The organism is Phytohabitans maris, assembly GCF_031085175.1.
GTDB lineage: Bacteria > Actinomycetota > Actinomycetes > Mycobacteriales > Micromonosporaceae > Phytohabitans > Phytohabitans maris.
On the sequence record NZ_JAVHUY010000011.1, the window covers coordinates 56,742 to 112,915 of the forward strand.

General features: G+C 71.4%; 52 protein-coding genes, 3 tRNA genes and 2 pseudogenes (1 of these 57 only partly in view). 19 read left to right on the forward strand and 38 right to left on the reverse strand.

Annotated elements, in window-relative coordinates; translation table 11 throughout:
* Window positions 1–162 precede the first annotated feature (162 nt).
* The 3 genes from RB614_RS13655 to RB614_RS13665 form a co-directional block, all read right to left on the reverse strand.
* Window positions 163–235: transfer RNA gene (locus tag RB614_RS13655), tRNA-Arg, on the reverse strand.
* Between the two features lie 4 nt (window positions 236–239).
* Window positions 240–313 (reverse strand) — tRNA-Ile (locus RB614_RS13660).
* A gap of 51 nt (window positions 314–364) precedes the next feature.
* Window positions 365–437: transfer RNA gene (locus RB614_RS13665), tRNA-Pro, on the reverse strand.
* A 688-nt stretch (window positions 438–1,125) separates the two neighbouring features.
* Here RB614_RS13665 and RB614_RS13670 point away from each other — a divergent pair.
* Window positions 1,126–2,874 carry a discoidin domain-containing protein gene (locus RB614_RS13670; protein WP_308712838.1) on the forward strand — a complete coding sequence of 583 codons (1,749 nt, stop codon included), beginning with the start codon at window positions 1,126–1,128 and terminating at the stop codon, window positions 2,872–2,874.
* Between the two features lie 38 nt (window positions 2,875–2,912).
* Here RB614_RS13670 and RB614_RS13675 read toward each other — a convergent pair whose 3' ends face one another.
* From RB614_RS13675 to RB614_RS13685, 3 genes are read right to left on the reverse strand one after another with little or no spacing between them, the layout of a single operon-like run.
* The gene (locus tag RB614_RS13675) at window positions 2,913–4,292 is read right to left on the reverse strand and encodes a glucose-6-phosphate dehydrogenase (RefSeq protein WP_308712839.1); all 1,380 of its coding nucleotides are present in this window, start codon (window positions 4,290–4,292) and stop codon (window positions 2,913–2,915) included.
* Window positions 4,293–4,346: 54 nt separating this feature from the next.
* Window positions 4,347–4,718, reverse strand: a complete 372-nt coding sequence (locus RB614_RS13680; RefSeq protein ID WP_308712840.1) for a zinc-binding dehydrogenase — start codon at window positions 4,716–4,718, stop codon at window positions 4,347–4,349.
* Window positions 4,709–5,044, reverse strand: a complete 336-nt coding sequence (locus RB614_RS13685; RefSeq protein ID WP_308712841.1) for an alcohol dehydrogenase catalytic domain-containing protein — start codon at window positions 5,042–5,044, stop codon at window positions 4,709–4,711. Before RB614_RS13685 ends, RB614_RS13680 begins: the two co-directional genes overlap by 10 nt.
* Window positions 5,045–5,170: 126 nt before the next feature.
* On the opposite strand from RB614_RS13685, the gene RB614_RS13690 reads away from it, so the two are divergent.
* Entirely contained in the window at window positions 5,171–5,638 is a 468-nt protein-coding gene (locus RB614_RS13690) for an SRPBCC family protein (RefSeq protein ID WP_308712842.1), read from the forward strand.
* Here the strand turns inward: RB614_RS13690 and RB614_RS13695 are convergent.
* From RB614_RS13695 to RB614_RS13710, 4 genes and pseudogenes are all read right to left on the reverse strand, one after another.
* Window positions 5,604–6,647: a LacI family DNA-binding transcriptional regulator gene (locus RB614_RS13695; RefSeq protein ID WP_308712843.1), complete on the reverse strand. Its 1,044-nt coding sequence runs from the start codon at window positions 6,645–6,647 to the stop codon at window positions 5,604–5,606. The two genes, RB614_RS13690 and RB614_RS13695, sit on opposite strands and share 35 nt — an antisense overlap.
* Window positions 6,644–7,918 carry a DUF1996 domain-containing protein gene (locus tag RB614_RS13700; RefSeq protein WP_308712844.1) on the reverse strand — a complete coding sequence of 425 codons (1,275 nt, stop codon included), beginning with the start codon at window positions 7,916–7,918 and terminating at the stop codon, window positions 6,644–6,646. Before RB614_RS13700 ends, RB614_RS13695 begins: the two co-directional genes overlap by 4 nt.
* Before the next feature lie 9 nt (window positions 7,919–7,927).
* Window positions 7,928–8,287 carry a glycoside hydrolase family 16 protein gene (locus RB614_RS13705; RefSeq protein ID WP_308712845.1) on the reverse strand — a complete coding sequence of 120 codons (360 nt, stop codon included), beginning with the start codon at window positions 8,285–8,287 and terminating at the stop codon, window positions 7,928–7,930.
* A 103-nt stretch (window positions 8,288–8,390) separates the two neighbouring features.
* Window positions 8,391–10,124: pseudogene (locus RB614_RS13710) on the reverse strand (discoidin domain-containing protein); the annotation flags it as partial.
* A gap of 215 nt (window positions 10,125–10,339) precedes the next feature.
* Here RB614_RS13710 and RB614_RS13715 point away from each other — a divergent pair.
* On the forward strand, window positions 10,340–10,915 hold the full coding sequence (locus RB614_RS13715; RefSeq protein WP_308712846.1) for a DUF305 domain-containing protein: 576 nt from the start codon (window positions 10,340–10,342) through the stop codon (window positions 10,913–10,915).
* A 42-nt stretch (window positions 10,916–10,957) separates the two neighbouring features.
* Here the strand turns inward: RB614_RS13715 and RB614_RS13720 are convergent, their stop codons facing one another.
* From RB614_RS13720 to RB614_RS13745, 6 genes are all read right to left on the reverse strand, one after another.
* On the reverse strand, window positions 10,958–12,403 hold the full coding sequence (locus tag RB614_RS13720) for a glycoside hydrolase family 76 protein (protein WP_308712847.1): 1,446 nt from the start codon (window positions 12,401–12,403) through the stop codon (window positions 10,958–10,960).
* Window positions 12,404–12,480: 77 nt separating this feature from the next.
* The gene (locus RB614_RS13725) at window positions 12,481–13,077 is read right to left on the reverse strand and encodes a GTP-binding protein (protein WP_308712848.1); all 597 of its coding nucleotides are present in this window, start codon (window positions 13,075–13,077) and stop codon (window positions 12,481–12,483) included.
* The gene (locus RB614_RS13730; RefSeq protein ID WP_428983003.1) at window positions 13,058–13,369 is read right to left on the reverse strand and encodes a DUF742 domain-containing protein; all 312 of its coding nucleotides are present in this window, start codon (window positions 13,367–13,369) and stop codon (window positions 13,058–13,060) included. Before RB614_RS13730 ends, RB614_RS13725 begins: the two co-directional genes overlap by 20 nt.
* An 82-nt stretch (window positions 13,370–13,451) precedes the next feature.
* Window positions 13,452–13,874: a roadblock/LC7 domain-containing protein gene (locus RB614_RS13735; RefSeq protein WP_308712850.1), complete on the reverse strand. Its 423-nt coding sequence runs from the start codon at window positions 13,872–13,874 to the stop codon at window positions 13,452–13,454.
* A gap of 39 nt (window positions 13,875–13,913) precedes the next feature.
* Window positions 13,914–16,388 (reverse strand): sensor histidine kinase, encoded by a 2,475-nt coding sequence (locus RB614_RS13740; RefSeq protein ID WP_308712851.1) that lies wholly within the window; start codon window positions 16,386–16,388, stop codon window positions 13,914–13,916.
* A gap of 145 nt (window positions 16,389–16,533) precedes the next feature.
* Window positions 16,534–18,114, reverse strand: a complete 1,581-nt coding sequence (locus tag RB614_RS13745; protein WP_308712852.1) for a prenyltransferase/squalene oxidase repeat-containing protein — start codon at window positions 18,112–18,114, stop codon at window positions 16,534–16,536.
* An 83-nt stretch (window positions 18,115–18,197) separates the two neighbouring features.
* Here RB614_RS13745 and RB614_RS13750 point away from each other — a divergent pair, with 83 nt between their 5' ends.
* Window positions 18,198–19,103 carry a terpene synthase family protein gene (locus RB614_RS13750; protein ID WP_308712853.1) on the forward strand — a complete coding sequence of 302 codons (906 nt, stop codon included), beginning with the start codon at window positions 18,198–18,200 and terminating at the stop codon, window positions 19,101–19,103.
* Here RB614_RS13750 and RB614_RS13755 read toward each other — a convergent pair.
* Together RB614_RS13755 and RB614_RS13760 are read right to left on the reverse strand one after the other, a co-directional pair.
* Complete coding sequence (locus tag RB614_RS13755; protein WP_308712854.1) at window positions 19,085–20,452, reverse strand: cytochrome P450; 1,368 nt, start codon at window positions 20,450–20,452, stop codon at window positions 19,085–19,087. The two genes, RB614_RS13750 and RB614_RS13755, sit on opposite strands and share 19 nt — an antisense overlap.
* A 289-nt stretch (window positions 20,453–20,741) precedes the next feature.
* On the reverse strand, window positions 20,742–21,275 hold the full coding sequence (locus RB614_RS13760) for a hypothetical protein (RefSeq protein ID WP_308712855.1): 534 nt from the start codon (window positions 21,273–21,275) through the stop codon (window positions 20,742–20,744).
* 126 nt (window positions 21,276–21,401) lie between these two features.
* Here RB614_RS13760 and RB614_RS13765 point away from each other — a divergent pair, with 126 nt between their 5' ends.
* The gene (locus RB614_RS13765) at window positions 21,402–22,628 is read left to right on the forward strand and encodes a GNAT family N-acetyltransferase (protein WP_308712856.1); all 1,227 of its coding nucleotides are present in this window, start codon (window positions 21,402–21,404) and stop codon (window positions 22,626–22,628) included.
* A gap of 19 nt (window positions 22,629–22,647) precedes the next feature.
* Window positions 22,648–23,007, forward strand: coding sequence for a hypothetical protein (locus RB614_RS13770; RefSeq protein WP_308712857.1), 360 nt, complete (start codon window positions 22,648–22,650; stop codon window positions 23,005–23,007).
* A 166-nt stretch (window positions 23,008–23,173) separates the two neighbouring features.
* Here the strand turns inward: RB614_RS13770 and RB614_RS13775 are convergent, their stop codons facing one another.
* From RB614_RS13775 to RB614_RS13790, 4 genes are all read right to left on the reverse strand, one after another.
* Window positions 23,174–23,641, reverse strand: a complete 468-nt coding sequence (locus RB614_RS13775) for a ribose-5-phosphate isomerase (RefSeq protein WP_308712858.1) — start codon at window positions 23,639–23,641, stop codon at window positions 23,174–23,176.
* A gap of 13 nt (window positions 23,642–23,654) precedes the next feature.
* A complete protein-coding gene (locus tag RB614_RS13780) occupies window positions 23,655–24,566 on the reverse strand; it encodes an alpha/beta hydrolase (protein ID WP_308712859.1) in 912 nt (303 codons plus the stop codon).
* Window positions 24,563–25,762 carry a DUF1015 family protein gene (locus tag RB614_RS13785; protein ID WP_308712860.1) on the reverse strand — a complete coding sequence of 400 codons (1,200 nt, stop codon included), beginning with the start codon at window positions 25,760–25,762 and terminating at the stop codon, window positions 24,563–24,565. Before RB614_RS13785 ends, RB614_RS13780 begins: the two co-directional genes overlap by 4 nt.
* 123 nt (window positions 25,763–25,885) lie before the next feature.
* Window positions 25,886–26,509, reverse strand: coding sequence for a mycothiol-dependent nitroreductase Rv2466c family protein (locus RB614_RS13790; RefSeq protein ID WP_308712861.1), 624 nt, complete (start codon window positions 26,507–26,509; stop codon window positions 25,886–25,888).
* Between the two features lie 163 nt (window positions 26,510–26,672).
* Between RB614_RS13790 and pepN the strand changes: the two genes are divergently transcribed.
* The 3 genes from pepN to RB614_RS13805 all read left to right on the forward strand — a co-directional run bounded on the left by pepN (window position 26,673) and on the right by RB614_RS13805 (window position 30,816).
* Window positions 26,673–29,210: an aminopeptidase N gene (pepN, locus tag RB614_RS13795; RefSeq protein WP_308712984.1), complete on the forward strand. Its 2,538-nt coding sequence runs from the start codon at window positions 26,673–26,675 to the stop codon at window positions 29,208–29,210.
* 63 nt (window positions 29,211–29,273) lie between these two features.
* Window positions 29,274–29,828, forward strand: coding sequence for a Uma2 family endonuclease (locus tag RB614_RS13800; RefSeq protein WP_308712862.1), 555 nt, complete (start codon window positions 29,274–29,276; stop codon window positions 29,826–29,828).
* A gap of 259 nt (window positions 29,829–30,087) precedes the next feature.
* Window positions 30,088–30,816, forward strand: coding sequence for a type IV toxin-antitoxin system AbiEi family antitoxin (locus RB614_RS13805; protein WP_308712863.1), 729 nt, complete (start codon window positions 30,088–30,090; stop codon window positions 30,814–30,816).
* An 8-nt stretch (window positions 30,817–30,824) separates the two neighbouring features.
* Here the strand turns inward: RB614_RS13805 and nucS are convergent, their stop codons facing one another.
* A complete protein-coding gene (gene nucS / locus RB614_RS13810; RefSeq protein ID WP_308712864.1) occupies window positions 30,825–31,484 on the reverse strand; it encodes an endonuclease NucS in 660 nt (219 codons plus the stop codon).
* 103 nt (window positions 31,485–31,587) lie between these two features.
* Between nucS and RB614_RS13815 the strand changes: the two genes are divergently transcribed.
* Window positions 31,588–32,205, forward strand: coding sequence for a DUF4126 domain-containing protein (locus RB614_RS13815; RefSeq protein WP_308712865.1), 618 nt, complete (start codon window positions 31,588–31,590; stop codon window positions 32,203–32,205).
* A gap of 182 nt (window positions 32,206–32,387) precedes the next feature.
* Here the strand turns inward: RB614_RS13815 and RB614_RS13820 are convergent, their stop codons facing one another.
* From RB614_RS13820 to RB614_RS13845, 6 genes and pseudogenes are all read right to left on the reverse strand, one after another.
* Window positions 32,388–33,134, reverse strand: coding sequence for an ABC transporter permease (locus RB614_RS13820; RefSeq protein ID WP_308712866.1), 747 nt, complete (start codon window positions 33,132–33,134; stop codon window positions 32,388–32,390).
* A gap of 31 nt (window positions 33,135–33,165) precedes the next feature.
* Window positions 33,166–33,876: pseudogene (locus RB614_RS13825) on the reverse strand (ABC transporter ATP-binding protein); the annotation flags it as partial.
* A 15-nt stretch (window positions 33,877–33,891) separates the two neighbouring features.
* The gene (locus RB614_RS13830; RefSeq protein WP_308712868.1) at window positions 33,892–34,617 is read right to left on the reverse strand and encodes a hypothetical protein; all 726 of its coding nucleotides are present in this window, start codon (window positions 34,615–34,617) and stop codon (window positions 33,892–33,894) included.
* On the reverse strand, window positions 34,614–35,489 hold the full coding sequence (locus RB614_RS13835) for an ATP-binding cassette domain-containing protein (protein WP_308712869.1): 876 nt from the start codon (window positions 35,487–35,489) through the stop codon (window positions 34,614–34,616). The genes RB614_RS13830 and RB614_RS13835 overlap by 4 nt, the downstream gene beginning before the upstream one ends.
* Window positions 35,486–35,839: a GntR family transcriptional regulator gene (locus RB614_RS13840; RefSeq protein WP_308712870.1), complete on the reverse strand. Its 354-nt coding sequence runs from the start codon at window positions 35,837–35,839 to the stop codon at window positions 35,486–35,488. Before RB614_RS13840 ends, RB614_RS13835 begins: the two co-directional genes overlap by 4 nt.
* Window positions 35,840–35,921: 82 nt before the next feature.
* Complete coding sequence (locus RB614_RS13845; protein ID WP_308712871.1) at window positions 35,922–36,728, reverse strand: sugar phosphate isomerase/epimerase family protein; 807 nt, start codon at window positions 36,726–36,728, stop codon at window positions 35,922–35,924.
* Window positions 36,729–36,873: 145 nt separating this feature from the next.
* On the opposite strand from RB614_RS13845, the gene RB614_RS13850 reads away from it, so the two are divergent.
* The 4 genes from RB614_RS13850 to RB614_RS13865 all read left to right on the forward strand — a co-directional run bounded on the left by RB614_RS13850 (window position 36,874) and on the right by RB614_RS13865 (window position 41,581).
* Window positions 36,874–37,134, forward strand: coding sequence for a hypothetical protein (locus tag RB614_RS13850; protein ID WP_308712872.1), 261 nt, complete (start codon window positions 36,874–36,876; stop codon window positions 37,132–37,134).
* Between the two features lie 76 nt (window positions 37,135–37,210).
* The gene (locus RB614_RS13855; RefSeq protein WP_308712873.1) at window positions 37,211–38,092 is read left to right on the forward strand and encodes a hypothetical protein; all 882 of its coding nucleotides are present in this window, start codon (window positions 37,211–37,213) and stop codon (window positions 38,090–38,092) included.
* Entirely contained in the window at window positions 38,085–40,682 is a 2,598-nt protein-coding gene (locus tag RB614_RS13860) for an FtsK/SpoIIIE domain-containing protein (RefSeq protein ID WP_308712874.1), read from the forward strand. The genes RB614_RS13855 and RB614_RS13860 overlap by 8 nt, the downstream gene beginning before the upstream one ends.
* Window positions 40,683–40,888: 206 nt before the next feature.
* Window positions 40,889–41,581 (forward strand): hypothetical protein, encoded by a 693-nt coding sequence (locus RB614_RS13865; RefSeq protein WP_308712875.1) that lies wholly within the window; start codon window positions 40,889–40,891, stop codon window positions 41,579–41,581.
* Window positions 41,582–41,633: 52 nt separating this feature from the next.
* On the opposite strand, the gene RB614_RS13870 is transcribed toward RB614_RS13865, so the two are convergent.
* Window positions 41,634–43,625 (reverse strand): protein meaA, encoded by a 1,992-nt coding sequence (locus RB614_RS13870; RefSeq protein ID WP_308712876.1) that lies wholly within the window; start codon window positions 43,623–43,625, stop codon window positions 41,634–41,636.
* Between the two features lie 77 nt (window positions 43,626–43,702).
* On the opposite strand from RB614_RS13870, the gene RB614_RS13875 reads away from it, so the two are divergent.
* Window positions 43,703–44,554: an ABC transporter ATP-binding protein gene (locus RB614_RS13875; protein ID WP_308712877.1), complete on the forward strand. Its 852-nt coding sequence runs from the start codon at window positions 43,703–43,705 to the stop codon at window positions 44,552–44,554.
* A complete protein-coding gene (locus tag RB614_RS13880; protein ID WP_308712878.1) occupies window positions 44,551–45,348 on the forward strand; it encodes an ABC transporter permease in 798 nt (265 codons plus the stop codon). The genes RB614_RS13875 and RB614_RS13880 overlap by 4 nt, the downstream gene beginning before the upstream one ends.
* 304 nt (window positions 45,349–45,652) lie before the next feature.
* Here RB614_RS13880 and RB614_RS13885 read toward each other — a convergent pair whose 3' ends face one another.
* Entirely contained in the window at window positions 45,653–46,501 is an 849-nt protein-coding gene (locus RB614_RS13885; protein ID WP_308712879.1) for a 3-hydroxyacyl-CoA dehydrogenase family protein, read from the reverse strand.
* An 82-nt stretch (window positions 46,502–46,583) separates the two neighbouring features.
* On the opposite strand from RB614_RS13885, the gene RB614_RS13890 reads away from it, so the two are divergent.
* Window positions 46,584–46,904: a hypothetical protein gene (locus RB614_RS13890; protein ID WP_308712880.1), complete on the forward strand. Its 321-nt coding sequence runs from the start codon at window positions 46,584–46,586 to the stop codon at window positions 46,902–46,904.
* Window positions 46,905–46,956: 52 nt separating this feature from the next.
* On the opposite strand, the gene murA is transcribed toward RB614_RS13890, so the two are convergent.
* Entirely contained in the window at window positions 46,957–48,249 is a 1,293-nt protein-coding gene (gene murA / locus RB614_RS13895; RefSeq protein ID WP_308712881.1) for a UDP-N-acetylglucosamine 1-carboxyvinyltransferase, read from the reverse strand.
* Window positions 48,250–48,313: 64 nt separating this feature from the next.
* Here murA and RB614_RS13900 point away from each other — a divergent pair, with 64 nt between their 5' ends.
* Together RB614_RS13900 and RB614_RS13905 are read left to right on the forward strand one after the other, a co-directional pair.
* Complete coding sequence (locus RB614_RS13900) at window positions 48,314–48,874, forward strand: cob(I)yrinic acid a,c-diamide adenosyltransferase (RefSeq protein ID WP_308712882.1); 561 nt, start codon at window positions 48,314–48,316, stop codon at window positions 48,872–48,874.
* Window positions 48,871–49,956 (forward strand): beta propeller repeat protein, encoded by a 1,086-nt coding sequence (locus RB614_RS13905; RefSeq protein ID WP_308712883.1) that lies wholly within the window; start codon window positions 48,871–48,873, stop codon window positions 49,954–49,956. The genes RB614_RS13900 and RB614_RS13905 overlap by 4 nt, the downstream gene beginning before the upstream one ends.
* A 468-nt stretch (window positions 49,957–50,424) precedes the next feature.
* Here RB614_RS13905 and RB614_RS13910 read toward each other — a convergent pair whose 3' ends face one another.
* From RB614_RS13910 to atpA, 6 genes are all read right to left on the reverse strand, one after another.
* On the reverse strand, window positions 50,425–50,862 hold the full coding sequence (locus RB614_RS13910) for a DUF2550 domain-containing protein (RefSeq protein ID WP_308712884.1): 438 nt from the start codon (window positions 50,860–50,862) through the stop codon (window positions 50,425–50,427).
* A 10-nt stretch (window positions 50,863–50,872) separates the two neighbouring features.
* On the reverse strand, window positions 50,873–51,154 hold the full coding sequence (locus tag RB614_RS13915; RefSeq protein ID WP_308712885.1) for a F0F1 ATP synthase subunit epsilon: 282 nt from the start codon (window positions 51,152–51,154) through the stop codon (window positions 50,873–50,875).
* A gap of 99 nt (window positions 51,155–51,253) precedes the next feature.
* Window positions 51,254–52,366 (reverse strand): LCP family protein, encoded by a 1,113-nt coding sequence (locus RB614_RS13920; protein ID WP_428983004.1) that lies wholly within the window; start codon window positions 52,364–52,366, stop codon window positions 51,254–51,256.
* Between the two features lie 137 nt (window positions 52,367–52,503).
* Complete coding sequence (gene atpD, locus RB614_RS13925) at window positions 52,504–53,943, reverse strand: F0F1 ATP synthase subunit beta (RefSeq protein ID WP_308712887.1); 1,440 nt, start codon at window positions 53,941–53,943, stop codon at window positions 52,504–52,506.
* Entirely contained in the window at window positions 53,943–54,872 is a 930-nt protein-coding gene (locus RB614_RS13930; protein ID WP_308712888.1) for a F0F1 ATP synthase subunit gamma, read from the reverse strand. Before RB614_RS13930 ends, atpD begins: the two co-directional genes overlap by 1 nt.
* Before the next feature lie 9 nt (window positions 54,873–54,881).
* Window positions 54,882–56,174 carry the 3' portion of a F0F1 ATP synthase subunit alpha gene (atpA, locus tag RB614_RS13935; protein ID WP_308712889.1) on the reverse strand. It continues 351 nt past the right edge of the window, so only the last 1,293 of its 1,644 coding nucleotides appear in the window; its start codon lies beyond the right edge, outside the window; the stop codon is at window positions 54,882–54,884.

The following is a 56,174-nucleotide window of genomic DNA, read 5'->3' on the forward strand; positions in this document are numbered from 1 at the left end:
CTCACCCCTCCTTTCGTCGGCCTTGCGCAGGTGTCCGGGACAGGCGAAAGCGTCGTGAGCCCCGGTGTCGATCCGGGCACACCGTCCTTATGAGGGACGGCCGAGCAGCCAGCGCCCGCGCTCACGGCGGTACACAGTGGATGTCTGGTCTTGGCTGAGGAGTGCCCACGCGAGGAGTCGAACCTCGCTCTCAGGCTTCGTAGGCCTGCGTCTTCGTCCGATGGACCACGTGGGCGCGGTCCCGCCGGGTGGAGTCGAACCACCTGCCTTCGCCTTATCAGAGCGACGCCCTCACCACGTGGGCCACGGCGGGATGCGGCGCCGATCCTCCTTTCCTCCCAGTGATTGGCGGGTGGCGAAACGGTCGGGAACCGGGGAGTCGAACCCCGCGTTTCCTGATCCCAAATCAGGCCCGGTCACCGAGCCGGTCGTTCCCGAATTTGCCCAGCCGGCACCGAAGAAACAGCGCGGTGGGCGCCTTTCGTGTCACGACATCCACTGTGAAGTTCTCAATGTTCGACGCCGCTGCGTGAAAACGCGCAGGGCAAAGCAGAGGCAACAGGATTCGCACCCGCGACCGGTTTTGACGACCGCCGCTCTGACCGGGCCGAGCTGACGCCCTCAGGGCTGAGCTGCATGGATACCGAAGGAGGAAGCGTCTCGGTGCGACGAAAAAGCCGCCCGACCCTGGACGGGTGGGCGGCTGGGCGCGCTATGTCGGCGCTACCGTCGCCGCCTGCCATCCGAGGCTGGCTCTTTGTCCGCGATTTCAGCTGTGGGTCGACCGATGGGCGGCATGCCCACAAGACCGCACAGCGAAAGCCGCTGCGGTGCAATGCCGGCGCGCCACAACATGTCGGTGACTCCTCGGGTCGTTGTCGAACGTTACATCAATAAGGTAAGCGGCGATCTCCACTGACGCAACAGTCTTTCCGGCCACATTGTTTCCCGACGCGAAGTCGTGACGGGGTCGGCGACCGCGGCACGGCCGTCAATGGGGGGCGAGCAGAGGCGCCGATCAACGGCAGCGTCCGAAATGGCTCCGCCGACCCCTTGACCGACCGGCTCGCATCGATCACGCTCTCCATGTTAGAGAGCGCTCTCTCACCCACGCCGGGAGCTGCCATGCGCAAGAGACCCAGACGCCACTACTCCCTCGCCGCCGCCGTCGTCCTCCTTCTCGCCGGCTACGCGGCCGTCACCATGGGTACGGCCAGCGCGGCCGGGCCGCTGCTCTCCCAGGGCCGGACGGCCACCGCCTCCTCGACCGAAAACGCTACCCTGGCCGCCGCCAACGCCGTCGACGGCAACACCGCGACCCGCTGGTCCAGCGCGTTCGGGGTTCCACAGTGGATCCAGGTGGACCTCGGCTCGACCGCGGCGGTCGACCAGGTGGTCCTCAACTGGGAGGCGGCCTACGCGTCGGCGTTCCAGATCCAGGTCTCCACCAACGGCACCACGTGGACGAACGTCTACAGCACCACCACCGGCAGCGGCGGTGTGCAGACCCTCGCGGTCAGCGGCACCGGCCGCTACGTGCGGCTCAACGCGACCGCCCGGGCCACCGAGTGGGGCATCTCGCTCTGGGAGTTCCAGGTCTTCGGCAACACCACGACCAGCGCGTGCGGCACCGGTAACGCGGCGCAGGGCCGGCCGGCCACCGCCTCCTCCGCCGAAAACGCCACCCTGGCCGCCGCCAACGCCGTCGACGGCAACACCGCCACCCGCTGGTCCAGCGCCTTTGGCGATCCACAGTGGATCCAGGTCGACCTGGGCTCGTCGCTCACCGTATGCCAGGTGGTGCTCAGCTGGGAGGCCGCCTACGCCTCGGCGTTCCAGATCCAGGTCTCCACCAACGGCAGCACGTGGACCAATGTGTACAGCACCACGACCGGCACCGGCGGGACGCAGACGCTCACGGTCAGCGGCACCGGGCGGTACGTGCGGATGAACGGCACCGCGCGGGCGACGCCGTACGGGTACTCGCTGTGGGAGTTCGTGGTCCGCACCACCGGATCCGGCCCGACCACGCCGCCGCCCACGACACCGCCGCCCGGCGACTTCTGGGGCGACACCGCCAGCATCCCGCCGGCGCAGAACGTCGTCATGCTGAAGATCCTCAACCGCACGGACGGCCGGTACCCGGACAGCCAGGTCTTCTGGAGCTACAACGGGCAGGCACACTCGATCGCCGAGCAGCCGTACTTCGACATGCCGGTCAACACCGCCGGCCGGATGTACTTCTACCTCGGCTCGCCCAACTCGCAGTACTGGGACTTCATCGAGTTCACGGTCGGACCCTCGGTCTTCAACGGCAACACCACGCGGGTCGACGCGTTCGGGCTCAAGCTGGCCATGCGGCTGCGCGCCCACGACGGGTACGACGTGGCGGTCGGCGAGGACCAGGCCACGTTCGCGGAGGACCGGGCGGCGACCTTCCAGCGGTTCATCGACGAGGTGCCGGCCGAGTTCGACCACCTGGCGCAGATCCAGGCGCCGTACCGCATCCCGGCGCCGGGCAGCTCGGCGCAGTTCCGGGCCGGTGGGCAGCACCAGAACTACCTGTCCAGCTACGCCTCGTCGGTCGGCTTCTCGGCGTCCACTTCGGACATCTTCGGGTGCGCCGGCCCGCTGGCGGAAAACCCGGGCATGTGCTCCGCGCTCAACCGGCACGTCGCGCACCTGCCGCAGTCACAGTGGTCCACTCCGAGCCTGTACTACCAGGCGGCGCCGGCCAACTACTACGCGCGCTTCTGGCACGACCACGGCATCAACCGGCTGGCGTACGGCTTCCCGTACGACGACTACGCCGACCAGTCCTCGTTCGTCTCGCACGGCAACCCGCAGTGGTTGCTGATCGCCGTCGGCTGGTGAACGCTCGCCGGGGCCGTCCGTGGGACGGCCCCGGCCCGTCACTGTGGCGGGACTCGCGGGAGCCGCGGGGGTCCACTCGATCCGGCCCGGTACTCGTGCAGCGGCACGAGGTCTTTCGACCAGGCGTCCAGCACCGGGGTGACGACCTGCCAGGACTGCTCGGCCTCGTCGGCGCGGATGGAGAGTGCGGTGTTGCGCTTGAGGACGTCGAGCAGCAGGCGCCCGTACGGTGGCAGCGCGCCCGGTTCCAGGTTGGCGGCGAGGGCGAGCGGCGCGAGGGTGTCCGACCGGGGGCCGGTGCCGGTCAGTTCCAGCGCCACGCTTTCCGGTTCCAGGTGGAAGCGGAGCACGTTGGGTCGGGCCTGCCCGTCGTGCTCGAAGGGCAGGTGCGGGACCGGGCGGAAGTGCACGGCGATCTGTTTGCGGTCGGTGCGCAGCGCCTTGCCGGTACGGAGCCGGAAGACGGTACCGGCCCAGCGCCAGCTGTCCAGTTCGAGATGCATCTCGGCGAAGGTCTCGGTGCGGTGGGCCGGGTCCACGCCGCCCTCCTCGGCGTACGCGGGGATGGCGCGGTCGCCGATCTGACCGCTCGTGTAGCGGGCGCGGCGGGTCCGCTGGATCGCGTCTTCCGGGCTCAACGGGCGGATGGAGCGCAGCACGTCGACTTTGCGGTCGCGCAGGTCGCGGTCGCCGAGGCTGAGCGGCGGCTCCATGGCGGTGAGGCAGAGCAGTTGCAGCAAATGGTTCTGCAGCATGTCCTTCAGCGCCCCGACACCGTCGTAGTAGCCGGCGCGGCCTTCCAGCGCCAGGGACTCGTCCCAGACGATGTCGACTTTGGCGATGTGCGCGCTGTTCCAGATGGGTTCCAGGACCCGGTTGGCGAGCCGGATGCCGAGGACGTTCTGGACGGTGGTCATGGCCAGGAAGTGGTCGACGCGAAACACGTCCCGCTCGCTGTAGAGGTCGGCCAGGAGCCGGTTGAGTTCGATCGCTCCGGCCAGGTCCTCGCTGAACGGCTTCTCCAGCACGACGATGCTTCCCGCCGCGCCGCCCGCACGGTGCAGGGCCGTCACGGCGGCCGGAAAGATGGACGGCGGGAGCGCCAGGTAGGCCGCGACCGGATCGCCGCCGGGGAGTACGGCGGCCATGCTGGTCGGGTCCGTGACGTCCGCCCGGTGGTAGTGGGACGCGTTCACGATGGCCTGTCGCGCGGCGGCGGGCACCTGCGCCGCATGCCGGTCGAGTTGGGTCGCCGCCCACTGCCGGAACGCCTCCTCGGACAGCTCCCGCTGGCCGACCCCGACGAGCCGAAACTCCGCACCGATCTCGCCGGCCGCTCGCAGCGCCGCGAGCCCCGGCAGCAGGTAGCGGGCGGTGAGGTCGCCGGTGGCGCCGAGGATGGCGAGCCGCTGGATCATCTCGTGGCACCTGCCCTCGCGCGCGATCGTGACGCCCCCTGGCGATCGAGCATGTCAGAACCTGATCAGCACCTTCACGGCGTCTTCCAGCTTCTGGTCCGCCACCTCGAAGGCCCGTTCCATCTCGTCGAAGCCGAACGTGTGGGTGGTCATCAACGTCGGGTCGACCCGCTTGGTCTCCAGCACCCGCAGCAGCCGCTCCATCCGCAGCCGGCCGCCCGGACACAGCCCCGTGGCGATCGTCTTGTCCGCCATGCCGACGCCCCACTCGACACGGGGGATGCGCACGTACTCCCCGTCGCCGAAGTAGCCGATGTTGGAGACGGTCCCGCCCGGCTTTGTGATCTTTATGGCCAGCTGGAACGTGGCGTCGGCGCCGAGCGCCTCGATCGCCGTGTCCACACCCTGGCCGTCCGTCAGCTCCATGACCCGCTCGACGACGTCGACGACTGGGACGCGTGTCCGCCCTGCGCCGCCGGGTCACCCCAATCGGGTGTGATGGCACCGACCAGGACCCGGTCACCGGGGCGGAAGGCCCGCACCTCGCTGCCCACCTCGGCGACGACCCCGACCGCTTCGTGGCCGAGTGTCAGATCCTCCCGGGGACCGATGCCACCCGCGACCGTGTGGGAGTCGGACGTACAGATCAGCGCGGACGTCGTCCGCACGACCGCGTCATTGGGGCCGGGACTGGGCATCGGCTTGTCCAGGAATCCAACCTCGCCGATCCGCTTCATCACGAACGCTTTCATCGGCTCCCCCAGACTCGCGCACGCGTGCTCGCGTATCCGACATTTCTGGTATCGCCCGAGCCTAGCCGCTTTAGTCTGCTGGCGGGCGGGAAAGGAGCGGAGCACCGGCTTCGAGGGGAGAGCGCGATGGCGGCGAGATCAAGAATCATCAACACATCCCCGGAACGCGTGTTCGCGGTGCTGGCAGATGGTTGGAGCTACGCCAGCTGGGTCGTCGGCGCCTCGCACATCCGCGACGTCGACGCCGGGTGGCCCTCCCTCGGCGCCCGGATCCACCACCAGGTCGGACCATGGCCCCTGCACATCAAGGACGTGACCTCGGTAGAGGCGGTCGTCCCCGGCCGGATGCTCGAACTGCACGCCCGGGCGTGGCCGCTCGGCGCGGCGACGGTCCGGCTCGACCTCGAACCGGTCGACTCGGCGACCCGGGCGACCCTGTCGTACGAGCTGACCGCTGGCGCCGGCCGGTTTCTGCCGCGCCCACTCCAGTCGATCCTGCTGGGACCGCGCAGCACCGAGATACTCGGGCGGTTGGCCGACATCGCGGTGCGGCGCGAGCTCAAGCCGACTGCCGCACCACGAGCGACGGGCTGAAGATCACCGACCGAGGGGTACGGCGCGGGTCGCGGAGCCGGGCGAGCAGCAGCTGGGCCATCTCGCCGGCCATCTCCTCGACCGGCTGGTGGATCGTGGTCAGCGGCGGGCGGGCGTCGAGGGCGGCGCTGCTGTCGTCGAAGCCGACCACCGCCACGTCCTGCGGCACCCGCCGGCCCAGCTCCCCCAGCACGCGCACAGCGCCCTCGGCCATCAGGTCGTTGGCGACGAAGATCCCGTCGGTCTCCGGGTGCCGCTCGATCAGCCGCCGGACCGCCGCCTCGCCGCTGGCCCGGGTGAAGTCGCCCGCCACGTACGGCACATTGCCACCCACCGCCGCGCGGAAGCCCACCAGCCGCTCCTGGCCGGGCGGGATGTCCTGCGGCCCGCAGATCGTCACGAGGTGGCGGCGGCCGAGGGCGAGCAGGTGCTCGGCGGCCAGCCGCGCGCCGGCCTGCTGGTCGACGTCGACGTAGCTGTGCGGCACCGGCCGGGCCGGGCGGGCCGAGAGCACCGCGGGGACGCGCAGGTCGTACAGCTGGCGGGGCAGCGGGTCGGCGCTGTGGTTGGAGATCAGCAGTACCCCGTCGACGTGCCCCTGCCGCAGGTACCGCAGCACGAGATGGTGGCCGGGCGGGTCGGCCGGGATGATCACCAGGTGGATGCCCTCGGGGCGGAGCACCTCCTGCGCCCCGGCGGTGACCCGGCCGATGTACGGGTCGGTGAAGAGCCGGTTGAGGAACGCGCCGTGGCCGGGCGGCTCCGAGATGACCAGCGCGACCGAGTCGGTGCGGCGGGTCACCAGTGAGCGGGCGGCGAGGTTCGGCACGTACCCGATCTCCGCGATCGCGCGCTCCACGGCGGCCCGGATGCGTGGGTCCACAGTGGGCACCGCGTTGATGACCCGGGAGACGGTGGCGCGCGAGACACCGGCCGCGACGGCCACCTCTTCCAGCGTGGGGCGCCCCGCCGACCCGTTGCCGGGCCGGCGGGACTGTTCGTCGGTCACGGCGTCCCGTTGACGCCGCACTTGATGATCGGCCGGATGCAGTCGCGCACCCGCCGTTCGAGCTCGGCCACCGGCCAGGCGTTGAAGAAGTCACCGTGCATGGTGAATCCTCGGCCGGACGAGAGGCGGAAGCGCGCCGGGTCGCCGTTGGCCGGGTAGCGGAGCACCTGGCGGAGCTTCGGCACCGGCACCGGGTGGGTGGACGGGCAGTTGCCGGCGACCGGGTACGCCATGTGGCTCTTGTGGTCGGCCGAGTCGAGGTCGCGACCGTTCCAGCACTGCGGGAAGTCCAAGTAGGACTCGATCATGCTGTCCGGTGGGCAGGTGAGGAAGTCCTTGGACGCACCGGCCTCGTTGTGGTGCAGGCAGGACCAGCGAGAGATGGTGGTCTCGTCGGGTGCCGTCGCCTTGGCGTTGCCGGCGACGATCCGCAGCCCCAGTGGGAACGGCTGGATGCGGGCGATGACGTCGTTGTTCACGCCCTCACCGAGGTAGTAGAAGATGCCGGTGACCGGTTCGACCGGCTGGTCGTTGACGTAGAACGTGGGCACCCAGTACGAGGAGGTGTCCACGGCCGGGCTGCAGTTGCTGGCACCGTTCATCAGGTCGGAGACGTCGCTGTACGCGTCGGTGACCCGGCTGCCGAAGAAGCTGTGCATGTGCGAGGCGCCCGGCAGGTTCGGAAACACGATGGGGTCGTCCGGGAGCCGGTGACTGAACGGGCAGTCGGCGAGGAACTCGGCGACCCGCACGATCGGGCCGGAGGGCGGCGGTGACGGCGCGCCCCCGGCGCCGTAGACCTGGAACTCCCAGAGCGAGACGCCCCAGGCGGTGGCGCGGACGGTCGAGTTGAGCCGCACGTACCGCCCCGAGCCGGAGACGCTCAGGTCTTGCACGCCACCGCTGCCGTTGGTCGTCGTGTGGATGGTGCTCCAGGTGCTGCCGTTGGCCGAGGCCTGGATGGTGAAGGCGCGAGAGTATGCGCCCTCCCAGTTGAGCACCACCCGGCTGATCGTGGCGGCCGCGCCAAGGTCGATCTGGATCCACTGTGGATCGGCGAACGCGCTCGACCAGCGGGTGCCGGCGTTGCCGTCCACGGCGGCGGAGGCGGGCGTGCCCGCGTTCTCCGTCGAGGAGGCCGTGGCGGTGCGGCCCTGGGAGATCAGCGGGTCGGCGGCTTGGGCGCTCGCGGCGTTGACCGCGACGTACCCGGTGAGGAGTGCGAGGAAGGCGACGGCGAGTGCCGCCTTCCTCCGTCCGGTGGCTCGCATGTGAAGCTCCTACTGGTAGACGCGGACGTAGTCGACGTACATCCGGGACGGGAAGGGCGTGGTGCCGTCCACCGGCCCAGGAAAGTCCCCGCCGACGGCGAGGTTGAGGATGATGTAGAACGGGTGGTCAAAGACCCACGGGCCGCGCGTCGACTCCACTGTGGCCTTGCTGGCGACAAAGACCGTGCTGCCGTCGAGCTTGAACGTCATGCCCCTGCTGTCCCACTCGACCGACCAGACGTGGAAGGCCGCGGACAGGTCGGCGCCGCCCGGCACCGTGTACTTCTGGCCGTAGCCCGCCCCGCCGTTGTAGGCCGGCGCGTGCAGCGTGGAGTAGCCCTCGAGCGTGTTGCGGCCGAGGACCTCCATGATGTCGATCTCGCCGTTGTACGGCCACGGCGAGGAAGTCGGCACCCATCATCCAGAAGGCCGGCCAGAGACCGTTCCCCTTGGGCACCCGCACCCGGGCCTCGATCCGTCCATACTGGACGTGAAGCTTGCTGCCCGTGTTCATCCGGTGCGAGGTGTACTCCCGTCCGCCGGCGGCCTCGCGGCGCGCCTCGATGACCAGCGACCCGGCGCCGTCCATCTGCACGTTGTTGTTGTTCGTGTAGTACTGGAGCTCGTTGTTCTGCCCGGTGCCCGGGTCGATCGTCCACTTCGCCGGATCGGGCTTGCTGCCCGCGCCGCCGTTGAACTCGTCGCTCCACACCAGACGGTCGGTGGGGAACGTCGGGTCGGCCGGCTGCGCCGGTGGCGGGGTCGGGTTGCCACCGCTGCCGTAGACCTGGAACTCCCAGAGCGAGTAACCATACGGTGTGCCCCGTGCGGTGCCGTACATCCGCACGTAGCGGCCGGTGCCGGTGACGCTGATCGTCTCCTTGAAGCCGCGCCCGGTCGTCGTGGAGTAGATGGACGTCCAGGCGTTGGCGTCCGGCGAGACCTGGATCTGGTACGCCGACGCGTACGCCGGGTCCCACTGGAGCACGACCTGCCGGATCGTGGCGGTGGCGCCGAGGTCCACGTAGATCCAGCCGGGATCGACCCAGCCGCCCGGGTTGGCGGTCGCCCACCGGCTCGCCGGGTCCAGGTCGAACGCCCGCGCCGGCACGCACTCCCAGCAGGTGCCGTCGTGCTGGTTGGAGGAGGCGACGGCCGGCTTGTCGTACGACAGCAGCACCGAATCACCCGGCGGCGGGCTCGTGGGCGGCGTGGTCGGCGGCGTCGTGGGGCTTCCGGTGTGCACCTCGAACTCCCACAGCGAGACGCCGTACGGTGTGGCGCGCGCCGTGGTGTAGACCCGCACGTACCGCCCGGTGCCGCTCAGCGCGAGCGCCTGCGTGCCGCCGGTGCCGGTCGTCGTCGAGTACCCGGTGGTCCAGGTCGACGCGGTGGTCGAGAACTGGACCTGGAACGCGGTCGCGTACGCCGCCTCCCACCGCAGGGTGACGCCGCAGATCGTCTGGTTGGTGCCGAGGTCGACTTGGATCCACTGTGGATCGGCGGCCGCGCTCGACCAGCGGGTGCCGGCGTTGCCGTCCACGGCGTTGGTGGCGGGGAAGCCCGCGTTCTCCGTCGAGGAGGCGGTGGCCGGACGGCCCTGCGCGGCGTTCGCCGGGCCACAGGCCGACGTGCCGGTGTCGCCGTAGACCTGAAGCTCCCAGAGCGACACGCCCCACGCGGTGGCGCGGACGGTGGAGTTCAGCCGCACGTAGCGGCCGGTGCCGGAGACGGCGAGGGTCTGGACGCCGCCGGTGCCGGCGGTCGTCGTGTGCACGGTGGTCCAGGCGGTCGCGTCGGCCGAGATCTGGAGCGTGAACGCGCGGGAGTAGGCGCCCTCCCAGTTGAGCACGACGCGGGTGAGCGGCACGGGCGCGCCGAGGTCGACCTGGATCCACTGTGGATCCGAAAAGGCGCTGGACCAGCGGGTGCCCGTGTTGCCGTCGACGGCCGCCGACGCGGGGTAGGCGGCGGACTCGGTGGAGGACGCCGTCACGGGACGCCCTTGGGAAAGCAGCGTCTCGGCCGCCGCGGCGGAGGTCGCCGTCACGACGACGTAGCCGCCGAGCAGTGCGATCAGCGCGACGGCGAGGGTGGCGGGGCCGCGGCGGGGCACGCCGCGAGGAGATGCGCCGGGCGGTGGGGTGGCCCGATCCATCGGATACTCCTTCGGGTGGTGTGGGGTCGTGAAGTTGTCCGCGAACATGTGCCACGCCGATAAGAGAGCGCTCTCCTGCCGTCACTGTGACCCCTTCATGGCAATGTGTCAATGCCTCGATGTGTTTCCGCAGGTAGTGGCGGCGTTCGATGCCCCACCAGGGCTGGCCTGGACCAACGCCTCCGCGCCTTACGGAAATGTGGGAGCGCGTCCAGCCCCGTTCTGGGAGAGCGCTCCCCAGCCGGGTGCGGTATAACCGAGTCGTGCGTGCTATCCGCCGGGCTGTCCCGTTCGCGATGGCGCTCGCCGTCCTGCTGGGCTGTGGCGGCTCGCCCGACCCCGCCCCGCCCGCTCCCCTGCCGGCGACGACGGTGCCGGCGGCACAGGCGGCGGCGGGCGGATTCAGCGTCACCGACACCGCCTGGCTCCAGCTGGCCATCGCCATGGACGAGCGGGCGCTCACGGTGCTCGACCTGGTGCCGGCACGCACCACCGACCCCGGACTGAAGGACCTGGCCCGGCGGCTCGCGACCGAGCACCGCGACGAGCTCACCCGGCTGCGGGCGCTGCACGCGCGCTCCGGCGGCCCCACCGCCAACCCGCACGAGGGGCACGACATGCCCGGCATGGCGACCGGCGAGACGGTCAAGGCGCTACGGGTGGCGACCGGCACCGACGCCGCATACATCTTCGCGACGGCGATGCGGGCGCACATCGACCAGTCGATCCGGCTCGCGCAGGCGGAGCAGAAGTCCGGCAGCGACCCCGGAGCGAAGGCCCTCGCCGCGGACATCGAGCGCTCCCGCACCGACCAACGTGGACGGTTGGACGCCCTCTAGGAGGATTTGGAGTCGGGGTGATTGGCTGTGATGACGGGGTGCTCACAGCGGGGAGGACGAATTCATCGCGTCCAGGGCGCTCTGCTGCCGGGCGGCGTCCGTGGTGTCGAGGGGCCCGGCCCAGCGCAGGCCGTACTGGTCGAGGGGGTTGCGGTCGCGGGCGTACGCGGTGTCCGCCTGGCGGGTCAGGTACCCGCTGTACGGGCGGTCGGCGAGCACCGCGTTGAGCGCGCGCAGGCCACGCACGTAGATGCCCTTGAAGGACGGGCCGTCGCCACCGCAGTTGCCGGTCTCGCACGGGTCGGCCAGGATCCCGCCGGGGTTGAGCGTGGCGTTGGTCGTGGAGGCGTCGGCCATCCGGCGTGCGGCGGTCAGCAGCGCGGCGTCGCCGGTGGCGCGGTGCAGCTCGACCAGGCCGGCGAGCGGGACCCCCTGGTTGTACGACCACACGGGCTGCCCGTTGTTGCGGCAGGTGCCCAGGTCGATGCCGTCGTTGACCAGGCCGGCTGTGTTGAGCATGCCGGTGCCCTGAAACCACTGCCACTGCGCCCGGGCGCGTTGCAGGTACACGGTGTCGCCCGGGATCCGGTTGTGCAGCGCGGCGTTGAGCTGGAGGTAGAGGCTGTTGGAGATGGCGTTCTTGTACGTGCGCGCGGTGCTCCACCAGACCCCGCCGCCACAGGTGCCGTCCCAGTAGCGGTGCATGTAGTCGGCGTCCGCGCGTGCCGTGTTGAGGTAGCGGCTGTCGCCGGTCAGGTCGTACGCGGCGACCCAGGCCAAACCCCACCAACCGGTGTCGTCGATGTAGTCGTTGGTGAAGTTGCCGAAGTGCGCGCCGAGGTTGCGGTCGTACGTGGTGGCGATCGCGTACCGGTAGCTGCCCATCCCGGTGATCCGGATGTTGTCGATGATGGCGGTGAGCGCGTTGGCCGAGTTCCACCAGCCGGTGGTGGCGAAGAGGCCGGTGCCGTTGTCGTAGAACGTCATCAGCCCGGTGGCGGCGGCGGTGCGGCGGTCGCCCGCGTTCCACGTGGTGCGCGCCCACGCCGTACAGGCGATCTCCGGGCGGTCGCCGGCCTTGCCGCAGGCGCGCAGCGCGCCCACGCCGAGGTTGGCCCAGTCGTCCACATTGAACATCAGCGTGCGCCAGCCGCGCTGCCCGGCCGGGATCGCGGTGTTGCCCAGCCGGCTGCCCGCGGCCCAGGTGCGCCCGCCGTCGAAGGAGCGGTCCAGCCACACCTCGTCGCCCGGGTTGCCGGTCTCGATCGAGGCCCAGCCCATCGCGTCGGTGTCGTCGAAGTGCAGCACGATGCGGCGGCCGTAGATGGTGGTGCTGACCGGCTGGCGGTCGGTGGGCGAGAGCGCGGGGTCGCGGCCGTCGCAGTAGCGGTTGCAGATGGTGGCCGCGGCGGCGGGGCCCGCGAAGGCGAGCTGGCCGGTCACGACCGCCACTGCGACCAGGACGACCCTGAGAGCGCTCCCCAGCATGGGAGAACGATAACTGTGAATAAAGTTAACTGTCAACGTTCTCCGGTGGCGGCGGCCCGGGGGCCGAGCCCACACCGCTACCCCGCCAGGGCCGCCCCCGCCTTGGTCATCGCGTGCTGCATCAGCGTGATCAGCACGTTCTTGCCCGAGGAGGTCTCCCGCGCGTCGCAGAGCAGCAGCGGCACGTCGGGGTCGAGGTTGAGGGCGAGCTTGACGTCCTCGACCGTGTACCGCGGCGCGCCGTCGAAGCAGTTGACCGCGACGATGAACGGGGTGCCCCGCCCCTCGAAGTAGTCGATCGACGGGAAGCTCTCCGCCAGCCGGCGCGTGTCGGCCAGCACCACGGCACCCACCGCGCCCATCGACAACTCGTCCCAGACGAACCAGAAGCGGTCCTGCCCGGGTGTGCCGAAGAGGTAGAGCACGACCTCCTCCGAGATCGTGATGCGCCCGAAGTCCATCGCGACGGTGGTCGTGGTCTTCGCCTCCACGCCGGAGGTGTCGTCGACGCCCACGCTGGCCTCGGTGATCACCTCCTCGGTGCGCATCGGGCGGATCTCGCTGACCGCGCCGACGAGGGTGGTCTTGCCGACTCCGAAACCGCCAGCGATCAACACTTTGATCGCCATCGGGATGCTGGCGTCCGTCGCCTCCTCAGAGAGAGCGGAGCCCATTGATCACCGCCTTGAAGATCCGCTCTGGGGGCATGTGACTGGTCGGTTGGGGCTCGCGGGCCAGGATGTATCCCTTGTCGAGCAGATCGCCGAGCAGCACGCGCACGATCCCGAGCGGGAGCGTGAGGTGGCCGGCGACCTCCGCGACGGACAGCGGGCGCTGAGCCAGCCGCATGATCGTGATGTGCTCGGGCTGCAGCCCGGCCGCGAGCGAGGGGACCGACCGGGTGGCCACGATCAACGAGATCAGGTCGAACTCGCCCCGCGTCGGCGCGGTGCGACCACGGGTCATCGCGTACGGCCGCACGACCGGCCCGGCCTCGTCGTCGTGCCAGACCTCGTCGTCCGGCGTATGCGTCGTAGGGTCCAAAGGGTCACCTCCCGTCGGGCGGGCTCACGGCGGACCGCGAGGGCGTGGTGAGGAACTGGCCCACCCGGGTCACGAGCATCGCCATCTCGTACGCCACGAGCCCGACGTCGGCGTCCTCCGTGCCGATCACGGCCAGGTTGGCCCGCTGGCCGGCCGCGGTCACGAAGAGGAAGAGCGTGTCCATCTCCACGATGGTCTGCCGCACGCTGCCGCCCTTGAACTGGCGGCCGGCGCCACGGGCCAGGCTCTGGAATCCGGACGCGACCGCCGCGAGATGCTCGGCGTCCTCGCGGGTCAGATCCCGCGAGGCGGCTATGAGAAGGCCGTCCGCGGAGAGCACCACGGCCTGCTTGACCTCGTCAACCCGCTCGACCAGGTCGTCCAGCAACCAAGCCAGGTCACTGACGGAACTTGTCGTCTGGGCCACTTGTCGACCTCTTTCTGCGCTGTACGTGCCGAGCGGGGGTTATGCGGTGGGCTCGGTGTCACCGGTCGAGGCTGACCGATCCGGCTCGGCCGGCGGCGGCGGGGTCTCCGCGTTGAGCTGCCGCTCCGCCTCGGCGCGGCCGCGCCGGGTAGCCGACTGGTAGGACGACATCATGCTGCGGGTCTGCTCCGGCGTACGCGGTGTGGACGCCGGCGGCTGCGCCTCGGGGGCGGGCGGGGTCTGCCGCAGCGGCGCCGCGAGGCTCGCCTGGCGCACCCGCCACGGCAGGCCGGACGGGGTGAGGGTGACCGCGTCGCGCGGCGGCTCGGCGTGCCCGCTGCCGTTGGTCGCCGCCCCATCCGTCGCGGCCGTGGCCGGCGGCCGGCCGGCGCTGGGCAGCTCGTTGTCGCCGCGCCGCTCGGGTGGTGGTGGCGTGACCCGGGCGCGGGCGATGATCGGCGCCGGCGAGACGGGCGCCTCCGGCTGCGGGGCGATCGCCGTCGGGGGCGCGGGCGGGGCGGTGACCGGGGCGTCCGGAACGGAGTCGGACGTGGACCGCAGCGACTGGTACGCGCGCACGCGCCGGCGCTCCTCGGCGGGGACCTCGACTTCCGGCGCCGCCTCCTCGGCACTCTCCGGCGCTTCCTCCTCCTCCGACTTGTCGGAGACGACCAGCGTGGACGGGATCAGGACGATCGCCATCGTGCCGCCGTACGGCGAGCGGCGCAGGCGCACGTCGATGCCGTGCCGCTCGGCGAGCCGGCCCACCACGTACAGGCCGAGGCGAGCGGTGCTGGAGAGGTTGAACTCCGGCGGGTTGCTGACCAGGTCGTTGGCGGCGTCGAGCTCCTGCTCGCTCATGCCGAGGCCGCGGTCTTCGATCTCCACGACGAAGCCGTTGGCCACCTTCTGCCCGCCGACGTTGACCATCGTGTACGGCGGGGAGAACGAGGCCGCGTTTTCGATCAGCTCGGCGAGCAGGTGGATCACGTCGCTGACCGCCCGGCCGGAGAGCGACGCCACGTCGATCGGCAGCACGGAGACGCGGGTGTAGTCCTCCACCTCGGCGACCGCGCCCCGGACCACGTCGACGAAGGGCACCGGGTTGCGCCACCGGCGGCCCGGCACGGCGCCGGAGAGCACGATGAGGTTTTCCGCGTTGCGCCGCATGCGGGTGGCCAGGTGGTCCACCTTGAACAGGTCGGCCAGCTCGTGCGCGTCGGTCTCCCGCCGCTCGATCTCGTCGAGCACCTTGAGCTGCCGGTGCACCAGCGCCTGGTTGCGGCGGGCCAGGCCGAGGAAGAGGTCGCGGACCCCGTTGCGCAGCTCGGCCTGGTCGACGGCGGCCCGGATCGCGGTCTCCTGGACCGCGTTGATCGCCTGGCCGACCTGGCCGATCTCGTCGTTGCCGAACGTCAGTGGTGGAGCCTCGGCGACCACGTCGACCTTCTCACCCTGGCGCAGCCGCTCGACGACGCTCGGCAGCCGGGCGTTGGCCAGGTCCCAGGCGGCGTTGCGGAGGCGCTCGAGCTGGCGCACCAGCGCGCGGGCCGTGGTGATGGACATGATGATCGAGGCGATCAGCGCTACGAGGCCGAGACCACCGGCCAGGCCGAGCCGGACCACGACGCCGACCGCGGCGGGCGTCGCCCGCTCGACCGTGTCGTCCACACCGGCCTCCACCATTTCGGTGAACGAGGAGAGCAGCGGGTCGACCGCGCCGCGCCAGGCGACCGCGTTGACCGGGGGCCGGCCGCCGCCGGTCTCGCCCATCAGCCGGTCCTCGTACGTCGTGAACTGGCGCATGGCCGCGCTGTTGATCAAGTCGTTGTAGCGGGTCGCGTCATCCGGATGCAGCTCGGGCACGGCCTCCGTGCGCAGGAACCGCTGGGTGCCGGAGAGCTGGACCAGCCGCGCCCGCTCGCTCTCGGTCATCCGGCCGGCCGCGAGCGCGCCGCTGACCAGCGCGTCCTCCTGCGAGATCACCTCGCGGGCGCGGGTCAGCTGGACCAGCGTGCGGCCGTCCTTGGCGATCTCCTGGTCGTCCAGGCCGGCGAGGGAGCCGAAGACCCGGAAGCTGGCGTCGATCATGCCGGTGAACGCACTGGACGCGCCGTCCCGGCCGATCCGGCTGGTGTTGATCGCCTCGCGTGCCGAGTCGAGCTCCTGGAGCTCGTCGAACAGCTCGTCGATGCGCTGCTCGGCGGCCTCGCTCGCGGCCAGCCGCACGTCGGTGTCGCCGGCCAGCTCGGAGAGCTTGGCCCGGGCCTCGTCGGTCCGCGCGCGCTGGGCGTCCAGCTCGGTCCGCTGTGCCCGCGGCCCGCTGCCGAGGTAGACCACCGAGAGGCGGCGCTCCTGCTGCAACGCGAGGATCAGCGAGTCGGTCGGCCGGCCGTACTTTTGGTCGAGGGTGCTCACCCACAGGAGGTTGAGACCGTCACGGGTCGTCACGAACGCCGCGAACGCCCACAGCGCAGCGAGGGATAGGAGGAGTGCGAAAACCTTGATCCTCACGCGTGAACTGCGGGAACTCATCACACCTGCCCGGGTTGGAATCCTCGCCCGATTCATCGAGAATGCTCAACGGCGCGTAACACTGGCACCGACGGCACCCGAGGGACCGTAGCAGTGTCCGTTACGTCACTCAAGGCCAGGTGTGTTAAGCCTGTTGCGCGCTTTCGAGCCGTTCGACGAGTGTCCATACCGCCGGCTTGCGGCTGGCAAGGTGAAGAGCTGCGAGTATTTCTGCTCGGATGATGGCAACGGGTACGTACAGGTCCTTGTCGTGCCACAGTGGAGGATGCGGCTGCCGACCAAAGGTCGCCCGTAAGTATGAATAGCCGCGTGCGGCCGCCCACGGTGCCGCACTGTCCGCTCCACCGGCGGTCAACAGCAAAATCTGTAATGCGTACGCCGTCTCCTCGGGCGTGCCCTCCCAGCGGCCCCACGAGCCGTCCGCGCGCTGGGTGCCGACCACCCACTCGCGGGCCCGCGCCACCGCGGCGGCGGCGTGCGGGCCGGTGCCGTAGCGGTGCAGCGAGACAGCACAGCAGGCGGTCGCGTAATAGGGCGACGCGTGCCATTTGTCCACCCAGGCTCCCACAGTGGACTGCTGGCCGGCGAGCCACAATGTCACCTTTTCTATCGCCCGCGCGTACCTCTCTTTAAGTGACGGCGTCCGGATCACTTGCTCCCCCAGCGCGTCCAGTACATGGGCGTTGGCGCTCGTGGAGGCGGTCCGCTCGCCGTGCCAGGTGACGAAGTGGGTGTCCGTCTCGTACGCCGACAGCGCCTCCAGCCCGCGGTCGTCGCCCCAGCGGGCCAGCGCCAGCAGTACCGCCGACGTGGTGTCGGCGTCCGGCGGGAGGCCGGCCCCGCCCGGCGTACCGCGCTCGTCGAGGTGCTCGGCCATGCCGGTGAGCAGCTCGGCCGGTACGGCCACCTCGACACCGGCGCGAGCGAGCGTGTTGAGGACCCAGGCCCGCTCGAACTGGGTGACCGGCACCACGCTCGGCACCGGCCCGCCGTGCCGCGCGACGATGGCCTCGAGGTAGTCGACCGCCCCGCCGGTGGCCCGGTCGCCGGGCGGCCCGCCGAGCCAGGCGGCCGTGGCGGCGGGTGACGCGCCGACCGTGCCCCGGGGTCCGGGCTGGACGGTCGCGGCCGCCCGGGCGGCGTCGCCGGCCACTTCGAGCGAGTGCAGCAGCTTGGTCGGCACCGCCGCGCCGGCCCCGACCGCGGAACGGATCTTCGCGAGGCGCGGCCCGTCCGTCCCGTCCGGAACGGGCAGGCGGGCGCCGTACCCGGCGTCACCCCGTTCGAGGTGGTGGTTGATGGACGCGATGAGCGCCGGAACGATTATCTCGATCGCCGGAGTGTCCGGCATGGACAGCCGGGGTCCGCCGGCCAGCCGGCGAAAGAGCACCGCCAGCCCTTTCGCCGCCACGTCCCGGAAGCGGCCGTCGCCGGCCCCGAGCAGCGCGTCCGTCGCGCTCAGCGTGGAGACCAGCGCGTACTCCTCCGGGGTGCCCCAGGCGCCGTCCGCGCGCTGGGTCGCCGCCAGGAACTCCATCCGCCGCTCGTGCCCGGTCAGCCACGGCGCCAGCGCGACGAGCCGGCCGGTCTCGTAGACCGACGGGGACAGATACCCCCACGACTCCTTGGTCAACTGCCCGATCAGTTCATGGGCGGCGGCGGCAATGCCGGTACCGCCGCCCGAAAGGCTCTCTTCGGCGTCCACTTGAAAAATTCTCGCTTTCGCTCGATCAAAACGGCTTCGGCACCCGGACAATGGAATACCGGAAAGTATTGAGAGGAGTCGAAGTGGGAAAACTCACAGTGGACGCGGCCGGCGCACTGTCCGCAGTGGATTCCGGTCGTGTTTCCGCAGTGGCGGGGCAGGCCCAACGGGATCTGCAAGCGTACGCCGCTCGATACCCCGCCCTCTTTCCCTCGAATCCCTTCGATCCGGCCCTGTACAGCACCGTGGCACTGGCAAACGCTTTCTGTGGCCCGTGGTTCAGCGCCGACGAGCTACGGGTCGCCAACCGCGCCACGCTCTGGGCCTTCGCACTCGACTGGCAGATCGACTATCTGGCGCGGTCCCATGCGCAAGTGGCGGAAATCGTGCGGCGCTGCCTGGCGGTTGTCGACGGGACACCAGCGGAAGAAGACGATCTGTTGGGACAGTTGCTGGCCGACATCCTGTCGACGATCTCCGCAGCACCCGCGTACCCAGCGCTCCGCCCGGCCTGGCGGCTGGAGTTTCAACGGATGGTCGAAGCGATGGCCCGCGAATGGGAGTGGCAGGCCAGCCGGGAGGCCGGCGACACCGCCGCGCTGCCCACCTTCGAGGACTACCTCGACAACGCGGACAACATCTGCTTCTCATTCGTGTTCCTCTCGCACTGGGTCAGCACCAGCGGGCCGCCACCCGTCGCCCGGGCCGGCGAGGTGTTGGCCGCCGGGCGAAAGGTGCAGGAGGTGATCCGGCTGCTCAACGACCTCGGCACGTACGACCGGGACGTGACGTGGGGCGATCTCAACCCGATGATGCTCGGCGTGACCCGTGACGGCGTGACGGAGCGGATCGGCGTACTGGTGGCGGAAGCGCTGGCGCTCCTGCGGCCGCTGCACGCGGAGCAACCGGAGCTGGCGGCGTTCCTGGAGCGGTACATCGGCTTCAACAAAGGCTTCTACGGCCTCACCGACTACTGGGGCGACCTGTAGGAGAGCATCACCTCCACCCGGCCGCGCGGGCGCAGCGTGGCCGCCGCCTGCGGTACGACCGGCGCCGAGTCGCGCAGGCGCACCCGGTAGCGGCTGAGCATGATGGCGACGATCAGCTGGGCCTCCACCATGAAGAAGTGGCTGCCGAGGCACTGGTGGGCGCCGAGGCCGAAGGGCACGTACGAGGAGGGGACGCGGCGGCCGGACCGCTCCGGCGAGAAGCGCTCCGGGTCGAAGTCGTACGGCCGCTCCCAGTACCGCTCCATCCGGTGCGTCAGGTACGGGCTGGCCAGCACCGTGCTCCCGGCCGGGATCTCAACCCCGCCGACGACGTCGGTCTCCTTGGCCGACCGCGGGATGACCCAGCCGACCGGGTAGAGCCGGAGCAGCTCCTGGAGGACCTGCTTGGTGTAGACGAGCTTCGGCACGTGGGCCGGGCCCGGCTTGCCGTCGCCGATCACGCGGTCCACCTCGTCGTACACCCGGGCGGCGATCTCCGGGTGCCCGTCGAGCACCACCCACAGCCAGGTGAGCGTCACCGCGGAGGTCTCACTCGCCCCCGCGAACATCGCCACGACGTCGTTGCGGACCAGCTCTTCGTCGAGCGGGTCGCCGTTTTCGTCGCGGGCCCGGCAGAGCAGGGAGACGAGGTCGTCGCCGGTCGCGCCGTCCCGCTGGCGCTGGCGGACCAAGGGGGTCACGATCGAGTCGGCCAGCCGCACCGCCCGCATGAACGCGCCGTCGCCGGGCAGCGGCACCGAGTCGGGTACGAACGGCAGCAGCAGCCGCGGCCCGATCGAGGTGAAGCCGGCGGTCACCGCGTGCCCGAGCCGGTCGGCGTCCGCTGTGGACATCCCGTCGCCGATGAAGACCCGGATGAGCGCCCGGTGGATGATCCGGGTCATCTCCACCCGGGTGTCGATCGGCTCCTCGCGCCGGGCGTACGGGTCGAGCTCCTCCACCGCCTCGGTCAGCGCCGCGGTGAGCTCGTCCATGATGGTCGCCACGTTGCGGGCCGAGAAGACCGGGAGCATGAGCTGGCGGCTGCGCGCCCAGTCCGGGCCGTCCATGCCGAGGCCGTTGCCGAAGAGCCGGCGCAGCGGCTTCCACAGCATGCCGTCGCGCACGTAGTTGTCGGCGCGGTCGCGCAGCACGTGCTGCATGTCCTCGGGGCGGCTCACCAGGTACGGCCGGTGCAGGCCGAGGTCGAGCTGGACCACCTCGCCGTCGGTGTCCCGGCCGATCTCCTCGAAGGCCCGCAACGGGTTTCTAGCGAGAGCGGGAAGTGTACGGTATATCGGGATGCGACGCGCTTTTCCGGTACGCGAAGCATCGACGTCCGACGACATGGTGGTGACCCCCTCAACCCCCGTCCGTGACGCCTTGCACTCTTAGGATCACTCAAAGCGATCTAGAAGTACCGCACGTGGAAGTTGTTTGAGCACTCACTCAAACATCAGACATTTCGGACCATCGATGCTCATCGCGACGTTGATCAGGGATTTTGCGGCGTGACAAGCTGGCCGCCATCCCCTCGAAACCCCTCATCAACGGGGCTTCCGGCGCACCCGAGGTCGGGCGTTGCGCAGGCCGATGGCGCCGTAGCCCAGAGTGGCCTTGCCGGCGCGAAGCGTGAACTCAGAAGAGCCCGCGCACCCAGTTGACGATGTCCATGACCCACTCGGTCTGGCGCAGGTAGGCGATGCCGACGCCGACCAGGAAGATCGCGGTGACGAGGTGGGCGCCGCGTGCGCTGCGCCGGACCCGGCCGAGCTGGCGCTCCAGGATGACCTTGCCGACGAGCCGGCAGAGCGCGAACAGGCCGGCCGCCACGCCCAACGACAGGACGAACGTGAGCACCGGGCTGACCAGGTTGCCCCGGGTGGAAATCGCCCAGATGCCCCAACAGACGAACGCGACCAGACCGCCGAAGAGCGTCCACCCGCTGCCGATCCGCCACTGGCCCCGGCGGTAGCCCTGCGGGGCCCACCTCGGGTCCGGCTCGGCCTGCGGCCACCCCGTGGCGGTCGGCTCGTGCGGCGCGGCCGGCGTGCCCGGCGCGGTCGCCCTCGGCTGGACCTGGGCCACCCCCCGCTGGTACGACTGCGGCAGCGGCGCCTGCGGCGGCAGGTCCACCGTCCGCTCGGCCCATGGCTGGGTCGGGTCTGCCATGATCTCCTCCCCCCGAACTGGGTGGGCCCGGCAGAGCCGGGCGAGCCCGGCCGGAACCTCATAGTCGAGGGTAGCCAGGCCGCAAACCGGTCGCCGACCCCCTAGGGCATGGGCTACACAGAACGCATGACGGACGACCTCCCCCTCCGCCCGGCCACGCCCGACGACTTCCTGAAGGCCTCGACCCTGCTGTTCGGCCTCTTCCACCGCGCCCTCGACCAGGAGGAGCAGGACCTCGACCGGCGGGTCTGGGAGGCCGACCGGACGCTGGTCGTCACCGACGCAGACGAGGTGGTCGGGCACACGTTCGCCGCCGCCCGCGACCTCACCGTACCGGGCGCGGTCCTGCCCGCCGCACACGTCACCGGCGTCGGCGTCGCCCCCACCCACCGCAGGCGAGGGCTGCTCACCCGCCTCATGCGGCGCCAGCTCCGCGACCTTCGCGACGCCGGGCGGGAGCCGCTCGCCATCCTGTGGGCGAGCGAGGCGCGGATCTACCCCCGTTTCGGGTACGGGCTCGCTTCCACCCGGCTGGAGCTCAGCATCGACACCCGCGAGGTGAAGCTGCCGGCGGCCACCGCCGGGGGCCGGCTCCGCGCCGGAAGTCCGGCCGATCTCTACCCCGAGCTGACCAAGGTGTACGACACGTTGCGCCCCGAGCGTCCGGGCTGGTCCAGCCGAACCGACGAGTGGTGGGCACAGGTGCTCGCCGACTCCCCGGGCCGCCGCGAGGGCGCCACCGAGCGGCGGGCCGTGGTGCACGAGGGCGAGGGCGGCGTCGACGGGTACGCGCTGTGGCGCTCCAAGAGCGGCTGGAGCTCCACCGGCCCGAACGCCACGGTGCACGTGAGCGAGATCGCGGCCGCCGACCCGGTGGCGTACGCGACGCTGTGGCGCTTCCTGCTCGGCATCGACCTGGCCCGCACGGTCACGTACGGGTTCGCGGCCGTGGACGACCCGCTGCTGTACCTGGCCAGCGACATCCGCCAGCTCGACACCCACTTCGCCGACGGCCTCTGGGTACGCCTGCTGGACCTGCCGGCGGCGCTGGCCGCCCGGCGGTACGCGACGGACCTCGACGTGGTGTTCGAGGTCGGCGACCCGCTGCTGCCGGAGAACGCCGGCCGCTGGCGCGTCGCGGGCGGCCCGCCCGGGGCGACCTGCGAGCGCACCTCGGCCGAGGCCGACCTGGCCTGCGACGTCACCGACCTGGGCGCGGCGTACCTCGGCGGCACCTCGCTCGCCGCCCTGGCCGCCGCGGGACGGGTACGCGAGCTGCGCCCCGGCGCCCTCCACCGGGCGAGCACCGCCTTCGGCTGGTACCGCCAGCCGAGCGCGCCGGAAATCTTCTAGGACCTGTACGGTCGAGCGCATGGCGGATCCTGAGCGCAGGCGGCGCCGGTTGCGGCAGGGGGTGGCGGGGCGGCCGGCCCGCCCGCGTCCCCCGGACGACTACCGCGAGCCGCCCGACCCGGACGCGGCGGCCTCGATGGTGACCTCCGAGGTGCTCGACCCCGATCCGCCGGCCCGGCCGCCCGACGAGCGGGAGACCGAGCGCGGGCTGCGCGGCCTGGTCGGCTCCGGGTCGTCGCAGGTGGGCATCAGCGCCGCGATGCGCGCCCGCGACGCGGCCCGGCCGACCGACGCCGACCTGGCCGAGGCGCAGGAGCGGCTGATCATCGTCCGGCGCGGCTGGGTGCCCCGCGACGACCCACCTCGCGGCGCCCGCTAGCCGGCGCCCCGGGCCGGGCCGGGGATTTTGCCAACCGCGCAGGGTGAGGCCGCGGGAATGCACCCCAAGAAAACGCTCCGCTGCGCTCCACGTTTCCCCGGGGACCCCGCGCAACGGTCTGGACCACGACGGACGTCGCGGTAGCTCTATGTCTCGGAAAGATTCTTCAGGGCAGGGCCGGCAGCTCGCCGGTCTCCTCGTAGGTGGCGACCTGCTTGATCCGCCGCGCGTGCCGCTCGCTGCCGGAGAACGTGCTGGTCAGAAACGCCTCCACGATCGCCGTCGCCTCGTCGATCGTGTGCTGGCGGGCGCCGATGGCGACCAGGTTGGCGTCGTTGTGCTGGCGGGCGAGCTGGGCCGTCTCGACGTTCCAGGCGAGGGCGGCGCGGGTGCCGGCGACCTTGTTGGCCGCGATCTGCTCGCCGTTGCCGGAGCCGCCGATCACGATGCCGAGGCTGCCCGGGTCGGCGACCACGCGAGCGCCCGTGTGCAGGCAGAACGCCGGGTAGTCGTCTTCGGGGTCGAACGCGTGGGGTCCGACGTCGACCGTCTCGTACCCCTGCTTGCCGAGGTAGTTGACGAGGTGCACCTTCAGCTCGTAGCCGGCGTGGTCGGCTCCCAGGTAGACGCGCATACCGGGCAGTCTGTCAGGCGGTCAGTGCGGCCCGCAGACCGGCCGCCACCTGGTCCGCCGCCACGCCCGCCGCGTCGAAGAGGGCGAGCTTGCGGACCCACCCGTGGTTGACGCCGAGGTACCGGGCGACCACCGCCGGCACGCCGGCCGCGAGGAGCGCCTCGCCGTACCGCTCGCCCTCGTCGCGGAGCACGTCGTACTCGGCGGTGAGGATCAGCGCGGGCGGCAGGCCGGCCAGGTCGGCGGCGAGCGGCGCGATGTCCGGGCTCTCCCGGTCGCCGGCGTCCCCGAGGAACATCGCCCAGAAGAGCGCCATCGCCGTCGACTCGAGGCCGTAGTCGCTGAGCTGCTGGTACGACTCGGCGGCCATCGTCGGGTCGATCACCGGGTAGATCAGCACCTGGTAAGCCAGGGGCGTGCCGGCGTCCCGCTGCCGCCGGGCGAGCACCGCCGCGAGGTGGCCGCCCGCGCTGTCACCGCAGACCGCGATCCGGGTGGCGTCGACGCCTTCCGCCTCCCGGCGCAGCCACCCGAGCGCGGTCTCGGCGTCGTCGAGCGCGGCCGGGTACGGGCACTCGGGCGCGAGCCGGTAGTCGACCGAGAGCACCGCGCAGCCGGACCGGTCGGCGATCCGCCGGCAGAGCCCGTCATGGGTCTCCAGGCTCCCCATCACCCAGCCGCCGCCGTGCAGGAAGAGCACGACGGGGGCGCCGGGCACGGGCACGTACAGCCGGCACAGCACCCCGTCGGCGTCCACATCGGACACATGGGCGATCGGCATCGGCGGGCCGCACTCCACCTCGACCGCGGCCACCATCGCGTCGCGCGTGGCCACCAGCTGGGCCATCGGGTCGGCCGCGATCTGCTCCTGGGTCGGCCGCGGCCGGGCGGCCAGCGCGGCCGCCACCTGTGGGTGCAGCTTCATGCCAGCTGGGCCAGGACGAGGCCGCCACGGGCCTTCGGGGTAAACCAGGTGCTCTTGCGGGGCAGCTTCTGCCGGGCCAGGTTGACCGAGACGAAGTCGTCGACGGTCACCGGCGCGATCAGGATCGCCAGCTCCGCCCGCCCGGCATCGACCTCGCCGGCGAGCCAGCCGGCCGGGTAGTCGCCCCCCACGTACGTGATCCGCTTGTCGCCCGGGTCGAGCCCCAGCGCGTCGCGGAGCACGACCCGTTCGACCAGCGCGTGGTCGAGGTTGTCGACCGCGCTCGCGCCCGGCGTCGGCGGCAGCGCCACCGCGTACGTCTCGCCGCCCGCATAGAGCCGGACGGTGCCGCCCGCCGCCGGGACGGCCGGTGGGCCGGCCTCCGCGCGCACCTCGGCGCCCGCCGCGCGGAGCCGGTCGAGCAGCTCGGGTACGGGCACGGTCAGCTCGCTGACCAGCCGGTTGTACGGCTGGATGGTGACCGACTCGGGCGTGGTGACCACGGCCAGGAAGAGCGGGAGCCCGGCGGTCTGCGCGGCGAGGCTGCGGTGGTTGCCGTCGGCCACGACGAGCTCGCCACCGCCGGCCAGCGCGGTCAGCTCGTCCTGCTCCGGACCGGGGCCGACCAGCCACACCGCGTGCGTACGGCCGGCCTGGTCGAGGTCGGTGGCCGCCGGGGCACCGGCCCGGTCGGTCGCCCCGGCCAGCGCCGCGTGCAGGTCGTCGCCGCGGGCGGTCTGCAGCAGCAGCACGGGCGAGAGGAGGTGGCCGGTGGCCCCGGCGAGCGCCACCCGCTCGCGCACCTTCTCGATGAAGACGTCTTCGTTGCGGATCACCAGGCCGGGCTCGTCGGCGCTGGTCGAGATCTGCTCGGTGTCGACCATGGCGAAGATCCCGTACGCCGGCGCCTCGCCCGGCGCGGTGATCCGGTAGAGGGCGATGACCTGCTCGGCGGGGGTGTAGCTGCCGTCCGCCTTGGCTTCGGCGAGCCGCTCGACGGCGGCCGGGAGCGCGTCGGCGAAGCCGCTGCCGAGGCTCTCCGGCGCCCGGTGCGGCATCTCGACGGCGAGGGCGCTGTGCGGGTTGTCGGCGATGATCGAGGTGATCTCGGCGTCATCGGCGAACTCGTCGTAGTTTTGCGCGCCGGTGCCGCCGGTGGTGATCCAGGCCCGGGCGATCGGGTGCACGATCGTCATAGTGCGTGACGGTACCGTCGCACTTGGGTGTGACGACCGACACCCTGAGGGCGTCCCGCCCCGTGATCGAAGCTCCCTCGAAGTCGTTCTAGCGCCTTGGCGGGAGCTTCGATCACGGGGGTGTCAGTCGAAGACAGGGCTGGCTTCCCGGGTGCGCTTGATCTCGTAGAAGCCGGGGGTGCCGGCCACCAGCAGGACGCCGTCCCACAGCTTGCCGGCCGCCTCACCCTTGGGCGCCGGCGTGATCACCGGGCCGAAGAACGCGATCTTGTTGCCGTCCGGGCCGGGCGCGTGGATGACCGGGGTGCCGACGTCGAGACCGACCGGCTTCATACCGGCGTCGTGGCTGGCCCGGAGCGCCACGTCGTACTCGGTGGAGTCGCCCGCCGCGGCCAGGTCGGGGTCGAGGCCCGCCTCGGCGAGCGCCGCCCGGTACAGCTCCGGCCCGCGCTCCTGCTTGCCAGGGTGGATGCGGGTGCCGAGCGCGGTGTAGAGGTCGCGCAGGACCTGGGGCCCGTACGCCCGCTCGGCCGCGACGCAGATCCGCACCGGCGCCCACGCGGTCTCCATCATCGCGCGGTACTTCTCCGGAAGGTCCCGTCCCTCGTTGAGCACGGAAAGGCTCATTACGTGGAACTGGATGTCGACCGGGCGGACCTTCTCCACCTCGAGGAGCCAGCGGGAGGTGAGCCAGGCCCATGGGCAGATCGGGTCGAACCACATGTCAACTGATGAACGCTCAACCATGCGTTCATCCTGCTCCCGCGGATCCTCGATTGCTCGGTGACCTGGGCCACTCCGGGAACGGTGAGGTTGGCATGACAGACTCGTTCGACGGGCTGTCGACCAGGACCGCTCGATCAGGCTGTCGACGACGACGGCGGAGAGGCAGGAGACGACCGTGGCCGGAGTGCGCAACCTGACCCAGGTAGAGGCGGCCGAACGGGCCCGCCTGATCGAGGTCACCGGATACGACATCACCCTGGACCTCTCCCGGGCCGGCGACGGCGACCAGACCTTCCGCTCCACGACACGGGTGGCGTTCAGCTGCACGGAGCCGGGCGCGTCGACGTTCATCGAGGTCGCGGCCCAGCGGGTGCGCTCCGCCGAGCTCAACGGCCAGCCGGTCGACATCTCCGCCTGGTCCGCCGAAGACGGGCTGGTGCTCAGCGGCCTCGCCGCCGACAACACGCTCGTGGTCGACGCCGACTTCTTCTACTCCGCCAGCGGCCAGGGCCTGCACCGCAGCGTCGACCCGGTGGACAAGGAGGTCTACCTCTACTCCCAGTTCGAGACGGCCGACGCCCAGCGGGTGTACGCCTGCTTCGACCAGCCCGACCTCAAGAGCGTCTACACCTGGCACGCGGTCGTGCCGGCGCACTGGAAGGTGGTCTCCAACGCGCCGGTCGGGACCGTCGCCCCTTCCCCGGACGTCAAGACCGTCCACTTCGAGCAGTCGGTGCGGATGAGCACGTACATCACCGCGCTCTGCGCCGGGCCGTACCACGAGGTGCGCCACCAGCACGACGGCATCGACATGGGCTACTTCTGCCGCGCCTCGATGGCCCAGCACATGGACGACGGCGAGCTGCACACGATCACCAAGCAGGGCTTCGACTACTTCCACCGCAAGTTCGGCGTGCGCTACCCGCTGCCCAAGTACGACCAGCTCTGGGTGCCCGACTTCAACGCCGGCGCGATGGAAAACTTCGGCTGCGTCACGCACGCCGAGGCGCACTACATCTTCCGCTCGCAGGTCACCGACTTCGAGCACGAGCAGCGGGCCAACACGATCCTCCACGAGCTGGCCCACATGTGGTTCGGCGACCTGGTCACTATGCGCTGGTGGAACGACCTGTGGCTCAACGAGTCGTTCGCCGAGTGGGCCAGCCACTGGTGCAACACCAACGCCACCCGCTTCTCCGACGCGTGGACCACGTTCCTGTCCGTGCGCAAGAACTGGGGCTACCGGCAGGACCAGCTCTCCTCCACCCACCCGGTGTACTGCGAGATGCCCGACCTCGCCGCGGTCGAGGTCAACTTCGACGGCATCACGTACGCCAAGGGCGCGAGCGTGATCAAGCAGCTCGTCGCGTACGTGGGCGAGGACGCGTTCCTGGCCGGGCTCCGCTCGTACTTCGGCCGCCACGCCTGGGGCAACGCCACCTTCGACGACCTGCTCAGCGAGCTGGAGGCGGCATCCGGCCGGGAGCTGCGCAAGTTCGCCGCGCAGTGGTTGGAGACCGCACAGGTCAACACCCTGCGCCCGGCCATCTCGCTCCGGCCCGACGGCACGTACGAGTCCGTCTCGGTCCTGCAGGAGGCCCCGCCCGAGTACCCGGTCCTGCGCACCCACCGGATCAGCGTGGGCCTCTACGACGTGGTCGGCGACCGGCTGGTGCGGCGGGAGCGGATCGAGGTCGACGTGACCGGCGAGGAGACGCCGCTTCCCCAGCTCGCCGGCGTGCGGGTGGCCGACGTGCTGCTGCTCAACGACGACGACCTCACGTACGCGAAGCTGCGGCTCGACGACCGTTCGATGGCCACTGTCGTGCAGCACATCGCCGGCTTCGAGTCCTCGCTCCCCCGCGCGCTCTGCTGGGCCGCCGCGTGGGACATGGTGCGCGACGCCGAGCTGGCCGCCCGCGACTACGTGGCGCTGGTCGTGGCCGGCCTCCCCGCCGAGCGCGACATCAACCTGGTCACCGCCACGCTCCGGCAGGCGCAGAGCACGCTCTCGTTCTACGCCGACCCGGCCTGGGCGCCGGAGGGTTGGGCCGCGCTCGCCGGCACCGCCCGTACCTCCGTCGCGGCCGCCGAGCCGGGCAGCGGCTTCCAGCTCGCCTGGGCCCGGGCGTACGCCTCCGCCTCGCGCGACGCCGCCGACCTGGCCGTGCTCCGCGGCTGGCTCGACGGCGTGGGCGTGCCCGAAGGGCTGACCATCGACACCGAGCTGCGCTGGTCGCTGGTGCAGTCGCTGGCCGCCAAGGGCGCGGTGGGCAGCGACGAGATCGAGGCCGAGCTGGCCCGCGACCGCACGGCGAGCGGCGAGCGGGAGGCGGCGTACGCGCGGGCGCTCCTGCCCACCCCCGAGGCCAAGGCCGAGGTGTGGCGGCGGCTCACCGGCCCGGAGGCGCTGCCCAACTGGGAGCACCGGTCGCTGCTCCAGGGCTTCCAGCACCCGACCCAGGTCGCGCTGACCGCCTCGTACGTGGAGCCGTACTTCGCGGCCGTCCGCCAGGTGTGGGACCTGCGCGACAGCGAGCCGGCGCAGGAGTTCGTGATCCTGGCCTACCCGGCGTACCAGGTGAGCGAGGCCACCGTCGCGGCCACCGAAGCCTGGCTGGCCCAGCCGGGGCACCCGGCCCCGCTGCGCCGGCTGGTCGCCGAGGGCAAGGACGGGGTGGTACGCGCGCTCAAGGCCCGCGCCCGGGACGCTCTCGCCTGATTTATTGATCCACTCGCGCGGGGCGGTCGCCTCGGTAGGCTGGCCACGAGGAGGTGGTTCAGCGTGGCACCCCGACTCGAGGCGCCAGGCCGGCCGTGGATGGAGACCGACCTGCGCGCGTTCCCGCGCGACAATCACCGGTACGAGGTCGTCGACGGCGCCCTCCACGTGAGCGCCCCGCTCGACGACGACCACCAGCAGCTGGTCGAGCAGGTCGCCACCGATCTGCGCAGCGCCGTACCGCCCGGCTGGACGGTCACCGGCGGCGTCGGCGTGCGTGCGGGCGGCAGCTACCTCACCCCCGACGTCACGGTGCTCCGCCCGGGCAGCCCCAAGGGCGGCGCCTGGGCCGACCCCGGCGACGTCGCGCTCGTGGTCGAGGTGGAGTGCCCGAGCAGCCGCCGTTTCGACCGGTCCGTCAAGCCCGGCCTGTACGCCGAGGCCGGCATCGAGGCGTTCTGGCGGATCGAGCGCACCAGCAACGGTCCGGTGGCGCACCTCTACAACCGGGCCGCGGCCGGCCACTACGAGCTGCACCGGAGCGTCAACCCCGGGCAGTGCGTGACCGCCGAGCTGCCGTACGCGGTGCAGATCGCGCCGGCGACCTGGCACGCCTAGGAGAGCTCTTCGCCGCGGTCCCGCGCCGCACCCCGCCATCCCGCGGCGGCGACAAGATCTTGAGCTACCGCGGAGCGTTTTCTCAGGGTGCGTTCCCGCGGCCTCACCCTCCGCGATCCCCGGTTCGGCGGACTCCACCGACAGCGGCGAGATAGCACATCCGGGCTTGATCAGGGCGTTTTCCACAGGCGGCCCGGCTGTCCACAGCCAGCCGCCCGGCGCTAGCGCCCATCCCGGCGGCCGGCCGATCCTTTGCGTCATGACCGACGCTCCCCCCGCCGACCTCGACCGGCTACGGGCGGCGGTGCGGGTGCTGCCACCCGCCGCCGTGCTCACCCACCACACGGCCGCGATGCTCTACGGCTTCGGCGTCGTGCCCGCCGACGCGCTGCACGTCACGGTCCCCGCCGGCACCTCGCTGCCTCAGCGGCGGGGCATCGCCGCGCACGGAGCGGTGCTCCCCTTCGCCGACGTGCGCGACGTCCTCGGCCTGCGCTGCCTCGGCCCGGCCCGGTGCGCGGTCGACCTCGCCCGCCAGCTCGGCCGCCTCGACGCGCTGGCCGTCCTCGACGCCGCGCTGCGGGTGGGCGCCTGCACGGCCGAGGATCTGGCCGACGAGGTCGCCCGGCACGACGGGCTGCGCGGCGTGCGCCAGGCCCGCGACCTGGTGCCGCTAGCCGACCCGCGGGCGCGCTGCCGCCAGGAGAGCCACCTGCGTCTGGTCCTGCGCGACGGCCTGCTCCCCGCACCCGAGCCGCAGCTCGCCGTCCGCGACGACAAGGGTCGGGTGCACTGCCACGTCGACCTGGGCTACGCCGAGGAGCGGGTCGGCGTGGTCTACGCCGGCGACTCCCACCTCGACCAGCCCCGGCACAACTGGCTGGAGACCAGGGGCTGGCGCATGCGCTACTTCACCGACGCCGACCTCTACGCCGACCCCGAGCAGCTGGTCCAGACCGTGCGGGCCGCGCTCTACCACCCGCGATGACCGGCCGGCTAAAAGAGCGTGAGCTCGTCGCGCTCGATGCCGCGCAGCTTGTCGTAGTCGACGACCACGCAGCGGATGCCCCGGTCCTCGGCCAGCACCCTTGCCTGCGGCTTGATCTCCTGAGCGGCGAAGATCCCGGCCACCGGCGCGAGCAGCGGGTCACGGTTGAGCAGCTCCAGATAGCGGGTCAGCTGCTCGACACCGTCGATCTCGCCACGGCGCTTGACCTCGATGGCGACCGCCGCGCCCACCGCGTCCCGGCAGAGCAGGTCGACCGGGCCGATCGCGGTCATGTACTCGCGGCGCACCAGGGTGTAGCCGTCGCCCAGCGTGGTCGGGTTGGCCGCGAGCAGCTCCTGCAGGTGCGCCTCGACGCCGTCCTTCTGCAGGCCCGGGTCGATGCCCAGCTCGTAGGAGGTGTCCTGGAAGATCTCCTCCAGCGTGATGCGCAGCTCTTCGCCGGCCTTGTTGACCACCCGCCAGACGCCTGGTGCCTCTTCCAGCCGGCAGGGCGGGCTCATCCAGTTCAGCGGCTTGTAGGCCCGGTCGTCGGCGTGGATCGAGACCGACCCGTCCGCCTTCACCATGAGCAGCCGCGTCGCCGGCGGCAGGTGCGCCGAGAGCCGTCCGACATAGTCCACCGAGCACCGCGCAATCACCAACCGCACCCGGAGAGACTAGCCAAGTGCCCGCGGCGCCGTTCGCAGGCCCGCCGGGCGGGCGGAGCGCGGCGGGCAGCCGGGGTGGCGGTGCGGTGCGATGCTGGGACACGTGTTGGAAGCGCTCACCGGTTCGGGCCTGGCCGCCTCGGCCGGGCTGAACGCGTACATTCCCCTGCTCACGATGGGGCTGCTGGCGCGCTACACCGACCTGATCGAGCTGCCCAGCGGCTGGAGTTGGCTGAGCGACGGCTGGGTGATCACGATCCTGGCGCTGCTGCTCGCGGTCGAGTTCTTCGCCGACAAGATCCCGGTGGTCGACAGCGTCAACGATGTCGTGCAGACCGCCGTCCGGCCGACGGCGGGTGGGCTCGCCTTCGGTGCGGGCTCCAGCTCGGAGACCGTGACGGTGAGCGACCCGGGGCACTTCTTCTCCTCCAACCAGTGGGTGCCGGTGGCGGTGGGCGTGCTGATCGCGCTCGGCGTGCACGGCATCAAGGCGGCCGCACGCCCGGTCATCAACGCGGGCACGGCCGGCATCGGCGCGCCGGTGGCCAGCACCGCGGAAGACGCCACGAGCGTGTTCATGTCGGTGATCGCGATCGTGCTGCCGTTCCTGGTGCTCTTCTTCCTGGTCGCGATGGTGCTCACGTTCGTCTGGGTGCTCAGGCGCCGGCGGGAGCGCAAACGCGAGCGCCAGGCGGCGCGGGCCGCCGGCTTTCGCGTCTGACCAGCCCCGAGGAGACGCGGCCGTCGCCCCCGACACCGCCGCCAAGCCCGCAGCGTGCGCACCGCCAAGCCCGCACAGCCGGCGCCGGGGATCAAGCCGGGGCGGAGCAAGGGCCGAGGGTGGGGCGGCGCCGGGGGACCACTGTCCGGCGACGGCGGCAGCGGGATCAGCTTGGCTGGCCGTCACTCCCAGCGGAAGAACCGGGCGGCGAGTGCGCCGGCCAGCAGCAGGTAGCCGGCCATCACGGCCAGGTGCAGCGCGGACGGAAACGCGCCGCTCCACGCGTCCTGCATTGCCTGGGATGCGGCGCCCAGCGGGGTGAGGTCGCTGGCCCGCCGCAGCCCGTCCGGCATGACCGGGCCGGGAGTCCACACGCCGGCGAAGAAGAGCATCGGGAAGTACACGAGCATGCCGATCCCGGTGGCGGTCTTGGCGCGCGGCGCGACGGCCGCGATCAGCAGGCCCACGGCAAACATGGCCGCCGTGCCCAGCACGAGCGCGATCAGAAAGCCCGGCACCTGCCGGGGCAGGTCGACGCCGAACGCGGCAGTGCCGACCGCGACCGCCAGTGCCACGGCGACCAGCGTGCCGGCGCCGTTGACCAGCAGCTGGGCGCCGAGCAGCCTGACCGGGCCGACCGGCGTGGTGGCGAGCCGGCGGAGCACGCCGCGCTCGCGGTAGGTCGCCAGGTACGTCGGCAGCACGCTCACGCTGGTCGTGCAGATCGCCATCGCCAGCACGATCGGCACGTAGATGTCGATCGGCCGCAGGCCGTCGAGGTCGTCGGTCGCCTCGCGAAAGCCGGGGATCGCGAAGCCGAGCAGGAGCAGCAGCACAGCGGGAAAGGCCACGCCCATGACGACGCTCGTCGTGTCCCGGAGAAAGAGCTTCGACTCCACAATGGTCAGTCGGGTGACTGCGGTGGTCATGGCGCTATACCCCGATCTCGTGGCCGGTGAGGGCCAGGTAGGCGTCTTCGAGCGTGGCCCGGTCGAGGCCGTGCTCGGCCTGGACCTTGGCCACGAGGGCGGCTGGCGTGTCGACGGCGACGGTGCGGCCGGCGTCGATCACGGCGACCCGGTCGCAGAGGCGCTCGGCCTCGTCCATGAAGTGGGTGACCAGTACGACCGTCACGCCCCGGTTGCGGACGCTCTCGATCAGCGCCCAGGTGTCCCGCCGGGCGGCCGGGTCGAGCCCGGTGGTCAGCTCGTCCAGCACGGCCACCTGCGGGTCGCCGACCAGCGCGAGCGCGATCGAGAGCCGCTGCCTCTGGCCGCCGGAGAGGGTGCCGAAGCGGGCGTTGCGCCGTCCGGAGAGGCCGAGCACGTCGAGCAGCTCGCGCCAGTCGGCCGGCTCGCGGTAGAAGGTGCTGTACAGCTCCAGCGCCTCCGACACCCGGATCCGCTCGGGCAGCTCGCTCTCCTGGAGCTGCACGCCGACCAGCTCGCGCAGCTCGGCGCCGTCGCGGTCCGGGTCCTTCCCGAGTACGCGGACCGTGCCGCCGTCGCGCCGGCGCAGCCCGCTCAGCAGCTCGACCGTGGTCGTCTTGCCCGCGCCGTTGGGGCCGAGGATCCCGAAGATCTCACCACTGTCCACTGTGAACGACACGTCGGCGACGGCGACCGTCTCGCCGTACCTCTTGCGCAGGTTGGAAATCTCGATGACCGGCATGGGTCCCTCCCCGTCTCAGCCGGAGACCTTCTTGATGGCGACCGTGCGGATGAGCACGAAGTTGGCAACCCAGGCCACGGCGATGGACGCCACGGCCATGAGCACGCCGACCGCCAGTGGCGGGGGCTCGATGCCCAGGCCGTTGTTGATGGCGTAGCCGAGCCAGAGCGCGTCGAAGCCGATCTCGGTCACGACGGCCGGCAGGACCGTCAGCGGGATGAGGACGATGCCCCACCAGGCGCCCAGGCGGTAGAAGCAGGTGCCCATCAACCACCCGCAGACCAGGTAGACGGCACCGACGAGCAGCTGACCGACGAGCATGGCCAGCGCGTCGGCCATGGAGCGCACGGGGTACGGGTCGGTGAGGTTGCCCATGAGGTCGCGCGCCGAGTAGATCGGGTACTCGATGGCGAAGCCGAGCGTCATGAAGACCGCGTACACGGCGGCGGCCAGCAGGATGTAGAGCGAGGCGCCGAGCGCGAAGTCGCGCCGGGTGACGCCGTTGCCCACGTAGACCGGGAGGTACACCGTCGCCAGCATCACGCCGACGGCCAGCAGGAAGTACTTGGGGGCGGAGCCGCCGGAGGTGGCCCAGATGCTCACGTCCACGTCGCCGACCGCCAGCACCAGGGCGACGATCGCGGCGTAGATGGGGAGCATGATGGCCCAGTAGCCGGCGACCATCAGGAGGCTGGCCCGCGTCTGGGTGCGCGTGACGATCCACGGGGTGTAGGTGCTCATCGCCGCTCCTCCGCGGTCAGGTGGACGAAGAGGTCCTGGAGTCCGACCGGCCCCAGATCGAGGCCGGCGCCCCGGGCACGGCCGCGCTCCTCCGCGGTGAGCTGGCCGTAGATCGTGGTCGAGCGGGTGCCACCCAGCCGCTGGTCGCCCAGCACCGTGCGCCCGGCTGTAAACTCCGCGACCGCGTCGGCCGGGCCGGTGACCGCGACACCCCGGGCGCGCAGGGCTTCCGTGTCGTCGTGTGCCACCAGGCGTCCCTTGTCGATGATCACGACCTCCTCGAAGAGGGAGCCGACCTCCTCGATCAGGTGTGTGGAGATGATGATCGTGCGCGGATGGGCGATGTAGTCGTTGAGCAGCTCGTCGTAGAACGCGTATCGCGAGGGGGCGTCCATCCCCAGGTAGGACTCGTCGAAGATGGTCACCGGCGCCCGCGCGGCCAGGCCGAGCGTGACGCTGAGCGCCGACTTGGCGCCGCGGGAGAGCGCGCCGATCCGCTTCTTGAGGGGCACGTGGAAGCGCTCGATCAGGGCCTGCGCGTACTCCTCGTCCCAGTTGGGGCGCAGCATCCGGGCCATCCGAAACACGCCACGGGCGCAGTCGCCGTCCTGGGCGTCGACCCGGTCGCGGACGAAGCAGATCTGCCGGGTCAGGGCCGCGTTTTCGAACGGCTCGGCGCCGCCGACCAGCACCGCGCCGCTGGTGGCCTTGCGAAACGCGGAGACCGCCGACAGCACACTGGTCTTGCCCGAGCCGTTGCGCCCGAGGAGGCCGTAGATCTTGCCGCCGGCCAGCTTGAGCGTGAGCCCGTCGACGGCGACCGTCTCCCCGTACCGGATGGTGAGGTCCTTGACCTCGACGGAGAGCGTCACTTCGCCCCCTCGATCCGGCGGACGATCTCGTCCAGGGGGATGCCGATCACGCGGGCCTCGGTGATCATCGCGTCGACGACCTCCTCGAAGAAGCGCTCGCGCCGCTCGGTGCGCAGCTTTTCGCGGGCATCCGGGCTGACGAACATGCCGATGCCGCGCCGCTTGTAGAGCACGCCCTCCTCGACGAGCTGCTGGAAGCCCTTGGCGGCGGTGGCGGGGTTGATCCGGTAGAAGCTCGCGTACTGGTTGGTGGACATGACCTGCTCGTCCTCCCCAAGTGCCCCGCTCAGGATGTCCTCTTTGATCTTGTCGGCGATTTGCAGATAGATCGGACTCCGGTCGTCGAACACGGGAGCACCTCAAGGTTCTTAGGTTCATTACTTGACTAATGAACCGTAGCACCGAAGAACCGGCCAGCGCAATCCACCGGGATCAGCGGGAGCGGAGGAACGCGGGGACGGACGCGACCGCCGCGACCTCGTCACCCCGAAGCCGGCACTTGACCGTGAGGAAGCCGTCGTAGCCCACACAGGACAGTGCGGAAAGGACGGACGACCACTCCAGATGCCCCGCCCCGGGCTGAAAGCCGTTGGAGTCGGCGGCCAGTACGTGCCCGACGAGCCGGCCGGCGCCCCGGATGGCGAGAGCCGGGTGGTCCTCCTCGATGTTGAGGTGGAAGGTGCCGACGGCCAGGCCCAGCCCGCCCACGCAGAGTCCCGCCGTGCCGACCGCGCGGATCAGCTCCGCGCCGTGGTCGACGCGGTTGACCATGTGGTCCTCGTACCGGTTGAGTGGCTCCAGGAAGAGCCGCACGCCCTCCTTCTCGGCGTGCCGGCCGAGCTCGGTGAGCCCCTCGACGAGCACGTCGCGGTCCCCCTCCGCGCTGCGCGGCGGGCGGAACGGCGGCAGCAGCGGCGAGAACATCCCGCGCGACGCGGGCGTCACCACGCCCCGCCCGCCGATGTCGGCCATCGCCGACAGCTGCGACTTCACCTGGTCGATCGCGTCCCGGCGCAGCTCGCGGTCGAAGGCGCCGAAGAAGTGCCGCATGTCCACGCTGACCGTCGGGAGGACCACCCCGTCGCGGACCGCGCGGCGCAGCTCGGGGAGGCGCTGGCGCAACGTGTACGCGCCACGGCCGCGCAGCTCGATCGCGTCGTAGCCGACCCGCAGCGCGAACTCCCACTTGTCCTGCAGCCGGTCGCCGGGCAGGAGGTGCTCCAGACACGCGATCTTCACGGGAACCCCCAAAACGGTGGCTCCCCCGAGATTACGCAAATCTGGTAATACGCCGCGTCAGCGACACAGCGTGAAACCCGGACGATCCCGTGCTACTAGGACAAATACGGATAGGATTGCCCCGTTTGTCCGTCAAGGGGGTCAAGTGGCAAGCGTCGCCGAGGTGAAAGCGGCCATCGATGCCGCGATGCAGCACGTGCAGGAGGGCCAGGAGGCCGTCCGGGCGGCCAACGAAAAGCTCGGCGAGGCGCAGCTCAGCCTCGCCGCTGCGGTCGAGGGCAGCGGGCACGAGTCGGTCACCTCCGCGCAGGCCGCGCTCGCCCAGGCCGCCACCGAGCTCGACGACTGCCTGACCGCCACGCTGGGCGCGATGGAGCAGGCCCAGCAGTACGCCGCCGCCCTGTAGAGATCATGAGCGAGCGAATCATCGGGCTCAGCGCATCTGGTGGCTCGCGGCCGCCCGCAGCGAAGCGAGGACGGCCGTGAGCTCACTTCTGCACGCGCTGGCGTACCGGATCCAGGAGGTCGGCGAGGAGCTGCCGGTGGGGCAGGTGGCCACGGCCGCCGACCGGTTGCGCACCGCCAATGGGCTGCTCGCCTGGGTGATGCGGGCCAGCGCGACGACCGCGCCGCCGCCCGCGCTCACCGCCGCCGGCGAACACCTCGACCACGCGGCGGGCGCACTGCTCGCCGCCCGGGAGGCGCTGGCCGGCTACCTGGTGTCGATCGGGCTGCCGCGCGACGCCGTACCCCCGCCGGACCGGGACTGGCACGCGGCGCTGGCGCCGGCCGCGGCCCGGCGACCACCCGCGAACGCCGGGCCGCCGGCCCTGACCCATTTCTGGTCCGACCGGGTCGACGAGCTGACTGAGCGATCAGGCAGCCGGCCGGAGCGGGGCGCGGAGTCCACCGTGGACCTGCTGCACCGCTGCGCCCGGACGGTCCCGGACGAGGACCGCGCCCGGCTGCGCCGGGAGTTGGCCGCGGTGGACCCGGCCGTGGGCCTGGCACTGTCCGCGGTGGCACCGGCGCCGCTGCGGTTTCTCGCCGCCGAGATGCTCGGCCACCCACCCTCCAAAGAGGACCTTTCCCGGGTACGCGAGGCGCTGCTCCCCCGGGTCCGCAAGCTGCTGCCGGCCGTGGACGACGTAGTGGTCGACGAGTTGCTCGCCCGCGCCTGCCACGCCCCGCCGCCGCAGCGCGAGGAGGGCGAGCGCACGCACCCGGTCGACGCGGCGGTCACGGCGGCCGTCCTCGTGGGCGTCCTGCTGCGGGTCACCGGGCGGGAACCGGACGAGCTGGCCGCGGTGACCGAGGAGCTGCGCCGCGCCGGCGAGCGCGAGGAGAAGGAACGCCGTGGCTAGCGTCCGTCAAGGGGTCGTGGCCGGGGTCCGGCGAGACCTGGCCGTGGCGCGCGGGCTGACCCGGGCGGCGCTGAGCGCGGCCGAGACGGCGCGGGACGAGGCACGGCGCCACCGGGACGAGGCGCTCGCCCGGCACGGCGAGCGGCTGTCCACTCTGGCCACGGCGCGCGAGGCGGCCCGGAACGAGATCCGCGCGCGCTTCGACCAGACCGCGGGCGCCGTCGTCGAGGACCTGGCCGCCGTGGCCGCCTCCTGCGCACCCGGTGCGGCCGGCGCGTCCTGGCGGACGTGGCGCCCCACCGAGCCGGAACGGGGAAGGCGCCCCGGCCTCTTCCGGATCGGTACGCTCGGGCAGGAGCCGGCCGCGGCCACGATCCCGGCTCTGGTACCGCTGCTCGACCACGCCCACCTCTCGTTCACCGGCGATCCGTCCACAGTGGATGGCGTGATCGCCGGCCTGCTCCTGCGGGTGCTCGGCAGCACGCGCCCCGGCGAGGTACGGCTCACGGTCTACGACCCGGAGCAGCTCGGCGGCAGCCTCGCCGGCTTCGCGCCGCTGGGCAACGCCGACCTGCTCACGTTCGTCGGGCCGGGCGGGCTGACCGCGATGCTCGACGACCTGGTGGAGCAGATCCGGCGGATCAACGAGAGCGTGCTCGCCGGCGAGTACGCGTCGCTGGCCGAGCTGACCGCCGCCACCGCCGCCCGCCGCCCCGAGCCGTGGCGGCTCGTGGTGCTGCTCGGCGACGCGGCCACCGCCGCCGACCTGACCGCCGGCCAGCGTGCGCAGCTCGACCGGATCGTGCGCACGGGCGTGGCCTGCGGCGTACACGTGCTCGCCCGCGGCCTGCCGATCGAGACGCATCCCACCGTGGAGCGCGTCGCCGTGTCCGGGGGCACCGCCGCCTGCGGCGCCACCGGGGTCCTGCCGGTCCGCCTCGACCCGCCGCCGGCCGCCGACCGGGTCGCTGCCGCCTGCCGGGAGCTGGCCGAGCTGCTGCTGGCCGGGCCGCCGGCGGCGCGCTTCGCCGACCTGGCCCCGGAGAAGCTCTGGACCGAGTGCTCGGCCACCGGGCTGGCCGCCCCGCTCGGCGACGGCCCGGACGGCGAGTTCGTCGAGGTGCTGCTCGGCGACGACCCGCCGCACGCCCTCATCGGGGGCCCCTCCGGCTCCGGCAAGACCAACCTGATCTACGCCTGGCTGGGCGCGCTGACCGCCCGGTACTCCCCCGACGAGCTGGCCCTCTACCTGCTGGACTTCAAGGAGGGGGTGTCGTTCGCGCGGTTCGCGCCGGGGCGGCGGGACCCGAGCTGGCTGCCCCAGGTGCGGCTGGTCGGCGTCAACGTCAACGGCGACCGCGAGTTCGGGCTGGCGCTGCTGCGCCACCTCGGCGAGGAGCTGCGCCGCCGGGCGCACGCCGCCAAGCGCCACGAGGCCACCAAGCTCGCCGAACTGCGCGCCGAGGACCCGAGCGGCCACTGGCCCCGGATCGTGGCGGTGATCGACGAGTTTCAGGTGCTGCTGGCCGGCCGCGACGCGATGGCCACCGAGGCGGTCGGCCTGCTGGAGGACCTGGCCCGGCGCGGCCGCTCGCAGGGCATCCACCTGGTGCTCGCCTCGCAGGACGTCTCCGGCATCGAGGCGCTGTGGGGGCGGTCGGCGCTGGTCGCCCAGTTTACGCTCCGGATCGCGCTGCCCAAGGCCCGCCGCATCCTGGCCGACACCAACCTCGCCGCCGATGTGATCCCCCGCTTTCACGCGGTCGTCAACGCCGACTCCGGGGTGCCCGACGCCAACCGCATCGTGCGCCTCCCCGACGCCAGCGACCGCGGCGCTTGGCGGGCGCTCCAGGAGAAGCTGTGGCACGCCCGCCCCGAGGGCCTTGAGCCGCCCCGCCTCTTCGACGGCGACGCGGTCCCGTCGTACCCCGAGGAGCTGTCCGCGGACGGCGCGGTGCTCGGCGAGACCATCGACGTACAGCCGCGGCCCGCGGTCGTCCGGCTCGCCCGCGCGCCCGGGCGCAACCTCGCCGTACTGGGCACCCGGGTCGAGGAGGCCTGCGCGGTCCTGGGCGCCGCCGGCCGCTCACTGGCCACAGTGGACGACGATGCGCGGTTCAGCGTGGTGTGCCTGGACGACGACGCCTCCCCGGCGGCCGGCCTGCTGCACGCCGCCCTGCCCGGCGCCGGCTGGTACGACGACGCCGGCGCCGCCGCCGAACTCCTCGCGCAGCTGGCCGACACTCCCACCGGGCCGCCGCACTACGTCATCGGGTACGCGTGGGACGCCGCCGCCGGCCGCCTTCCGGCGCTGCGCGAGCTCCTGGCCCGTGGGCCGGAACGGCACGTGCACGTGCTCGGCTGGTGGCGCGGCGTCACCCGGCTCCGCGACGACCTCGGCGGGGTGGGCGCCCGCTTCGACGCGGTCGGCGCGTGGGTGGCGCTGGACGTACACGGGTCGGAGCTCTCGCCGCTCTCCCCCCAGCCGGGCGGGCCGTCCTGGTACCCCCGCCCGCACCGCGCGCTCTTCTTCGACCGGGCGGTCCACCGCGCACCGGAGGTCATCATCCCGTACGAGGTGGGCAGATGAGCGCGTTGGGAGCCTCGTGGCCGCCCGCAGCGAAGCGAGGACGGCCATGAGCGAGCGCAGCGAGCGAATCATCGAACTCAGCGCGTCTGGAGCCTCATGGCCGCCCGCAGCGAAGCGAGGACGGCCATGAGCGAGCGCAGCGAGCGAATCATCGAACTCAGCGCGTCTGGAGCCTCATGGCCGCCCGCAGCGAAGCGAGGACGGCCATGAGCGAGAGCGAGTACCGGCGGCTGGTCGGAGCGCTCGCCGCGGCCGCCCGGGAGCGGGACGCGGCGCTGGCCACCGCCGAGCGCGGCTACCAGGACGGTGCCACCGAAGCGGCAGCGGCACTGGCGCGGGCGCAGGCCGCGACCGTCGAGGCCGAGCGGCGGGCCAGTGCGGCCGCCGCCGCCGTGGTCGACGTGGACCGGGAGGCGGGCCGCGTCTGGGACGAGCTGCGCCGGGCCGGAGGGCTCTGGGCGCGGCTCCGACCGGTCGGCGAGCTTCCGCTGCCCGCCCCCGTGGACGGTGTACCCGCCGAGCGGGCCGGGGCGGATGCCGTCGCCCTGATCGAGACCGCCGCGAAGCGGATCGACCAGCTGCGGCCCGGTGCGCCGCGGGCCCCGCTGCCGCGGTGGCTGCTGCCGCTGCTGCCGCCGCTCGGCGCCGCCGCCGCGACCATGACCGGGCTGGTCGCGGGCGGGCTGGTCACGCTGGCACACCTCGACTCCGAGCTGTCCTGGCCGCTGCGGCTGCTGGGCTGGGTGACGTTCCTGCTCGCCCCGTTCACCGGCCTGCCGCCGGCGGCGCTGTGGGTGGGGCGGCAGTTCGGCAGCCGTCTGGACGCCGGGGCCGCCGGGCTCATCGTGCTCGGCGGGATGGCGGCGAGCTGCGGCCTGTCGCTGCTCTTCGCCCGCTGAGCCCGCGAGGCAGGCCGGACAGCCGCCGGCGGGGCAGCTCGTAAGCCTGGGGTCACGGCAGGCCGTTCGCCGACCGGACCACCGTGACGAGTTCGTCCATGATGGACGTCAGTGCGAAGTCGCGCGGCGTGAAGACCCTCGCCACGCCGGCCTCGCGGAGCTTGCTCGCGTCGGCGGGCGGGATGATGCCACCGACGACCACCGGCAGGTCCGCGCGGCCGGCGGCCTTCAGCCCGTCCAGCACCGCGGGTACGGCGGCCAGGTGCGAGCCGGACAGCACCGACAGCCCCACGATGTCGACGTCCTCCTCGACGGCGGCCGCCACGATCTGGCCCGGGGTGAGGCGGATGCCCTGGTACACGACCTCGAAGCCGGCGTCCCGGGCGCGTACCGCGATCTGCTCGGCGCCGTTGGAGTGCCCGTCGAGGCCGGGCTTGCCGACCAGCAGGCGCAGCCGGCCGGTGCCGAGGTCGCGCGCGGTCCGGCCGACCCGCTCCCGCACCCCGGCGAGCGTGGGATCCTCGTGCACGGCCGCCGAGGCGGAGAGGCCGGTCGGCGCCCGGTACTCGCCGAACACCTCGCGCAGCGCGCCGGCCCACTCGCCGGTCGTCACCCCGGCACGTACACAGTGGAGGGTTGCGGGCATCAGGTTGCCGGTGCCGGCGGCGGCCGTGCGGAGGGCGGCCAGCGCGGCGTCCACGGTGGACTGGTCGCGGCCGGCCCGCCAGGCGCGCACCGCGTCCGCCGCCGCCCGCTCGGCGGCCGGGTCGACCTGCTCGATGGCCTCGGCACCGGAGGCGGTGAGCGGCGACGGCTCCGTCTCGGTGAAACGGTTGACGCCGACCACCACGTCGGAGCCGTCCTCCAGCCGGCGGCGGCGCTCGGCGAGCGAGGCGACCAGGGCGCTCTTGAGGTATCCGGTCTCCACGGCGGCCACCACGCCGCCCAGGTCGAGTATCTTGTCGAGCTCCACCCGGGCACCGTCCACGATGGAGTCGACGAGCGCCTCGACCACCCGGGAGCCGTCGAAGAGATCGGGGTACTCCAGCAGGTCCGACTCGTACGCCAGCACCTGCTGCATACGCAGCGACCACTGCTGGTCCCACGGGCGGGGCAGGCCGAGCGCCTCGTTCCAGGCGGGCAGCTGCACCGCACGCGCCCGGGCGGTACGGGAGAGGGTCACGCCGAGCATCTCCAGCACGATCCGCTGCACGTTGTTTTCCGGCTGGGCCTCGGTGAGGCCGAGCGAGTTGACCTGCACGCCGTACCGGAAGCGGCGCTGCCGGGCATCCCGCACCCCATAGCGCTCGCGGGTCAGGTCGTCCCAGAGCCGCGCGAACGCCCGCATCTTCGCCATCTCCTCGACGAAGCGCACGCCCGCGTTGACGAAGAACGAGACCCGCTGCACGACGTCGCCCATCCGCTCCGGCGCGACCTGACCGCTGTCGCGCACCGAGTCGAGGATCGCGACCGCGGTGGCGAGCGCGAAGCCGACCTCCTGCACCGGCGTGGCGCCCGCCTCCTGGAGGTGGTACGAGCAGACGTTGACCGGGTTCCACTTAGGAGCGTTCGCCACCGTCCAGGCGATGGTGTCGGTGGTGAGCCGCAGCGACGGGCCGGGCGGGAAGATGTACGTGCCGCGGGAGAGGTACTCCTTGACGATGTCGTTCTGCGTCGTGCCGGTCAGCGCGGCGGTGGGCGCGCCCTGCTCCCGCGCCGCGACCACGTAGAGCGCGAGCAGCCACATCGCGGTCGCGTTGATGGTCATCGAGGTGTTCGCCTCGGCGAGCGGGATGCCGTCGAAGAGCGCCCGGGCGTCGCCGAGGTGCGCCACCGGCACACCGACCCGCCCCACCTCACCGGCCGCGAGCTCGTGGTCGGGGTCGTACCCGGTCTGGGTCGGCAGGTCGAAGGCGACCGAGAGGCCGGTCTGGCCCTTGGCCAGGTTGCGCCGGAAGAGCGCGTTGGTGGCGGCCGCCGACGAGTGCCCGGCGTAGGTGCGCATGACCCACGGGCGGTCGCGCTCGGGAAGGCGGCTCTCCATGCGAGCAGTCTAAGTTACCGTTCAGTCACAAGAGTCGGTGAAAAACCGCACAGGGCCGTCCGCCATAGTGTTTGCCCATGGGGAACGATCTCGCGGTCTCGGTAAAGGGGCTGCGTAAGGCGTACGGCCGCACGGTCGCGGTCGAGAGCCTGGACCTGGACGTACGGCGGGGCGAGGTCTTCGCGCTGCTCGGCCCGAACGGGGCCGGCAAGACCACCACGGTGGAGATCCTGGAGGGGTACCGCAAACGGGACGGCGGCGAGGTCACCGTGCTCGACCACGACCCGGCCCAGCCGACGGCCGAGTGGCGGGCCCGGGTCGGGATCGTGCTGCAGGGCACCGGGGAGTTCGAGGAGCTGACGGTCGGCGAGCTGGTACACCACTTCGCGGCCTTCTACCCCAAGCCCGACGACCCGGACGAGGTGATCGCGCGGGTCGGGCTGAGCGACAAGGCGAAAGCCCGTACGGTCGGGCTCTCCGGCGGGCAGAAGCGGCGGCTGGACGTGGCGCTCGGCATCGTCGGCCACCCCGAGCTGCTCTTCCTGGACGAGCCGACGACCGGGTTCGACCCGGAGGCGCGGCGGGAGTTCTGGCAGCTGATCCGGGAGCTCAACGCCGCCGGTACCACGATCATGCTGACCACCCACTACCTGGACGAGGCGGAGGCGCTGGCCCAGCGGGTCGGTGTGATCGCCGGCGGCCGGCTGGTCGAGGTGGCCGAGCCGAGCCGGCTGGGCAACCGGCAGAGCGCGCCGGCGACCGTCTCCTGGCGTACCCCCGATGGGTCTGTCGAATCGACGGCGAGCGACACGCCGACGGCGCTGGTCACCGAGCTGGCCGCGCGCTTCGGCGGCGAGGTGCCGGGCCTGACCGTCACCCGCCCCACCCTGGAGGACGTCTACCTGCGGATGATCGGAGCCGGGTCGTGACCACGTCGAGCGTCGAGCTGGCCCGGCGGCAGGGCGTGCTGGAGCTGAGGCAGTTCACCCGCAGCCGCGAGGCCGTCGTCTTCACGATGGCGTTTCCGGTCATCATGATCCTGATCTTCGCCTCGATCTTCGACGACGAGATCGCGCCGGGCGTCAACTACACCCAGTACTTCATCACCGGCATGATCGCGACCGGCCTGATGACGGTCGGCTTCCAGAGCCTGGCCATCCAGATCCCCATCGAACGGGACAAGGGCGTGCTCAAGCGCTTCCGGGGGACGCCGATGCCGAAATGGGTGTACTTCGCCGGCAAGGTGCTCATGGTGGCCGGCATCGGCGTGGCCGAGGTCGTGCTCCTGCTGGCCATCTCGATCGGCTTCTTCGACCTGGAGGCGCCGGCTTCGATGGGGAAGTGGCTCACGTTCGCGTGGGTGTCGATCCTGGGGCTGAGCGCCTGCACGCTGTGCGGCATCGCGTTCTCGTCGGTGCCCCGAAACGCCCGCGGCGCCACCGCGGTCGTGACCCCGGTGGCGCTGGTGCTGCAGTTCATCTCGGGCGTGTTCTTCGTCTTCACCGACCTGCCGACCTGGATGCAGCAGGTCGCCGCGATCTTCCCGCTGAAGTGGATGTGCCAGGGGCTGCGCTCGGTCTTCCTGCCCGACTCGTTCGCCGCGGCGGAGCCGGCCGGGAGCTGGGAGCTGGGCAAGGTCGCGCTGATCCTGACCGCCTGGTGCGTGGTCGGGCTGGTTCTCTGCGTCCGCACCTTCCGCTGGTCGGATAAATACAGCCGGTGAAATGAAGCGGGGCCCCGGTCCGCGACAGTGGCGGACCGTTTACGCGGGGTCCCCGGGGAAACGTGGAGCGCAGCGGAGCGTTTTCCTGGGGTGCATTCCCGCGGGCAACGCGGAGGTCGACGGCGAGCTGGCGCTCGCCGAAACCCCCGACCTCCGCTGCCGGCTCCGCGCGACAGGCCCAAGCGCTCGCCGCCCGCGGCGGCCAGGGACCGCGACCAAACGCGAAGGGTAAGGCGGCGGGAGCAACGGTCCAGACCACGACGGGCGTCGCGGTAGCTCAAATCTTGATCTCGGATTTGGCCCCTCAGTAGTCGTAGAAGCCCTTCCCGCTCTTGCGGCCGAGGTCGCCGGCGGTGACCATGCGCTGGAGCAGCTCGGGCGGGAAGAACTTCTCGTCGGCGGTGTCGGTGTAGATGTTCTTCGTGGCGTGCAGCAGCACGTCGACGCCGGTCAGGTCGGTGGTGGCGAGCGGGCCCATCGCGTGGCCGAAGCCGAGCTTGCAGGCGGTGTCGAGGTCTTCCGGCGAGACCACGCCCGACTCGACGAGCTTGACCGCCTCGACCACCAGCGCGGCGATCAGCCGGGTGGTCACGAAGCCGGCGATGTCGCGGTTGACCACCACGCAGGTCTTGCCGATCTCCTCGGCGAAGGAGCGGGCGGTGGCCAGCGTGGCGTCCGAGGTCTTGTACCCGCGAACGAGCTCGCAGAGCTTCATCATCGGTACCGGTGAGAAGAAGTGCGTGCCCACCACCGACTCGGGCCGCTCGGTGACCGCCGCGATCTGGGTGACCGGGATCGCGCTGGTGTTGGTCGCCAGCACCGCCTCCGGCCCGCAGATCTTGTCCAGCTGCCGAAAGACCTCCTGCTTGACGTCGAGCCGCTCGAAAACCGCCTCGACCACGATCTCCGCCCCCGCCGCCGCCTCCAGGTCGGTCGTGGTGGTGATGCGGCCCAGCGCGGCCTCGACGTCGTCCGGCTGGATCGCGCCCTTGCTGGCGAACTTCTCCAGCGACTTGCGGATCCCCGCCACGCCCCGGCCCGTCGCCGCGTCATCCAGGTCACGGAGAGTAACTTCCCAACCGGCCTGCGCCGCCACCTGGGCGATGCCCGAACCCATCAGACCGGCCCCGATGACCGCCAGTCGACCCGCCATGCTCACACTCCTCACTCGTCGCTGCGTACGCATGGATGCTAAACGACCATTCAGGATGACCTTGAGGTGTCACACTGGCGCCATGGCGCTGGCCGACAGTTGGTACCTGGTCGGGCCGCTGATCGCGTTCGCGGTGGTGGGCGTGATGAGCGTCGTGCTGCGCCGGGCCTTCGGGCGGGACCGGCTTCGACCGGCGCCCCCGCTCGCCGACGACTTCGGGCTGCTGCGGGTGGCCGCGCTGGTGGACCGGCTGGACGTGGCCGAGGCGGTACGCCGCACGCTGCACCAGGCCGGCATCCGCTCGACGCTCTCGACCGGCCTGGACGGCCTCATCAAGATCCTCGTGTTTCCGGACGACGCGTTGCGGGCGCGGCGCGTGCTGGAGCGGGATTCGTCGGCCTGACTCTCCGGCCGCAGGAGCGCCGGCCTGCGGCGGCGGGCCCCGCCTGGCCGGGCTACTGGAACGTGAAGGTCGGCTCTTCCGGCGCGGCCACCCGCTCCACCTTGACCCCCATCGCGCGGAGGTTGGGCACGAAGTCCGGGTAGCCCCGGTCGATGTGGTGCACGTGCGAAATCTCGGTCATCCCGTCGGCGCAGAGCGCGGCCATCACCAGCCCGGCGCCGGCCCGGATGTCGGTGGCGCGCACCGGGGCGCTGGAGAGCCGCTCCCGGCCCTGCACGACCGCGTGGTGGCCGTCGGTGCGGATGTCGGCGCCGAGCCGGACCATCTCGTTTACGAACATGAACCGGCCGTCGAAGATGTTTTCCGTCACCAGCGAGGAGCCGTCGCTGACCGCGGCGAGGCCGATCGCCATCGGGAGCAGGTCGGTCGGAAAGCCCGGGAACGGGAGCGTGACCACGTCGACCGCGCTCGGCCGGCGGTCCATCTGCACCCGGAACGCGTCCGGCCGGGTCTCCACCAGCCCGCCCGCCGAGATCACCTTGTCGAGGGCGATCTCCAGGTGCATCGGGTCGACGCCGGTCACGGTGACGTCACCCCGGGTCATCGCCGCGCCGAACGCCCAGGTGCCGCCCACGATGCGGTCGCCGATGGTGGCGTGCCGCACCGGACGCAGCTCGCTCACCCCCTGCACGCGAAGCGTGGATGTGCCGGCCCCCTCGATGTGGGCGCCCATCTCGGTGAGCATCGTGCAGATGTCGACGATCTCCGGCTCGCGGGCGACGTTGTCGATCACCGTCTCGCCGCGCGCCAGCACCGCCGCCATCAGCAGGTTTTCGGTGGCACCCACGCTCGGGAAGTCGAGCCAGATCGTCGCGCCCCGGAGCCCGCGCGGCGCCGAGGCGATCACGAAGCCGTGCTCTCCGGTGATCTCCGCGCCCATCCGGGCCAGCCCGTCGATGTGCATGTCGAGCCCGCGCGAGCCGATCGCGTCGCCGCCCGGGTGGGCCACCCGCACGAACCCACGCCGGGCCAGCAGCGGGCCGAGCACGCAGATCGAGGCGCGCAGCCGGCGCACGAGGTCGTAGTCGGCCTCGGTGCCGGTCTCCGCGGGCACGTCGATCGAGACCTCGTCGCCGTCGTACTCCACGGTGCAGCCCAGCCGCCGCAGCACCTCACCCATGATCGCGATGTCCGTGATCCGGGGTATGTTGCTCACCACACTGCGGCCGGGCGCCAGCAGGGCGACCGCCATCAGCTTGAGCGCCGAGTTCTTGGCGCCGACGACGTGCACCTCGCCGGCCAGCCGGGCCCCACCGAGCACCTGGATCACATCCACGTCGGCCATCGTAGAAGCCTCGCTCACCGCCGTGTCGAGGGCTGGGAGCGCTGACGGTCGTACGCTAAGGCTCATGGCCGTCCACCTCACCAGGATCTACACGAAAGCCGGAGACACCGGCGCGACGCGGCTCGTCAACAACGAGCAGGTGTCCAAGACCCACCCGCGGATCGCCGCGTACGCCGACGTAGACGAGTGCAACGCCGCGATCGGGGTCGCGCTCGCGCTGGGGCAGCTCACCGACGAGGTGCGGGGCGTGCTCTCCACCGTGCAAAACGACCTCTTCGACCTGGGCGCCGACCTGGCCAACCCCTCGTCCGAGCCGGGACTCAGGGTGACCGAGCCGTACGTGACCCGCCTCGAAGGCTGGTGCGACGACTTCAACGCGCGACTGTCCACACTCGACTCCTTCGTGTTGCCTGGTGGCACACCGGGTGCCGCGCTGCTGCACGTGGCACGCACGGTGGCGCGCCGCGCCGAGCGTGCGGCGTGGACGCTGGTGGAGGCCGACCCGGAACGAACCGGCACCCTCCCGGCAAAGTATCTCAATAGGCTGTCGGATCTGCTGTTCATCCTGGCGAGAACGGCAAATCCCGGCGGCGACGTGCTCTGGGTGCCGGGCGCCAGCAGGTGAGGCGCGGCGCGCTGGTCCTGTGCGTACTGGCGCTCGCGTCCTGTTCCTCCTCGCCGCCGCCGCAGCCTGCCCCGCCCTCGCTCCGGGCCCTGACCTGGCGCGAGGTAACGCTCCCAGCCGCGGACGCGACGGTCCAGGACGTCGCATTCTGCGACGACCACTGGCTCGCGGTGGGCGGGCTCCCGACCGGACCCGCGGCGTGGCGGAGCACGGACGGCATGACCTGGACCGGGGTACGGCTGGCGCCGGTCAGCTTCTACGGCCGGCAGAGCACGATCTCCACGGTCGCCTGCCGGGGCGCCGACACGGTCGCGGTGGGCGCTGCCTCGGGTGGCGCCCACGGCAACCCGCGTACGAGCACGTGGCGCAGCCGCCCGGACGGGAGCTGGCTGGAGTACGAGCCGGCGTTCACCCAGTTCGGCGGCCAGGACTCGGTCGGCGTGGGCACCGCGGCCGCCGCGCTCGGCCCGCCTGCCGGCTGGGCCATCGTCGGCAACTGGCTCGGCCCGGACGGCTCCCCCGGCCCCGCGCTGTGGCACTCCACCGACGGGATGAGCTTCGAGCGCACGCTGGTCGCGCCGGGCTCCTCGGCGCGCGCCACGGACGTGGCACCCTTGCCGGGCGGCGGTGGCTGGCTGGTGGCGGGCGAGGCGTACGGCGCCACGCTCACCGGCGCCTCCTGGACCTCCCGGGACGGCACGACCTGGACCCCGGTCCCGGTGGGCGGACCGCTGGCGCTGGTCACCCCGTACGGGGACGGCACGCTGGGCGTGGGGGCGGCCGGCGCCTGGTGGTACGACGGCACGACCTGGCAGAAACGCGGCACCCTCGGCGACGCGAACGGGTGGCGCTTCCTCGCCCTCTCCGCCACCTCGGTCCTCGGCGCCGTGACCGTGGCGGCCGGCTCGTCGTGCCGCCTCTGGACCACCCGCGACGGCGGCGCCACCTGGCAGGAGGCGGCGATGCCAGCGCCCCTCCCGGTGACCGCCGAGACGGTCGCCGCGACCGCCATCAGCGGCGACACCCTGCTCCTGGCCACCGACGACGGCACCCGCGCGAGACTCTGGTTGACCACCGCGTAAGCCACCCGCCGCAATCGCCCCGCGGGCCGCCGCTGATCGCTTCGCCTTCGCCGGCCCGCGGTGCTGATTCCGGGCGAACGATCACCGCGCCTCCACCCAGGCGCCCTGAGATCAGCCCAAGGCGCAGATCGTGGTACTTAGGTGTCCCTGGAAGGGCACCCAGGTACCACGATCTACCAAGGGCCAGCCAACGTGACGCCGATCATGGTCTGGTGCCGCCACGACACAACCGCGAGCCGCCTGGTGCGGTGGCCACTAGCCGCCCGGCCCGGGGGCGCAGGCCCCGGAGACTGTCGGCGCGGGACCGGGACCGGCGGGGGGTTGTCGAGCGCGGAGGGTGCGGCCGCGGGAACGCACCCGCGCAACGGCCCGGACCACGACAGACGTCGCGGTAGCTCGGGTTTTCGTCTTGAGAATTGGTCGGCGCGGCCTGATTCCGGCTAACCCGCACAGGGTGTGGGCCGGGGGCTAATGGGTGGCCAGAAACGAGGAGACCGCCCCGGGCGGGGCGGCCTCCAGCCATGACAGGAAACCCGTTACCGTCGACTTGGCCATCGCGATCTCGACGGGGGCCTGGTGGCTCCGACAGCGGAGGATCACCCAGTCGGCGGGCATGCTCATCAGCTCCTGGCCCTCGGGTTTGCGGCGGCGCTCCACCACGAGTCCGTTGCGGTCGAGGCGGCGCTTGGGGCGGATGGCGAGGCTGAACATGCGGTAGAAGCGGAGCTCGTCACCCATGAAGCGGCCGAAGCCCGGAGACCAGCCGCGGCCGTCGAGCATTGTGGACACGCGGAGGTTGAGCTTGATGGTGCCGGCGCCCGCCATCAGCGCGCGGCGGATGAACAGGACCGCCACGAAGGCGAGCAGGATGACTACGCCGATCCCGATCCACTCCAAGACCAGCATCGGCGCGCGGTCAGCGGGCGGCTGGAGCGGCCGGCTCGGCGCTCTCCGCGAGCACCGTCACGCCCTCGTCCGTGATGGAGAGGAAGCCACCGGCGACGTCGTAGGTGATCTCCTCGCCACCGCCGACCTTGACCCGGACCTGGCTCGGCTCGGCCAACTGGCCCAGCAGGGGCGCGTGGCCGGGAAGCACACCCAGCTCACCCTCGGTGGTCCGCGCGACGAGCATCTCGGCCTCGCCGGACCAGACCTTTTCCTCGACGGCTACGACCTCGACGTGCAGCTGGCTTGCCAACGCTGACTCCTCGGCGACTCTGGGGATTAGACCGAGTTTAAACAGCGTTTCGACCCCGCCCCAACGAGGGTGGTACGTAACACAGTCACAAGCGCGTCGTCACTTGTTGATGAGCTCGGGGTGTGCCGTCATGAACGTGTCCACGGTGTCGTCTTGCACCGCGGCGAAGAAGTCCTTCGACGGGTCGAGCAGCCGCTCGCCCCGGTAGTCGCGGCCGGTGCCCACGCCTTCGCCGGGCAGCTTGACCATGGTGATCGAGCTGGACCGGATGTCGCGGAGCGTGATGGCGTAGTCGACCACGCTGTGGCCTCGGCCGTTGAAGACCAGCGACTGGCCGGCGGCGCGCAGCACGTTGTCGAGCTTGATCGGGTTGGTCACCACGTCCTTGCTGAACGCCTGGTTGACCATCGCCTTGAGGAACTGCTGCTGGTGCCGCTGCCGCACGTAGTCGCCGCCCACCGTCTTGCGCTGCCGCACGATGTCGAGCGCCTCCCACCCCTTGAGATGGTGGGTGCCCTTCTTGTACAGCTTCTGCGGCCCCACATACCCGTCGCCGTTGGGGTTGCCGTCGCGGCCGCTGCCGTCCGGCTTGAGGTGCTCGGAGCGGATGTCCATGTCGAGGGTCATGGTGACCCCGCCCATGGCGTCGACGATCTTGCGGAAGCCCTGGAAGTTGACGATCGCGCCGGCGTCGAAGCGCTTGATGCCGGTGTGCCGCGTGATCGTGAGCGCCAGCAGCTCGAAGCCGCGGGCCGGGTCGGGCACCTCCTGGCCGGGCACCCGGCTCCCGTACGCCATCGCGGCGTTTATCTTGTCGCGACCACCCCCGAAGTCGGCCTTCGGAAAGCGCGGGATGTCGACGATCAGGTCGCGCGGGATCGAAAAGAGGTACGCCCGGTCGTGCGCGTCCGGCACGTGCAGGATGATGATCGAATCGGAGCGGGGCGGCTCGTTGGGGTTTTCGAGCCGGGGGTCGATGCCGACGAGCAGGATATTGAGCGGGCCCTTGATGTCGGTCTTGGGCTCGGGCGTCGGGCCGGCCTGGTCGCCGAAGAGGTCGGCGGTCTTCACCGCGCCCTCGTAGCGGGAGAGCAGCACCTCACTGGCGAGCAGCGTGCCCCCGCTGCCGAGCAACAGCAGGGTGCCGAAGATGGTGCAGAGCACCGCCCACCGGGGCAGTCGACGACTCGGCTTGCCCACGCGCCCTCCAATCGCCGGTCCCTCTACAGGTATGACGGAACAGAGGGCGTGAAGGTTTGTTCATCGACGGTAGCTCGACATAGACCGAGGCGCCCGCCGGAAATGGCGGACGCCTCGGGTGGAAAAGGGCGGACTATCCCAAAGGACGGTCAGTCGTTCTTCATCAGCTCGCGGGCGTTGCGCTCCAGGTCGTCCAGGCCGCCGCACATGAAGAAGGCCTGCTCGGGGAAGTGGTCGTACTCGCCCTCGCTGATCTTCTTGAACGCCTCGACGGTGTCCTTGATCGGCACGAAGGAGCCCTCGATGCCGGTGAAGACCTTCGCCGCGTACGTGTTTTGCGACAGGAACCGCTCGATCCGGCGGGCCCGGCCCACCGTGATCTTGTCTTCCTCGGAGAGCTCGTCCATGCCGAGGATGGCGATGATGTCCTGCAGGTCCTTGTAGCGCTGCAGGATCCGCTTGACCTCGGAGGCCACCGCGTAGTGCTCCGCCCCCACGAACTCCGAGGCGAGGATGCGGGACGACGACGCCAGCGGGTCCACCGCCGGGTAGATGCCCTTGTCGGAGATCGACCGCTCCAGGTTGGTGGTCGCGTCCAGGTGGGCGAACGTGGTGGCCGGCGCCGGGTCGGTGTAGTCGTCGGCGGGCACGTAGATCGCCTGCATCGAGGTGATGGCCTGGCCGCGGACCGAGGTGATCCGCTCCTGCAGCTCGCCCATCTCGTCGGCCAGCGTGGGCTGGTAACCCACCGCCGAGGGCATCCGGCCGAGCAGCGTGGAGACCTCGGAGCCGGCCTGGGTGAAGCGGAAGATGTTGTCGATGAAGAGCAGCACCTCCTGCTTCTGCACGTCGCGGAAGTACTCCGCCATGGTCAGCGCGGAGAGCGCGACCCGGAGGCGGGTGCCCGGCGGCTCGTCCATCTGGCCGTAGACCAGCGCGGTCTTGTCGATGACGCCGGTCTCGGTCATCTCCAGGATGAGGTCGTTACCCTCACGGGTGCGCTCGCCGACGCCGGCGAACACCGAGGTGCCACCGAAGTTGTTGGCGACCCGGATGATCATCTCCTGGATGAGCACCGTCTTGCCCACGCCGGCACCGCCGAAGAGGCCGATCTTGCCGCCCTTGACGTACGGCGCGAGCAGGTCGAGCACCTTGATGCCGGTCTCCAGCATCTCGGTCTTGGGCTCCAGATCGGCGAACTCCGGCGGCTTGCGGTGGATCTGCCAGCGGTCCTTGATCTCGAGCTTTTCGCCCTCTTTGAGGTTGAGGCACTCGCCGATCGCGTTGAACACGTGGCCCTTGGTGGCGTCGCCGACCGGCACCGAGATGGGCTCGCCGGTGTCGCTCACCTCGGCGCCCCGGATCAGGCCGTCGGTGGGCTGCATCGAGATCGCCCGGACCATGTTGTCACCCAGGTGCTGGGCGACCTCCAGGGTCAGCGTCTTGTCACCCTCGGCGAGCGACACGTTTACGTGCAGCGCGTTGAAGATGTCGGGCATCGCGTCGCGCGGGAACTCGGCGTCGACGACCGGGCCGATGACCCGGACCACGCGGCCCGTAGCGGTCTTGGTCTCTGCTGGAGCAGTCATCACACTTCACTTCCCGAAGCGGCCAGCGCGTTGACGCCGCCGACGATCTCGCTGATCTCCTGGGTGATCCCGGCCTGACGGGCGGTGTTCATCTGCCGCGTGTAGTTCTGGATCATCTCTTCCGCGTTGTCCGTCGCGCTCTTCATCGCGCGCCGGCGGGCCGCCGACTCGCTCGCCGCCGACTCGAGCAGGGCAGCGTAGATGCGCGTGTTGATGTACTTGGGCAGCAGCGCGTCGAGCAGCGCCTCCGCCTCCGGCTCGAACTCGTACGCCGGGAGCACGCCCTCCACCCGGGGCCGGTCCTCGACCTCCATAGGACCGATGATCCGGGTCGTCGGCGACTGCGTCATCAGAGACTTGAACTCCGTGTACACGATGTGCAGCTCGTCGACGCCCTGCACGCCGTCCGGCCCGGAGTGGTCCTCGCCGTCGTCGGCGCCGTGGATGAACGCCTTGATCAGCGTCTCACCCACCATGCGCGCGTCGGTGAAGGCCGGCTGCTCGGAGAAGCCGGTCCAGCTCGCCTCGATCGGGCGATTGCGGAAGCGGTAGTACGTCACGCCCTTGCGGCCGATGACGTACAGGACCGGCTCCTTGCCGTCTTCGCGCAGGCGGGCCATCAGCGACTCGGCCGTCCTGATCGCGTTGGCGCTGTAGCCGCCGGCCAGGCCGCGGTCGCTCGTGATGAGCAGAACGCCGGCCCGCCGCACCTGGGGGCGCGCCGTCAGCAGCGGGTGGTCGACGCTGGCGTTGGACGCCAGCGCCGTCAGCACGCCGGTGATGGCCTGGGCGTACGGCAGGGATGCCGCCACCCGCGCCTGGGCCTTGGCGATGCGGCTCGTCGCCACGAGCTCCATCGCCTTGGTGATCTTCTTCATCGACTTCGCCGAGCGGATCCGCTGGCGAAGAACGCGAACCTGGGCCGCCATACGCCGTCCCTACCGCTTCTCGGCCGGGGTGTCGCGGTAGCGGGTCACGGTCTCGTGCTCCGGCTCGCCCTCCAGCGCCTTGGCCTCGGCCTCGTGGCCGATCGGGCTGGTCTCCTTCGCCAGGAACATCTGCTTGAACTTCACGATCGCCTCGTCGAGCGCCGTGGTGATGTCGTCGTCCCAGTTGTTGTCCGCGATCGACTGCAGCGTCGCCTTGTACGAGTGGCGCAGGTACTCCAGGAACTCCGACTCGAACCGGCGGATCTCGTCCACCGGTACGTCGTCGAGCTTGCCCTCGGTGCCGGCCCAGATCGAGACGACCTGCTCCTCCACCGGGTACGGCGTGTAGTTGGTCTGCTTGAGCAGCTCGACCAGCCGGGAGCCCCGCTCGAGCTGGGCGCGGGAGGCCCGGTCGAGGTCGGAGGCGAACGCGGCGAACGCCTCCAGCTCGCGGTACTGCGCGAGGTCCAGCCGGAGCCGGCCGGCGACCTTGCGCAGCGGCTTGACCTGCGCGGCGCCACCCACTCGGGACACCGAGGTGCCCACGTTGATCGCCGGCCGGACGCCCTGGTTGAACAGGTCGGTCTCCAGGAAGATCTGGCCGTCGGTGATCGAGATGACGTTGGTCGGGATGAACGCCGAGATGTCGTTGGCCTTGGTCTCGATGATCGGCAGACCGGTCATCGAGCCGGCACCCATCTCGTCGGAGAGCTTCGCGCAGCGCTCCAGCAGGCGGGAGTGCAGGTAGAAGACGTCACCGGGGTACGCCTCGCGGCCCGGCGGGCGGCGCAGCAGCAGCGACACGGCGCGGTAGGCCTCGGCCTGCTTGCTCAGGTCGTCGAAGACGATGAGCACGTGCTTGCCCGCGTACATCCAGTGCTGGCCGATGGCCGAGCCGGCGTACGGCGCCAGGTACTTGAAGCCGGCCGGGTCGGAGGCGGGCGAGGCGACGATGGTCGTGTACTCCATCGCGCCGTGCTCTTCGAGGATGCCCTTCACCGACGCCACCGTGGAGGCCTTCTGACCGATCGCGACGTAGATGCAGCGCACCTGCTTCGTCGGGTCGCCGGACTCCCAGTTGGCCCGCTGGTTGAGGATCGTGTCCAGCGCGACGGTGGTCTTGCCGGTCTTGCGGTCGCCGATGATCAGCTGCCGCTGGCCCCGGCCGATCGCGGTCATCGCGTCGATCGCCTTGATGCCGGTCTGCAGCGCTTCCTTCACCGGCTGGCGGGCCATCACGTTGGGCGCCTGGATCTCAAGCTCCCGGAAGCCCTCGTTTTCGATGTCGCCGAGGCCGTCGAT

Coding starts and splice junctions, on each gene's coding strand:
- RB614_RS13875 (WP_308712877.1), top strand. CDS start 43,703: ATGGGGAACGATCTCGCGGTCTCGGTAAAGGGGCTGCGTAAGGCGTAC.
- murA (WP_308712881.1), bottom strand. CDS start 48,249: ATGGCCGACGTGGATGTGATCCAGGTGCTCGGTGGGGCCCGGCTGGCC.
- RB614_RS13705 (WP_308712845.1), bottom strand. CDS start 8,287: ATGGAGGTCCTCGGCCGCAACACGCTCGAGGGCTACTCCACGCTGCAC.
- RB614_RS13700 (WP_308712844.1), bottom strand. CDS start 7,918: ATGCGAGCCACCGGACGGAGGAAGGCGGCACTCGCCGTCGCCTTCCTC.
- RB614_RS13685 (WP_308712841.1), bottom strand. CDS start 5,044: ATGAAAGCGTTCGTGATGAAGCGGATCGGCGAGGTTGGATTCCTGGAC.
- RB614_RS13780 (WP_308712859.1), bottom strand. CDS start 24,566: ATGAAGCTGCACCCACAGGTGGCGGCCGCGCTGGCCGCCCGGCCGCGG.
- RB614_RS13670 (WP_308712838.1), top strand. CDS start 1,126: ATGCGCAAGAGACCCAGACGCCACTACTCCCTCGCCGCCGCCGTCGTC.
- RB614_RS13730 (WP_428983003.1), bottom strand. CDS start 13,369: ATGACCCGTGGTCGCACCGCGCCGACGCGGGGCGAGTTCGACCTGATC.
- RB614_RS13830 (WP_308712868.1), bottom strand. CDS start 34,617: ATGAGCACCTACACCCCGTGGATCGTCACGCGCACCCAGACGCGGGCC.
- RB614_RS13725 (WP_308712848.1), bottom strand. CDS start 13,077: ATGGGCTCCGCTCTCTCTGAGGAGGCGACGGACGCCAGCATCCCGATG.
- RB614_RS13775 (WP_308712858.1), bottom strand. CDS start 23,641: ATGCGCGTCTACCTGGGAGCCGACCACGCCGGCTACGAGCTGAAGGTG.
- RB614_RS13690 (WP_308712842.1), top strand. CDS start 5,171: ATGGCGGCGAGATCAAGAATCATCAACACATCCCCGGAACGCGTGTTC.
- RB614_RS13870 (WP_308712876.1), bottom strand. CDS start 43,625: ATGGAGAGCCGCCTTCCCGAGCGCGACCGCCCGTGGGTCATGCGCACC.
- RB614_RS13755 (WP_308712854.1), bottom strand. CDS start 20,452: ATGTCGTCGGACGTCGATGCTTCGCGTACCGGAAAAGCGCGTCGCATC.
- RB614_RS13720 (WP_308712847.1), bottom strand. CDS start 12,403: ATGCTGGGGAGCGCTCTCAGGGTCGTCCTGGTCGCAGTGGCGGTCGTG.
- RB614_RS13900 (WP_308712882.1), top strand. CDS start 48,314: ATGGCCGTCCACCTCACCAGGATCTACACGAAAGCCGGAGACACCGGC.
- RB614_RS13820 (WP_308712866.1), bottom strand. CDS start 33,134: ATGACCACCGCAGTCACCCGACTGACCATTGTGGAGTCGAAGCTCTTT.
- RB614_RS13910 (WP_308712884.1), bottom strand. CDS start 50,862: ATGCTGGTCTTGGAGTGGATCGGGATCGGCGTAGTCATCCTGCTCGCC.
- RB614_RS13790 (WP_308712861.1), bottom strand. CDS start 26,509: ATGGTTGAGCGTTCATCAGTTGACATGTGGTTCGACCCGATCTGCCCA.
- RB614_RS13680 (WP_308712840.1), bottom strand. CDS start 4,718: ATGGAGCTGACGGACGGCCAGGGTGTGGACACGGCGATCGAGGCGCTC.
- RB614_RS13805 (WP_308712863.1), top strand. CDS start 30,088: ATGACCGACGCTCCCCCCGCCGACCTCGACCGGCTACGGGCGGCGGTG.
- atpD (WP_308712887.1), bottom strand. CDS start 53,943: ATGACTGCTCCAGCAGAGACCAAGACCGCTACGGGCCGCGTGGTCCGG.
- RB614_RS13930 (WP_308712888.1), bottom strand. CDS start 54,872: ATGGCGGCCCAGGTTCGCGTTCTTCGCCAGCGGATCCGCTCGGCGAAG.
- RB614_RS13885 (WP_308712879.1), bottom strand. CDS start 46,501: ATGGCGGGTCGACTGGCGGTCATCGGGGCCGGTCTGATGGGTTCGGGC.
- RB614_RS13675 (WP_308712839.1), bottom strand. CDS start 4,292: ATGATCCAGCGGCTCGCCATCCTCGGCGCCACCGGCGACCTCACCGCC.
- RB614_RS13760 (WP_308712855.1), bottom strand. CDS start 21,275: ATGGCAGACCCGACCCAGCCATGGGCCGAGCGGACGGTGGACCTGCCG.
- RB614_RS13785 (WP_308712860.1), bottom strand. CDS start 25,762: ATGACGATCGTGCACCCGATCGCCCGGGCCTGGATCACCACCGGCGGC.
- RB614_RS13890 (WP_308712880.1), top strand. CDS start 46,584: ATGGCGCTGGCCGACAGTTGGTACCTGGTCGGGCCGCTGATCGCGTTC.
- RB614_RS13865 (WP_308712875.1), top strand. CDS start 40,889: ATGAGCGAGAGCGAGTACCGGCGGCTGGTCGGAGCGCTCGCCGCGGCC.
- RB614_RS13765 (WP_308712856.1), top strand. CDS start 21,402: ATGACGGACGACCTCCCCCTCCGCCCGGCCACGCCCGACGACTTCCTG.
- RB614_RS13770 (WP_308712857.1), top strand. CDS start 22,648: ATGGCGGATCCTGAGCGCAGGCGGCGCCGGTTGCGGCAGGGGGTGGCG.